The following is a 57,671-nucleotide window of genomic DNA, read 5'->3' as shown; positions in this document are numbered from 1 at the left end:
CGCGATGCGACAGGGAGGATGGTTTCGTTCTTACAGCTGTTCGAGCATATGATCCGCGCTCGACACCTTGAATTCGCCGGGCGCTTCGACGTTGAGCTGTTCGACGACGCCGTCGTTGACGATCATCGAGAAACGCTGGCCGCGCTGGCCCATGCCGAATGCCTTGCCGTCCATCGTCAGGCCGACCGCCTGCGCGAAATCGCCATTGCCGTCGGCGAGCATCGTCACCGCGTCGCCGGCGTTGGCATTCTTGCCCCACGCGCCCATCACGAAGGCGTCGTTGACCGCGGTGCAGACGATTTCATCGACGCCCTTGGCTTTCAATTCGGCGGCCTTGTCGACGAAGCCCGGCAGATGTTTGGCGGAGCAGGTCGGGGTGAATGCGCCGGGTACCGAGAAGAGCGCGACCTTGCGGCCCTTGAAATAATCGGCGGTGCTGACCTGTTCGGGACCGTTTTCGGTCACCTTCACCAGCTTGGTTTCGGGCAATTTGTCTCCGGTCTGGATCGTCATGGTCGGCATCCTTTTGTTGAGGGGATTGTTGTCGCGGCAGACATTGGGTGGGGCATCGCCGGAGTCAAGCGCAGGCGGAAAATTGATCGAAATGCTGGACCCGAAAGCCGTGCGGGGGCATGATGGCGCAATGGATAAGGCGCCCCCTTGGTTCACCGGGCAATTGCTGCTCGCGCTGCCCGGAATTGGAGACCCCCGTTTCGAACATGCGGTGGTCGCGATGATCAGTCATGACGAGGAGGGCGCGATGGGGATCGGTATCGCCGATCCGATCCGCGGCATGACTGTCGGTGCCGTGCTCGACCAGCTAGACATTGCGCACGACGAGGATCCGCTCGACCAGCCAGTGTTTTTGGGTGGTCCGGTCGAACCGTCGCGCGGCTTTGTGCTGCACAGCCGCGACTGGGGCGGCAAGGACGCGGTGCAGGTATCGGGGCGCTGGATGGTGTCGAGTTCGCACGACATATTGCGCGCGATCGCCGAAGGGCGCGGGCCGTCGCACTGGCTGGTCGCGCTCGGCTATGCCGGCTGGTCGCCGGGGCAGCTGGAGGGCGAATTGGTCCACCATGGCTGGCATGTCACGCCGGGCAGCGATGCCTTGCTGTTCGACACGCCGCCCGCCGAGCGCTGGCAGGCGGCGTTTGCCGAAGCGGGAGTGGACGCCCGCTTGCTAGCAACTGAGGGTGGTGAGGCCTAGCGCGCGAGCGCGAGCAGCGGGCGGCCTTGCGACAGGTTGGCGAGTGCGGTGCGCGCGGCCCAACGCGAATCCATATAGCGGCCGCTGGCGAGTTCGAGATCATAGCGGATCGGGCTGGAAATCGCGGCGTCATAAGCGGCGGCGGCGGCGTCGGTGCGGCCGAGGCGGGCATAAGCCGTGCCAAGATTGATCAGCCGCGACGGATCGCGCGCATCGAGGGTGGTTTCGCCGGTCAGCTTGGCGACCGCGTCGCGATTGTGGCCAGCCTTGAGCTCGGCATAGGCGACCGGCAGGATGGCTTCATCGGCCTGCGGTGCGGTCACGACGACGATCGATTGGGCCGCGGCCGGGCTCGCAAAGGCGATCGCGATGATGGCCAGCAATATTTTTTTCATCTTGGTATCTCCCCGAAAACTTGGGTCGATTTTCTTCCTCTCCGGCAAAAAAGTCAATCTTTTCGGGGGTTTGTAACATAGTTGTCACAATAGGCGATTATGCTCATCGCATGGCGCATTATAAGTCAGGATTTTCAGAATCTTGGCGATTGTGACGCGTGGCTGCGCGGCGACGCGCGCGGCTGTCACAATTGTGCCCGTTGAAAATTATTTTGCGGACCCGCGCGATTTTGCGGTGGGTGATTCGCGTCTGTGCGACCCTTGATCCGCCCTGTGCCGCAGGCATGGGGGGCAGTTTCCGCTGGCGGCTGACGGAGGGTGGGCGTCGCAGCCCCTCCAGCACCGCTTCGTGGCGGTCACCCTCTCCATCGCTTCGCGACAGGGAGGATTTGGCGTCGTCCAATCGCCCCGCGCTTGCGATATAAAGAAAAGTTTATATTTGATCTGAGACCCGCTTTCGGCTAGGGCGCGCAACATAATTTCGTGGCCGCTCGCCTGCGGCCGAACTCGCCTACAGGAGACTAACCGTGGCCACTCTCGCCGCCGACGCCCGTGATTATGTGATTGCCGACATCGCGCTTGCCGATTTCGGGCGCAAGGAAATCAACATCGCTGAAACCGAAATGCCGGGCCTGATGGCGCTGCGCACCGAGTTCGGCGCGTCGCAGCCGCTCAAGGGCGCGCGCATCACCGGTTCGCTGCACATGACGATCCAGACCGCGGTGCTGATCGAAACCCTCGTCGCGCTGGGCGCCGAAGTCCGCTGGGCGACGTGCAACATCTTCTCGACCCAGGATCATGCCGCCGCCGCGATCGCCGCGCAGGGCATTCCGGTGTTCGCGGTGAAGGGCGAAAGCCTCGCCGATTATTGGGACTATGTCGGCCGCATCTTCAGCTGGGGCGACACGGTTTCGAATATCATCCTCGACGATGGCGGCGACGCCACCATGTTCGCGCTGTGGGGCGCGAAGATCGAGGCCGGCGCGACGCTGCCGGCACCCGAAAATGAAGAAGAAGTCGAATTCCAGCGCGCGCTGAAGGCGTTCGTCGCGGAAAATCCCGGCTATCTGACCAAGACGGTCAAGGCGATGAAGGGCGTGTCGGAAGAAACGACGACCGGCGTTCACCGCCTGTATGAAATCGCCAAGAAGGGCGAGCTGCCTTTCCCCGCGATCAACGTCAACGACAGCGTCACCAAGTCGAAGTTCGACAATCTTTATGGCTGCAAGGAATCGCTCGTTGACGCGATCCGCCGCGCCACCGACGTGATGCTGGCCGGCAAGGTCGCCGCGGTCGCCGGTTTCGGCGACGTTGGCAAGGGTTCGGCCCAGTCGCTCCGCAACGGCGGCGCCCGCGTTCTCGTCACCGAAATCGATCCGATCTGCGCACTGCAGGCCGCGATGGAAGGCTTTGAGGTCGTGACGATGGACGAAGCCGTCCAGCGCGCCGACATTTTCTGCACCGCGACCGGCAACGCCGACGTCATCACCGCCGAGCATATGGCGGCGATGAAGCCGATGGCGATCGTCTGCAACATCGGCCACTTCGACAGCGAGATCCAGATTGCGGCGCTCGCCAATTATAAGTGGACCGAAGTCAAGCCGGGCACCGACCTCGTCGAATTCCCCGATGGCAAGCAGATCATCGTGCTCGCCAAGGGTCGCCTCGTGAACCTCGGCTGCGCCACTGGCCACCCGTCGTTCGTGATGTCGTCGAGCTTCACCAACCAGGTGCTGGCGCAGATCGAACTGTTCACCAAGGGCGAGAATTACGGCAATGACGTTTACGTCCTGCCCAAGCATCTCGACGAAAAGGTCGCGGCGCTCCACCTGGAAAAGCTGGGCGTGAAGCTGTCGAAGCTGACCCAGAAGCAGGCCGACTATATTGGCGTGCCGGTCGAAGGTCCGTTCAAACCCGAACATTATCGTTACTAATCGCTGATCCGCCATCCCGGCGTAAAGCCGGGATGGCGGTTTTTCGGGGGCATGCGCGCCCACTGGACAACGCGGCGCGGTAATCCGCGATGACGCGCGATTGAAACATCCCGGCATCGCCGGTAGGGCTGGCGGTCATGCGAGCAGGGCCGACACCGGATATATCAGGAAAAATTGCGGGATGAGCGATATGCTGTCCCCATCGTTGCTGTTTGCGATTGGACTGTTCGCCGCGCTTTGGCTGCTTGCCGGGCTTTGGGCGGTCGGACGCGGCATTGCGATGCAGCGCCGGTCGGCCTTTGTCGCCGGGCAGAGCGAGCGGCTCGCGAGCCTGGTCGAGGCTTCGCCGCAACTGCCGGTGATCGTTCGTGGCGATTGGCGGATCGAAGCGAGCGAGCGGCTGGGCCGCTGGCTGGGCCTCGAACGCGGACCGCGAAACTTCGACGAATTGCGCGGCATCGATACCGGGTTCGATCCGGCGGGGCATGATGCACTGCGTCAGGCGATCATCGGCGCACAGCGCGGCGCCAAACCCTTCACGCTCAGCATCCGGCCCCAGGGCAGTGCGCGCACGATCGTTATCCACGGCGCTGCCGCGCCGCAAGCGGTTGGCGGGCCGGGCAGCGTGCTGCTCTGGCTGAGCGATGCAACCGACGGCCAGCAGGCGCTCGCACGCGCGCAGGGCGAGCGTGACGAAGCGATGGCGGCGTTCGAGGCGCTGTCAGGACTGATCGAGGCCGCGCCCTTCCCGATGTGGTTCCGCGATACCAGCTTGCAACTCGCGCTAGTCAATGGCGCCTATGTCCGCGCAGTGGAAGCGGCGAGCGCGACGGTGGTGATCGGTGAAGGGATCGAACTGTGCGAACCCATCGCCGGGATCAGTGCTGCCGAGGCCGCCGAGCAGGCGCGCGTCGATGGCGTCGCGCAGACGCGCACAATCCCGGTGACGATCGAGGGCGAGCGGCGGATCATGCGCGTCGTCGATATCCCGCTCGCGCCCGAGGGCGGCCGGACAATCGGGATCGCGGGCTATGCGATCGATATTCAGGAACTGGAGAGCGAGCGCGGCGCGCACCGCCGTTTCGCCGATACCCAGCGTGACCTGCTCGATCGCCTGTCGGCGGCGGTGGCGCAATTCGGACCCGATCAGGGACTGGACTTTGCCAACCAGCCCTTCCGCCGTCTGTTCGCGCTCGAAGTCGATGTCATCGCGGAGGCGCCACCCTTTGCGCGCCTGCTTGACGCGTGGCGCGAGGGCGGACGGACGCCGGAAGTGCGCGATTACCCGATGTGGCGGCAGGCGCATGTCGACTGGTTCGCGCGCGCCGACGCCGCCGAAGAGGATTGGCTGCTGCGCGACGGGACGCATTTGCGCGTCGTTGCCCAGCCGACCCCTGACGGCGGATTGTTGCTGATCGCCGAGGATCGCACGGAACAGGTCCAGCTTGCCTCGACCCGCGACACGCTGCTGCGGGTGCGCACCGCAACTTTCGACAATTTGTTCGAGGCGATCGCGGTGTTCGCGCCCGACGGGCGGCTGCATTTGTGGAACCAGCGTTTCCGCCGCCTATGGGGCGTCGACGAAGGTACGCTGGCGGCGCATCCGCGCGTCGATGTGCTGATGGGCGGGCTCGCCGACCGGCTGGCCAAGCCGAACCAGATTAGTATCGTTCAGGAGGTTATCCGCGCCGCGACGCTTGAACGTACCCAGCGCGTCGGCGAAGTGCGTTTCGCCGACGGCCGCCATTTCGATTTCGCATCGATCCCGCTGCCCGACGGCAATGCGCTGCTGATCATGCTCGACGTCAGCGACAGCCGGCGGATGGAAAGCGCGCTGCGCGAACGCAATGAGGCGCTGGAGGCAGCCGACAAGGTCAAGACCGCCTTCCTGTCGCGGATGAGCTATGAATTGCGCACGCCGCTGACCTCGATCGGTGGCTTTGGCCAGATGTTGCAGGCGGGCTATGTCGGTAAGCTCGCCGAACAGCAGCAGGCCTATGTCGATGCGATCATGGATTCGGTCGGGGTACTCGGGCGCCAGATCGACAATGTGCTCGATCTGGCACAGGGCGAGGCGGGGACGCTGGCGATCGAGCGCGCCGCCGTCGATGTGTGGAAACTGCTCGACAAGGCGCTCGGCGATGCGCAGGGCCTCGCGACCAGCGAAAAGATCGAGCTGGTCGGCAATTTGTCCGGCAACCTCGGCAGCATCGAGGGCGATGCGCCGCGCCTGTCGCGCCTGGTCGCCGGGCTGCTCGACAATGCGATCCGTTTCACCGCGCCAACCCGGCGCAGCGGTGGCCGCGTGTTGCTTCATGCCGAAGGGGATGCGAAGAATGTCGAGATCGTCGTGTCCGACAATGGCCCCGGTATGCCCGATGCGGTCGCCGCGGTGACCAAGGGGCAGCAGGCGGCAACGTCGAGCGGTGGCATCGGGCTCGCGCTCGCGCGCCAACTGGTCGCGGCGCATGGCGGCACGATGGAAGTGATGAGCGAAAAGGGGCAGGGCACGATGGTCCGGGTTAGCCTGCCGCGCGGCGCATGACGATCCACTCGCTGGATTATACATTGGGCGAAGCCGAGCGGATCGGTGCGGCGATCGGTGCGGTGCTCAGGCCCGGCGACATCATCGCGCTATCGGGAGATCTGGGTGCAGGCAAGACGACGCTGGCGCGCGCGATGCTGAAGGCGCGGGGGCTGGCGGGGGAGGCGCCGAGCCCGACCTTTGCGATCGTTCAGCCCTATGCGCCGCCCGAGATCGATATGCCCATCGCGCATGTCGATCTGTACCGAATCGAGGATGTCGGCGAACTGATCGAGCTTGGCCTCGACGATTATCTTTACGACGGCGCGCTGCTGATCGAATGGCCTGAGCGGCTGGGCGATGGCGGCTGGCCCGGCATGCTTGATCTCGTGATTTCAGGCAGCGGCGACGCGCGCGTCTTGACAGCGTCGGTGCCGCCCGCTTGGGAAGCGCGATGGCCGCTTTGATGATTCCGCCCGCCCATGCGCCCGCCTTTCTCGCCGCGCATGGCTGGGGCGATGCCCGGATTTTGCCGCTTGCCGGTGATGCGTCGTTTCGCCGCTACTTTCGCATCGTCGATGGCGACCGCCGCGCGGTGCTGATGGATGCGCCGCCGCCGCACGAAGACCCGCGCCCCTTTATCGCGGTCGCCGAATGGCTGAACGAAAGCGGGCTCAACGCGCCGACGATCCTCGCGCGCGACCTGGCGCAAGGGCTGCTGCTGATCGAGGATTTCGGCGATGTGCGCCTGCGCGAGACGGTCGACGAAAGCCCTGATACCGAAGACGCATATTATACGGGGGTGACCGACCTGCTCGTCCACCTCCACGCACGGCCGCCGATGGCCGGGCTTCCGGTCCATGGGATCGAGCAATGGCTGGACGAGGTGATGCTGTTCACCGACTGGTATTGCCCCGCGCTCGGTCTGGAGGTCGACCGTGATGCGTTCCGCGCTGCTTGGGCTGCGGTACTGGAACCGGTCGAAACCGACGGTTTGGCGCGCGTCACCGTACTGCGCGATTATCACGCCGAAAATATCATGCTGGTCGCGGGCCAGCAGGGGATAGCCCATTATGGGCTGCTCGACTTTCAGGACGCGCTGGTGGGCCACCCCGCCTATGATCTTGCCTCGGTGCTCGAGGATGCGCGGCGCGACGTGAACCCGGCGGTCGAGACGGCGATGCTCGCGCGCTATCAGGCGGCGACCGGCCGCGATATCGAAGCCGCCTATTGGGCGCTCGCAGCGCAGCGCAACACGCGCATTTTGGGGGTCTTTGTCCGGCTGTGGAAGCGCGACGACAAGCCGCATTACAAAAGCTTTCAACCGCGCATGTGGGGGTTGCTCGAACGCGACCTGGCGTACCCCGCGCTGGCGCCGGTGCGCGCTTGGTTCGATGCGAATGTGCCGGCGGAAAAGCGCGCGGCGGTATGGGCATGACCGTGAAGATCGAGAGCGCAATGGTGATGGCGGCCGGGATCGGCAAGAGGATGCGTCCGCTCACCGCGACGCGGCCCAAGCCGTTGGTGCGCGTTGCGGGAAAGGCACTGATCGACCATAGTCTCGACCGTATCGCGGCGGCCGGGGTCGAGCATGTCGTGGTCAACGTCCATTATCTTGCCGACGCGCTCGAGGCGCATCTGGGGGGCCAGGCATGGCCGTTCAGCATCGCGATTTCGGATGAGCGGGGGCAATTGCTCGAAACCGGCGGCGGGATGGTCAAGGCATTGCCGCAGCTCACCGGCGACCCGATTTTGATCGTCAACAGCGACAATATCTGGACCGACGGGCCAGAGGACAGCATCCAGCATCTCGCTCGCCACTGGGATGGCGAGCGGATGGATGCGCTGCTGCTAGTAATCCGTCAGGCGAGCGCCACCGGGCATGGCGGCAAGGGTGATTTCCATATGGACCCCAATGGCCAGCTGTCGCGGCGCAAGCCCGGGCGGGTCGCGCCCTTTGTTTATACCGGCATCCAGCTGATCTCGCCGCGCCTGCTCGACGGCGCGCCCGAGGGGGCGTTTTCGACCAACATCTTGTGGGATCGCGCGATCGCGGCGGGCCGGCTCTATGGCGTGTCGCACATGGGGCAGTGGTTCGATGTCGGCACCCCGGCGGCGATCGCGCCGACCGAGGCGGCGCTTGCTGGTGGGTGACGCCAAGCCGACCCTCTTCTCGATCCCGGTCCACCGGGCGTTCGCCGACGCACTCGCTGCCGGGCTGATCGCGCGTTTTGCCGACGGCGCCTTGGGACTCGCCGACGGCATGATCCTGCTGCCGAGCAACCGCGCACGCAGCGCGGTGCAGGCGGCGTTCGTCCGCGCCGGGGGCGATGGGCTGCTCATGCCCCGCCTCGCGGTGATCGGCGATGCAGACCTCGACGAGAATAATTCGCTGGCGTTCGATTCGATCGACGCCTCCGAACCGATCCCACCTGCGATCGACCCGCTGCGTCGCCGTCTGATGCTCGCCGAGCTGATCGAGCGTCATTCGCCGCCAGGCGAAGCCGCAATTACCGGCGCGGCGGCATTCCAGCTGGCTGAGGGGTTGGGGCGGGTAATCGACCAGCTTCATTATGAAGAGGTGACGGCGAAGGCGCTCGTCGACCTCGATCTGGGCGAATTTGCGGGCCATTGGCAGGCATCGCTTGTCCGGTTGCGGCTGCTCGTCGATCATTGGCCGGGGCTGCTGGCGAAAGCCGGGATGATCGACCGCGCCGCTCGGCGCAACCGCCTGCTCGACCGGGTGAGCGCGGGCTGGCGGAGCGCGCCGCCGCCGCATTTTCTGGTCGCGGCGGGGATCACTACCGCGGCGCCCGCGATCGCGCGGTTACTGCGCACCGTTGCCGACTGCCCTCGCGGGATGGTCGTGCTGCCGGGACTCGACCTCGACATGGCCGAGCCCGAGTGGGAGGCACTGGGGCCGACCGAGCGTAATCCCGATGCGCCACAGGCGCGGCCGCTGGAGACGCATCCGCAATATCATCTGAAATTGCTGCTGGGCCGGATGGGTGCCGCGCGCGCCGAAGTGACCGACTGGGACGCGACCTCGCCGTTCGACGGGCCCGAGGCCCGCGCGCCTTTCCTGTCGCTCCTGTTCGCCCCCGCCGCCTACACGGCGCGCTGGCAGGCGGTGGGCGATGTGAGCGAAGGTGTCGCTGGAATCCGCAGCGCGGTGTTCGCCGACGACGGGCAGGAGGCGCAGGGGATTGCGCTGATGATGCGCGCCGCGCTGGAAAAGCAGGGCGAAACAGCTGCGCTTGTTACCCCCGACCGCATACTCGCCGAGCGCGTCGCGGCGGCGCTTGCGCGCTGGGGCGTCGCGGTTGACGACAGCGCCGGGCAGGCGCTGGCACAGTCGCCTCCGGGCGCGCTGTTGCTGCTGCTCGCCGAACTTGCAGCCCAATTTGATCCGGTGCGGCTGATCGCCCTGCTCGGCCATCCGCTCGTGCGCAAGGGCGAGACGCGGCTGGCATGGCTCGATCAGGTTCGGCGGCTCGACCTGATTCTGCGCGAACCGGGGCTCACTCCCGGATGGACTGGGGTGAGCGCGCGCATTGCGATGCTTGCGGCCGACCCCGAGCTGCGCCGTCATAGCGAAGCGCGCGCGATCGCCGATTGGTGGAGCGAGATAGCGGCGGCGCTGGAGGCCGCGCTCGCGCCCTTTACCACGCCGACGCCGCCCGCTGCGCTGCTCGCAGCGCTGGAGGCTGCGCTCGGCTGGCTGACCGGCGAAGCGGTATGGACCGGCCCCGCCGGGCGCGCATTGTCCGAATTGTTCGACCGCTGGACGCTCGCCGATGGGGCTGGACCGGCGCTGGTTGCACCCTCCGAATTTCCCGCGATGCTCGCCGACCTGCTCGGCGGCGAGAGTGTACGACCGCCCTATGGGGGGCACCCGCGGCTGTTCATCTGGGGCTTGCTCGAGGCGCGGTTGCAGCGCGCCGACCATATGATCCTTGGCGGGCTTAACGAAGGGCGCTGGCCGCAGCAGCAGTCGCCAGACCCGTGGCTCGCCCCCGGCATCCGTCGCATGCTCGGCCTCGCGGCACCCGAGCGGCAGCAAGGGATGGCGGCGCATGATTTCGCCGGGGCGCTCGCGGGGCGCAATATTGTGGTCACCCGCGCGCAGCGGAGCGGTGGCGATCCGGTGGTTGCGTCGCGTTTCTGGTTGCGGCTGACCGCGCTTGCGGGCGAGCTTCCCGAAGTGATGCTCGATGGCGTCAGCGTCACCGCGCTCGCGGCGGCGCTCGACGTGCCGCCGGGCGACAATGCCCCCGCCGACAAGCCGCAGCCGAGCCCGCCCGCGGCGGCACGGCCCGGCAGCATCAGCGTCACCGGCGTCGACCAGCTCGCGCGCGACCCCTATGCTTTTTACGCCGCGAAGATTTTGCGGCTCAGTGAACTCGATCCGCTGGCGAGTGGTCCCGATGCCAAATGGTTCGGAACGCGCGTCCATAAATTGCTCGAGGATTGGCAGGAAGCCGGGCTGACCCCGGCTGCGCTGGAGAGCGAACTTGCGGCGCTCGCTACCGACCCCGCGCTCGATGCCTTGGCGCGTGCCTTCTGGTTGCCGCGCATTGTCCCGTCGCTGCGCTGGGCCGCCGAGACGGTATGGCAGGCGCGCGACGAGCGCTGGCCGGTGGCGAGCGAAGTTCGCGGTGAAATGCAGGTTGACGGGATCAAACTGCACGGCAAGGCCGACCGCATCGACCAGCTTTCCGACGGCAGCCTTGCGATCGTCGACTATAAGAGCGGCGCGGCGCCGAGCGGCAATGCCGCGGCCGAGGGGCTCGACAATCAGCTCGGCCTGCTCGGGCTGCTCGCGGCGGCGGGCGCGGTCGAGGATGTCGATGGCGGCGAGGTCGGAGGGCTCGAATATTGGAGCCTCAAGCGCGACCGTGCCAAGGGTGTCGGAGGCAAGATTTCTCCGACGCATGGCGGACGCCGCAAGCTCAAGACGGCCGAGGAAGCGATCGATCGTGCGGCAGAAGCACTCGCCGACCTGACCGCGCGCTTCCTGCTCGGTGGTGAGGCCTTTGTCCCCGGCGATGCGGGGCGGCGCTATACGGACTTCGATCAATTGATGCGCCGCGATGAATGGTTCGGGCGTGGCGATAGCAACGGGGATGCGGCATGATCGACCCCGATAAATTGCTCAAGCGGCTCGACGAGGGACAGCAGGCGGCGGCGCGGCCCGACGATCATGTCTGGCTCGGCGCGTCGGCGGGCACCGGCAAGACGCAGGTGCTGTCGGCGCGGGTGCTGCGGCTGATGCTGGACGGCGTGTCGCCCGAGGCGATCCTTTGCATCACCTTCACCAAGGCGGGGGCGGCCGAAATGGCGCATCGTATCCACGAGCGTCTCGCTCTGTGGGTGCGGATGGACGATGGCGATCTGCGGCTCGACCTGCAGGCGCTGGGTGCCGATTGGGATACCCCCGATATTCTCGACCGAGCGCGGTCGCTGTTTGCCACGGTGATCGACAGTCCGGGCGGGGCGATCCGGGTCCAGACGATCCATAGTTTCTGCCAGACTTTGCTTGCGAGCTTTCCGCTGGAAGCGAAAATCCTGCCGGGGTTTCGCGCGCTGGACGATAGCGAGGCGGGGGCGTTGCAGCGCGAGGTGCTCGGGACGCTGTTGAGTCAGGCGGGCGATGACGGCGATGCGATGCGCCATGTCGCGGCGATGCTGTCGCTGCGCATCGGGCAGGATGCCGCGCTGACATTTTTGAACCGCTGCGCCAGTGCCTTTTCGGCCCCCGATGCGCCGCGACTGGCGCCGAAGCGTCACGATGTGCGCGCGGCGCTGAAGCTGCCCGAGGGCGATGCGGCGACGTGGCTGGAGGCCGAGCTGGCGTGCGGTGCGATCGCTGCGGCCGATATTGGCGCGGTCGCGGTGAGTGGTCGCGCGTGGGGCACCAAGACCGGCGAGGCGCGCGCTGATGTGATGGCGGAGTGGCTTGGCGCTGCTCCGGCTGCACAGGGCGCGCTGCTCGCAGCGCTACGCGGCTGCTTCGTCACCGGAACCGGCGACATGCGTGCCGACTTCGCCAAAGAGACGGGCAAGATGCACGGCTGTCTGGCCGCTGCCGAACGAATTGTTGCGGTCGCCGACGAACTGACTGCGACGACAGCCGCAATGCGCGTCGCCGACGATCTGGCCGCAGCATGGGATTTGGGGAGCCGCTTTGCCGAGGCCTATGCGCTGGCGAAGCGCGAGGGCGGGCTGGCCGATTTCGACGATCTGATCAGCATCGCGGGCCATCTGCTGCGCGCGGGCGATTTCGGCGAATGGGTGCGTTTCAAGCTCGACCAGCGCACCGATCATATTTTGGTCGACGAGGCGCAGGACACCAACACGAGGCAGTGGGCGATTGTCGCCGCGCTCGCCGAGGAATTTTTCGCCGGGCAGGGTGCCAAGGACGACCGCAACCGCACGATGTTCACCGTCGGCGACCGCAAACAGGCGATCTTCGGCTTTCAGGGGACCGAACCCGCGGCGTTCGAAGCGGCGCGCATTCGCTTTGGCGAAAAGGCGTTGGCGGGTGGGCGCCCGTTCGAGGAAGTCGATCTCGTCACCAATTACCGCTCCAGTCCGGCGGTTCTCGACGTCGTCGATGCGTGGATCGAAGCGGGGGCGGCCGAACTAATGGGTCTCGCCTCCGACGAGCCGCCGCATTTTCCGTTCAAGAGCGAGCATCCGGGGCGGGTCGAGCTGTGGCAGCCGCTGCCCGTCGGCAAGGCGATCGGTGCGGGCGACGATGAGGCTGGGGCCGAGGAGGGCGAAGACGAGAGCGACAGTGGGCCGGGCGAGCCGCTGGCTGCCGCGAGTGATCCCGCGAGCCTGCGCCTGTCGCGCGCGATCGCCGACGAGGTCCAGGACTGGATCGCGAACGGCAAGGACGGGCGCAGCGTTGCACCGGGCGACATCATGATCCTGGTCCGCCGCCGCCGCGACCTTGCAGCGCGGATCGTCGCGCGGCTGCAGTCGCTACATGTCCCCGTCGCGGGGGTCGATCGCTTTGCGTTGACCCAGCCGCTCGGCGTGCAGGATTTGCTGGCGGCGATGCGCTTTGCGGTTCAGCCGCTCGACGACCTCAACCTTGCCGCGCTGCTCGTGTCGCCGCTGATCGGGTGGAGCCAGGACGACCTTTTCGGCCTCGCGCATGGGCGGAAGGCGAAATCGCTGTGGCAGAATCTGCGCGATCGCGAGGAAGAGGTGCCCGCTGACACGATGGCCGCGCTGCGCAGCCTGCTGTCGATGGCTGATTTCACCACGCCCTTTCGCTTCCTCGAGACGATCCTGTCGGGGCCGATCGGCGGGCGGCGTAAGCTGATGGCGCGGCTGGGCAAGGAAGCGCGCGATCCGATCGACGAACTACTCAATCAGGCGCTAAGTTTTGAGCGGCTGGAAACTGCCTCGCTGCTCGGTTTCCTGACCCGCATCGCGGCGAGCACCGCCGACATCAAGCGCCAGACCGAAGCGCGCAGCGACGTCGTGCGGGTGATGACGGTGCACGGGTCGAAGGGGTTGCAGGCGCCGATCGTCATCCTCGCCGATGCGACCGACGATCCGAAACCGCGTCAGACCAAATTCGACCTGTCGCTGTCCGCGTGGGAAAAGCTGCCGGTGTTCGGGCTCGGCAAGGACGAGCGCCATGGCAAGATCGCCGAGGCGCATGATGCCAAGGCGCGCGCTGAGGTCGAGGAGCATTGGCGGCTGCTCTATGTCGCGATGACCCGCGCCGAGGAGTTGCTGGTCGTTACCGGCATCACCAAGACCGAAGATCTGAGCCTGGCCGAGGGTAGCTGGCACGGCGCGGTCGATGCGGTGATGGCCGATATGGGCTGCGACTGGCAAGACGCCGGGCCACGCTGGGGGACGAAACGCGTCCACGCGGTCAATGCGAAGAAATGGGCGCGCGCGTCGGACCGCAAGGCCGCAGCGGCCGCTGCGCCGCTGGTCGTTCCCGAATGGGCGCAAAAGCCCGCCCCCGAAGAAGCACGCCCGCCGCGCCCGCTGGCGCCGTCGGCGCTGGGCGACGATGATGTCGCGACCCCGCCGCAGGGCCGCGACCGCGTCGCGGCGGTGGCGCGCGGTTTGTTGCTCCATGCGCTGTTCGAGCGGCTACCGCCCGTGGCGCCTGCCAACCGCGAAGGCGCGGCGCTGCGCTGGCTGGCGGCGCAGGCGCCCGAGCTTGATGCAGCGGCGCGGGCGGCAATGGTCGGCGAAGTGCTGGCGGTGCTGGATGACCCCGCCCATGCTGCGCTGTTCGGCCCCGGCTCGCTCGCCGAGGTGCCGCTGTCGGCGGTGGTCGGCGACGGTGTGGTCGTCGCGGGGATCGTCGACCGACTCTGCGTCACCGACGCTGTCGTGACGCTGATCGATTACAAGACCGGGCGGCATGTCCCCGCCAGCGCCGCCGAGGTCGCGCCCGCCTATCTGCGCCAGATGGCGGCGTATCGCGACGCGCTGGGGGTGATCTTCCCGGGAAAACGGATCGAGGCGGCCTTGCTTTATACCGCAGGACCGCGGTTGATTGCGCTCGATGCGGCGGTTTTGGTGCCGCACAAGCCGGGCTTGGCAGCGGCGAAGGCGAATTTGGCGGCGGCAGGCCTTGAGCCGGAGCCGCCGACACCTTAGTTTGGTAGCCAACACGATATTCTCAGGAGACAGATTATGGGTACCAAGGCGATCAGCGACGACAGCTTTCAGGCCGATGTGCTCGACAGCGACACCCCCGTTCTCGTCGATTTCTGGGCCGAATGGTGCGGCCCGTGCAAGATGATCGGTCCCTCGCTTGAGGAAATTGCTGACGAACTCGGCGAGAAAGTCGTGATCGCCAAGCTGAACATCGACGATCACCCGAACGCGCCCGCTAAATATGGTGTGCGCGGTATCCCGACGATGATCCTGTTCAAAAATGGCGAAGTCGCCGACACCAAGGTCGGTGCGGCGCCGAAGAGTGCGCTCAAGGGCTGGCTGGAAGGCGCGCTTTAATTCTACCCCTCGTTATTGCGAGCGAAGCGAAGCGGCAATCCACAGCTATCGGCCTTGCAATAGTCCGATGGCTGGAGATTGCTTCGCTGCGCTCGCAATGACGGGATTTTGGTCTCAGCTCCGGTAATCGGCGTTGATGCTGATATAGCCGTGGGTGAGGTCGCACGTCCAAACGGTCGCGTGGCCTTCGCCTAGACCGAGGTCGGCGCCGACGCGGATTTCGAGACCCTTGAGATGTGCAGCGACCGGCGCTTCATCATAGCCGTCGACCGGCAGCCCGTCCTTTGCCACCCAATGATCGCCGAAGCGGATCGCGAGTTTGTCGCGGTCGGCCGGCTCACCGGCCTTGCCCACCGCCATCACGACGCGGCCCCAGTTCGCGTCCTCGCCCGCGATCGCGGTCTTCACCAGCGGCGAATTGGCGATGGCGAGTGCGACGCGCTTCGCGCTGTGGTCGCTGACTGCGCCGCTCACCTGAATTTCGATGAATTTCGACGCGCCTTCGCCGTCGCGCACGACTTGCTGCGCGAGGTCGAGCGAGACGGCGCGGATTGCGGCATAGAGCGCGTCTGCGCCCGGATCGTCGCGGGTGGTGAGCGGCACGTTGCCTGCCCGACCAGTTGCAAAGAGCAGCACGGTGTCGCTCGTGGACGTGTCGCTGTCGACGGTGATGCTGTTGAAGCTGCCGCCGGTCGCTTCGCTCAGCATCTCCTGCAGTAGCGCAGGCGCGACTGCGGCGTCGGTGAAGATATAGCCGAGCATCGTCGCCATGTCGGGGGCGATCATCCCCGATCCCTTGACGATCCCCGCGACCTGCACGGTCCGGTCGCCGACGATGGCGCTCGCCGCCGATCCCTTGGCGAAAGTGTCGGTGGTGCAGATGGTTTCGGCGGCGGCTTCCCATGAGCAGGGCTGCGCGGTGAGCGCGGCCGCGACTCCGTCGCGGGCCTTGTCCTTGGGCAGCGGCACGCCGATGACGCCGGTTGAGCTGACGAAGACTTCCGACTGCGCGCAGCCGAGGTGATCGGCGACCTGCGCCATAATCTGTTCGACCGCTTCACGCCCGCGATAGCCGGTGAAGGCGTTGCTATTGCCGGCGTTGACGATCAAGGCGCGGCCGACGCCGCCCTTCACCTGCTCGCGGCCGAGTTCGACTTCCGACGAGCAGCAGACATTGCGGGTGAAGACGCCCGCGACTGTCGTGCCGGGGGCGAGTTCGACATAAGTGAGGTCGCAGCGGTCCCAATTCTTATACTGCGCGCGGGCGACGCGGCGCGTCACCCCGGCGATGTCGGGGAGGGCGGGGAAGGTTTCGGGCGCGAGCGGGGAGCGGGTGCTGGTCATGATGCGCTGCGCATAGCGGGTGCGACGGGAGCGCTCAACGCAAAACCCCTCCCGCAGGTGGGAGGGGTAGTGAGGCTTGCGTTTGATCCTCCCTGTCGCGAAGCGATGGGGAGGTGGCAGCGCGTAGCGCTGACGGAGGGGCTTTTGACGCTGGCGTCGCAGCCCCTCCACCACCGCTTCGCGGCGGTCCCCCTCCCCATGGCTTCGCCACAGGGAGGATTAAGGGATTAGGCCGGGATGCCGCTGATCGATTTCACTTCCATGAAATCCTTGAGCCCGAGCAGGCCGCCTTCGCGGCCGTTGCCCGACGCCTTGTAGCCGCCGAACGCCGCGCCCGGGCCGGGGCCCCAGGCGTTGACCGCGACCATGCCGGCGCGCAGCTTCGGCGCGATGGCGGCGGCCTTGGCGGGGTCGCCCGAGATCACCGCCGACAGGCCATATTCGGTGTCGTTGGCGATATCGACCGCTTCTTCGAGCGTGTCATAAGCCATGACGGTCGCGACGGGGCCGAAGACTTCCTCATTGGCGATCCGCATATTGCGGGTGACGCCCGAGAAGACCGTCGGCTTGATGAAATAGCCGCGGTTGACGTTCGCGGGCAGGCCGGTGCCGCCGGTCTCGAGCGTCGCGCCTTCGTCGATCGCCGACTGGATCAGGCCCTGGATCTTGTCATATTGGGCCTTGTTGACGACGGGGCCGATGTGGCCGCCTTCGCTCATCGGATCGCCGACCTGCGTTCCGTCGAACATCGCCTTGATGACGCCGACGGCTTCGGCTTCGCGATCCTTCTGGACTAGGATGCGGGTCGGGGCGATGCAGCTCTGGCCGGTGTTGACGAGCACGCCCTGCACCGTCGGGGGCAGCACGGCGGCGAAATCGGCGTCGGGCAGGACGATGTTCGGCGATTTGCCGCCGAGTTCCTGATGGACGCGCTTGACGGTGTCGGCCGCCGCCTTGGCGACGAGGATGCCGGCGCGGGTCGATCCGGTGAAGCTCACCATTTCGATGCCCGGGTGCGACGAGATCGCATTGCCGACAGTCGGACCGTCACCCTGAACGAGGTTGAACACGCCCGGGGGCACGCCCGCAGCGTCCAGGATTTCGGCGAAGATCGTCGCGTTGCCGGGGCATTCTTCCGACGGCTTGAGGATCATGCAATTGCCTGCGGCTAGCGCGGGGGCGACCTTGAGCGCGATCTGGTTGAGCGGCCAGTTCCACGGGGTGATCATGCCGACGACGCCGATCGGTTCATAGGCGAGGATGCCGGCGTGATATTTTTCGGTGAAGGAGAAATCCTGCAGCGCCGCGATGGTGCCGAGGAAGCCGCCAATGCCGGCGCCGACCTGTGCGGTCCCGGCGAAGCTGACGGGGGCGCCCATTTCGGCCGCCATCGACTTGGCGAGGTCGGCGCCACGCTTTTTATATTCCTCGACGATGCGGTTCAGCAGCGCGAGGCGTTCTTCACGGGTGGTTTGCGAGAAGGTTTTGAAGGCCTCTTTCGCTGCGGCGACGGCGTCATCGACATCGGCGGCGGTGCCGAGGATGATCGTCGAGGCCGCTTCTTCGGTCGCGGGGTTGATGACGTCGTGCGGCTTGCCGCCCTTGCTGTCGACCCATTGGCCGCCGATGTAATTTTGTTTCAGATGCTGTTCGGTATTGCTCATCGTCTGTCTCCCAATCGGCGGTAATTTTACGTCTCGGATTGCTACCTAATCACTGTGGCGGATGAATCAAGGAAGGCCAACTGTGAAAGGTGACGGCCTAGCGCTTTTCAGCAGCGAGGCGTGACATCAATATGGCAGCGCGGGTTGCCTGGCGCGCGATGCTGGGGATGTCGACGGCTTCGCCCGGTGCATGATCGCCGGTCGAATAGGGGCCGAGTCCGGCGAGCCCATCGACATCGACGGCGACGAAGCTGATGTCGCCGGCACCGCGCTTCAGCGGGTCGAGCGGCGCCATTTCGGCAAGGCCCAGATCGCGGTTCACGCCGTTGAGCTTGGCGAGCAGCGCCTTGTTGCCTTCGGTCGGTGCCATCGCCGGATAACCCACCGGATCGAAGCTTAGCGTCGCCCCCGTCGCAGGCGCATGATCGGCGACGATCGCTGCCATTTTGGCCTTCACGCGGGTCGCCTGTTCGACCGACAAGGTGCGCAGGTCGCCGCGCGCGATCGCGGTCGGCGCGATGATGTTGGTCTTGCCGGTCGCGACGGCGCGAATCCCGCCGGCATCGACGCTGGCGCTCTCGCCGCCCGCGATCAGTCCGACGTTGAAGGTCAGATTGGGTTCGGGAAGTTCGGTGCGGAAACGGTGGAGGATGCGCGCGAGTTCATAAATGGCACCGTCACCCGCCGCGGCGCTGAAAATGCCCGAGCTGTGGCCGGTTTTGCCGGTCGCAGTGACGGTCCAGCTTTCGCTGCTGCGCCGCGCGATTGACCCCATGTCGGCGCCATTGTCGCGGACCAGCCCTTCGAAATCGAGCGCGACGTCGCTGCGCTTTCCTGCGGCGATCAGGTCGGCGCGCGACAGTTCGGTGGGCTCGCCGGCATCCTCCTCGTCGCCGGTCATATGGATTTCGATGTTCGCGTCTTTCAGCGTCCCCGCTGCCTGCATCGCGCGCAGCGCGGCGACGATGACGACCATCCCGCCCTTGTCGTCGCCGGCGCCGGGGCCTTCGCCCATATCGCCCTTGCGGATGAATGTCTGAAAGGGCGAATCGGGTTCGAACACCGTGTCGAGGTGGGCGATCAGGAGCAGGCGCTTCGCGTCGGGCTTGCCGACATGGGTGGCGATCAAATGTCCGGCGCGCTTCGTTTCGGGTGCCGGTTTCCATGCCACCTTGAAACCGAGCGGTTCGAGTTCGGCGCGCATCATCTGCCCGACTTTTTCGACGCCCGCGAGATGGAGCGTTCCGCTGTTCTGATTGACGAGGCGCTCGAGCAGCGTGATCGAGCGTTGTTGTTCGGCCGCGACCGTTTTCGCCATGCCGCTTTCGGCTTTGCTGAGCTTTGCCTGCGCGGTGGGCGCGAGGGCAAGCTGGACGGCGACGAGGGCGGCAAGCGGCAACGATTTCATGGGGGACTCCTCTGGACGTCTCCCTTGTGGCGTGCTGCGTGCGCGGGGGCAAGTCGTCAGCCGGGGCGTATCATGAAGATGTCGCCGCCGATGCTGATGAGGAAGAGGTTGCCCGCACTGTCTTCGCCGAAAGAGGCGATCGAACTTAGCGTCCCGGCGTCGGGCGCGAAATCCTCATTCCGCCGCGCGAAGCGCGACGAGGCGAGTGTCTGGCCGGGGACGAGGCTGGCGAAGGGTACCGACCAGATGTTGCCCGACACAAAGTCGGCGAAGACATATTGGCCGGCGAGTGACTCCACGGGGCCGCGATACACATGGCCGCCGGTGATCGAATTGCCCTGTCGCGGACCGCTGCCATGGCCATATTCTGCCACGGGATCGGTGAGGCCGCCGGGCGCGGTGCCAGTGTAGGGCTGTGTCCCTTCCTTGAACCGCCAGCCGAAATTGAGTCCGGGCTGCGTCGCCGTGACAAGATCAATCTCTTCCACCGCGCCTTGACCGACGTCGCCGATGATCAGCGTCGATCCCGAGAAGGAAGTGCGGAACGGATTGCGCAGGCCGAGCGCATAGACATAAGGGTCGCCCCCGCCGCCGAGATAGGGATTGCCGGGAGCCGGCGTGAAAAAGGTCGGCGACGCACCCGCATAGGGATCTTCGACAACCCTGATCCGCAATATCTTGCCAAGCTGCGAATGGGGGTTCTGGGCGTTGTTGCCGGGATCACCCGCGCCACCGCCGTCACCCGTGCCGACATAGAGAAGACCATCGGGGCCGAAGACCATAGAGCCGCCGTTGTGATTGTTCGCTCCGGGATGCGGTATCGTGAGCCTTGCGAGTATTTGCGGTGTTCCGGAGAGGGCTCCATATTCGCGGATCTCGATATTGCCTGCGGCATTGGTGCAATAGATCATGAAGCGATCGGAATTCGCCGGGTTGGGCAACAGCGCCATGCCGAGCAATCCGCGCTCGCCGTCGGTCGATAGGTCGCCGACAGTGAAGCGCAGCGTCTTCGCACCGGTAGAGGGATTGAGGCGGTAGACCCGGCCAGCCTTTTCCAGCACATAGACATCGCTGCTTCCGGGAATGCCCAGAACGAAGGTCGGCTGCACGAATCCTGTGCCGACGCGCGCCACCGATATGCCCTCGCGGCTGTTGGTGACGGTGATATTGATCGCCTGAGTGGCGATGGCCCTGCCGTCGCTGACGCTGATCCGGACATTGTAGACATTATCGCCATCGCCATCACCGGGAAGATCATAGTCCGGCGCGGTGTTGAAGCGCAGCGCCCCGCCAGCGCTGATGGCGAAAAGCGCGGCATCGGCACCGCCGTCGATGGAGAAGACGAGCGTGTTGGCGTCGGCGTCGCTCGCGGCTGCCTGATAGGCTGCGGTTCCGTTCTCGATCATCGAGGCGGTTTGGGGCGATGTGAAGACCGGCGGTGCATTTTGCGCGGGCGGCGTGCCTCCGCTCCCCCCGCCGCCACATGACGCCAGCAACAAGGGGGCGAGCAACAGAGAGGGCAGGGCATAAGAGACGCGCATCGTCATGGGTTCGCTGCCTTTTGCGTTGGGGCCTCTCGGGCCTTTTTCATGCGTATCCTGCCACCGGCGACCGGGACCCGCAACCTGCTATCCGGCAGAGAAGCTGGCGAAAAAAAAGGCGCCCGGTTCCCCCGAACCGGACGCCCTTCTTCGCGTCGCTGAACCTTGCGGATCAGGCGCTGTAGTACATTTCGAACTCGACCGGGCTCGGGGTCTGTTCGAAGCGATGGACTTCGTCCCACTTCAGCTCGACATAGGCTTCGATCTGATCCTTCGAGAAGACGTCGCCCTTGAGCAGGAAGTCGTGGTCGGCGAGCAGGCTGTCGAGCGCTTCGCGCAAGCTGCCGCAAACGGTCGGGACTTCCTTCAGCTCTTCGGGCGGCAGGTCGTACAGATTCTTGTCCATCGCGTCGCCGGGGTGGATCTTGTTCTGGATGCCGTCGAGGCCCGCCATCAGCAGCGCCGAATAGCAAAGATAGGGGTTCGCCATCGCGTCGGGGAAGCGGAATTCGACGCGCTTCGCCTTGGCGCCCGCACCATAGGGGATGCGGCACGAAGCCGAGCGGTTACGGCTCGAGTAGGCGAGCAGAACCGGGGCTTCGAAGCCCGGGACGAGGCGCTTGTAGCTGTTTGTCGACGGGTTGGTGAAGGCGTTGAGCGCCTTGGCATGCTTGATCACGCCGCCGATGAAATAGAGGCACATGTCGCTGAGGCCCGCATAGCCGTTACCGGCGAAGAGCGGCTTGCCCTTTTCCCAGATTGAAATGTGGGTGTGCATGCCGCTGCCGTTATCGTCCTTGATCGGCTTCGGCATGAAGGTTGCGGTCTTGCCGTACGCATGGGCGACCTGATGCACGACATATTTATAGACCTGCATGCGATCGGCGGTTTCGGTGAGGGTGCCGAAGGTCAGGCCGAGTTCGTGCTGGGCGGCGGCGACTTCATGGTGATGCTTGTCGCACGGCAGGCCGAGTTCGAGCATGGTCGAGACCATTTCGGCGCGGATGTCGACGGCGCTGTCGACCGGCGCGACGGGGAAGTAACCGCCCTTGATGCGCGGACGGTGGCCCATATTGCCGCCTTCGTAAGCGCGGCCGCTGTTGGTCGGCAGCTCGATATCGTCGATTTCAAAGCCCGACTTGTTATAGCCGGTTTCGAAGCGGACATCGTCGAACATGAAGAATTCGGCTTCGGGGCCGACATAGACGGTGTCGCCGATGCCGGTGGTGCCGACATAGGCTTCGGCGCGCTTCGCGGTGGTGCGCGGGTCGCGCGAATAGCCTTCGCCGGTCGCGGGTTCGACGATATCGCAGACGATGATCAGCATCGGGGTCGCCGAGAAGGGGTCGTCATAGACGGCGTCGAGATCGGGCTTCAGGATCATGTCGCTTTCGTTGATCGCTTTCCAGCCTTCGATCGACGAGCCGTCGAACATCAGGCCGTCTTCCAGTTCATCCTCGCCGAGGACCGAGGCGACCATCGTCAGGTGATGCCATTTGCCCTTGGGATCGGTGAAGCGCAGATCGACCCACTCGATGTCATTTTCCTTGATCCGTGCGATGATATCCTTGGGCTTCGTAGCCATGATCTAGACTTCCTTCTTGCGATAGTCGCCGGCGAGAGCCGGGATGGGTTGAACCTGTTGGGTTTCGGGGTGTCTTAAAGCGCGTCTTCGTTGCGTTCGCCGGTGCGGATGCGCAGCGCCGATTCGATGTGGCTGACGAAAATCTTGCCGTCGCCGATGCGGCCGGTCTGCGCGGCGGCCGCGATCGCTTCGACGACGCGTTCGGCCATCGAGTCCTCGACGACGATTTCCAGCTTCACCTTGGGCAGGAAGTCGACGACATATTCAGCGCCGCGATACAGTTCGGTGTGGCCCTTCTGCCGCCCGAAGCCCTTGGCCTCGGTAACGGTGATGCCGCTGACGCCGACTTCATGCAGCGCTTCCTTGACCTCGTCGAGCTTGAACGGCTTGATGATCGCCTCAATCTTCTTCACTTCAATCCCCCTTTGGGCCTTCCTCCGCTGCTCGCAGTCAAAGCCGGGTCAGGCGCGCCTGATCCGGTCCTGGCTGGTGAGTCGCCGCGGTGTCCCGCCATCTTGCACCAATCAAGAGCCGTGCCAATTGGCGAATCGCGCGCTTTCGGGACAATTTTGGATGGGGGTTGGCGGTGCTGCCCAAGGCGTGGGCAGTGGGGTGAATTGGCTGCCTAAAAAAGCGGCATATTGATCCTCCCTGTGCCGCAGGCATGGGGAGGCGGCAGCGGCGCAGTCGCGGAGGGGCTTTGGCGCTGCCGTCGCGGCCCCTCCACCACCGCTTCGCGGAGCGCGAGGTTGGATTGCCCCCGGCAATCCAAGTCCAGTCCGGGGGACTGGACGACCCCGCACTCCCCCTCCCCATCGCTACGCGACAGGGAGGATCTGGACTATCGTCCCATCGGTGCCGATACTTCGGGCAGATTGGCCTTGGTCCAGTTCGACCGTTCGATGACATAGGCGCGGATCGCTTCGGCATCCTGCGGAGTGAGCACGCGCGCAAAGCTCACCATGCCGCGATCCTTGAGCGCGCCGTCGATGATCACCGATTTCCACGCGTCGGCGTTGGCGAGGGTGCCCGAGACGCGCAGGTCGGGGGTGAAGCCGTTGCCGATCGCGCTGTCGCCGTGACAGACTTGGCAATAGCGCCCGAAATGCGCCTTGCCCGCCGCGACTTCGGCTGGCTTGGCGGTCATCGGCGGCGGGGTCCAGGCGAGCGTCGTCGTTGCCGGAGGCGCGGGGAGCTGTGCGGTGCCGCCGATCTTGAGCACGACGAGGCGCGGGATATTGGGAACCTTGCGCGTCACGCCGCCCGCGATCCCGGCGACAAGCGGGAAGGCGCCGCCCTTGCTGGTCATGAAGGCGACATATTGCACCCCGCCGACGCGGAAGGTCGACGGTGCGCTGACGATCCCTGACTGCATGTCGAGGTCGAGCAGTTGCTTGCCGGTGTCGGCCGCATAGGCGCGGAAGCGGCCGGTGCTGGTGCCCTGGAAGACGAGGTTGCCCGCGGTGGTCATCGTGCCGCCATTCCACGCGGCGGGATAATCGACCCCCCATGCGACCTTGCCGGTGCGCGGATCGAAGGCGACGAGCCGTCCGGTGGTCGCGGCGATTGCTGCGCGGAACGCCTTTTGATCGTCGGGGAGCATCGTCTTGTTGAGCGAGGTGCCGACGTTGAAGCCGAGCACCTTGCGCTTGTCGAGTTCGTCCATGTCGGCGAGATAGCCCTGCGGGATCTGCTGCGCCGGGATGTAGACGAGCCCGGTTTTGGGATTGTAGCTCATCGGATGCCAATTATGCGCGCCGAGCGCGCCGGGGACGGCGATGAAGGGCTTGCCGGTCTTGTAGAAGCGCGCGTCGGGATTTTCGATCGGGCGGCCGGTCGCCATGTCGTAACCCGTCGCCCAATTGATTCCATCGACGAAGGGCTTGGCGTCGATCAGCTTTCCGTTGCTGCGGTTGATCGTGAAGAAAAAGCCGTTCTTTGGCGCGTGGTAGAGCACCTTGGTCGGGGTGCCGTCCACCGCCTGCTCGGCGAGTATGATCGGCTGGGTCGCAGTATAGTCCCAGGTTTCGGCCGGGGTCTCCTGATAATGCCAGACATATTTGCCGGTCGAGGCGTCGAGCGCGACGATCGACGAGAGGAACCAGTTGTCGCCCTCACCATTCGAGCGCGTGCCATGGTTCCACGGATTGCCGTTGCCGACGCCGAGGTAAATCTGGTCGAGATCCTTGTCATAGACGATCGCGTCCCAGACGGTGCCGCCACCGCCCGACGTTTGCCACTCGCCCTTGTCGGACCAGGTCGCATTGCCCTTGCTCGCAAAGATGTCGTCCGAAGCAGCGCCGTCCTTCGCCTTGGTCGGGTTGGGCGCGGTGTAGAAGCGCCAGCGCTCCTTGCCAGTGTCGGCGTCATAGGCGGTGACATAGCCGCGCACCCCGAATTCGGCGCCGCCATTGCCGATCAGCACCATATCCTTCACGACGCGCGGTGCGCCGGTGATCGTATAGGGTTTCGACGTGTCGAAGGTCTGCGTCGACCAGAGTTCCTTGCCGGTCTTGCGGTCGAGCGCGATCAGGCGGCCGTCGAGCGCGCCGACGAACAATTTGTCGCCCCAGACGGCGACGCCGCGGTTGACGACGTCGCAGCAGGCCGAAACCGCGCGCTCGCCGGGAACCTTGGGGTCGAATTTCCATAGTTCCTTGCCCGTCGCGGCATCCCATGCGCTGACCTTCGACCAGGCGTGGGTGACATACATCACGCCGTCGACGACCACCGGGGTCGCTTCCTGCCCGCGTGCATCGTCGAGGTCGGCGGACCAGGCGAGGCCGAGCTGGCCCACATTCTTGTCGTTGATGTCGGTCAGCGGGCTGAAGCGTTGCTCGTCATAGGAGTAACCGATGGCGCCCCAGTTATCGCCGTTGCCGCCGGTCTTGAGCAGGGTCTCGCTGGCTTTCTCAGCGGCATCGAGCGATCCGCCGCTGGCGCTTTCATTCTCCGATGCGTTGCATGCTGCCAGTGCCAGTAGCGCGCTGCCCAGCAGCGCAGCCGAAAAGACCCGTTTCGCCATTCCATGCTCTCCCGTTTCGACGCCTATGCTTGACGTTAACGTCAAGACTGCGCCCGAAGGCACGGAGGTGCAAGGGGGAAAGTGGGGGGTGAGTGGAGGAAGCTGGCCGCGCCTTGCAAGAATCCGTTCCCCGGCGAAGGCCGGGGTCCAGAGCGAAATAGAGCCAAGGTTGCGTGACCATGCGCTGGGCCCCGGCTTTCGCCGGGGAACGATTGCGCCGGGCTACCGGGCTATTACTGCCAAGGCGGCGCGTTCAGGCCCTTCGGGCTGGCGGTGAAAATCTCGCAGCCGGTTTCGGTGATCCCGATGCTATGTTCGAACTGCGCCGACAGGCTGCGGTCGCGGGTCACCGCGGTCCAGCCGTCGGCCAGCATCTTCACCGCATATTTGCCGGTATTGACCATCGGTTCGATCGTGAAGAACATGCCGGGGCGAAGTTCGGGGCCGGTGCCGGGGCGTCCGGCGTGGACGACTTCGGGAGCGTCGTGGAACATCTGTCCCAGCCCATGGCCGCAGAAATCGCGGACGACCGAATAGCGATGCTTTTCGGCGTGCTGCTGGATCGCGTGCGCAACGTCGCCCATGCGGTTGCCGGGCTTCGCCTGCTCGATGCCGAGCATCAGGCATTCATAGGTGATGTCGACGAGGCGCTTCGCCTTGATGGGTACGTCGCCGACCAGATACATGCGGCTGGTGTCGCCGTGCCAACCGTCGATGATCGTCGTCACGTCGATATTGACGATATCGCCCTCGCGCACCGGCTTGTCGTCGGGAATGCCGTGGCAGACGACATGGTTGATGCTGGTGCAGCAGCTGTGGGTGAAACCGCGATAGCCCAAGGTTGCGGGGATGCCGCCGCCGTCGAGCATCATCTGGCGAACGAGGTCGTCGATCTGGGCGGTGGTGACGCCGGGCTGGACGAAAGGAACCAGCGCGTCGAGGATTTCGGCCGACAGCCGCCCCGCCTTGCGCATGCCGGAAAAGCCCGCCTCGTCGTGGAGCTTTATCGTGCCGTCGCGCACGGGAGTGGGGCTCGCCGCGTCGCCGGCGGTCACGGATACATAGTCGTACATGGGACTCATATAGCGGCGGGAGGCCGAAAAAGCGAGGGGGCTGCTCGGGCTTCATGGCACGACCAGAGATGGTCAGGGTGTATCCGGAAACAGAAACCCGCAGTCTTTGCCGTGCTTGACGGGAAGCAGCGTAGGGGCGTCCTCCCGATCATCCGAGGCAACCGCAATGGCGGAGTCGCAAACAGCCCAGATCGCTCTGGATGCTGTGACAAAATCGGCACGCGTCGTCCCGGTTTTTAGTCGAAAAAGCGCAATGAAGTCGGGTGAGTCGATGTTGTCGGGGTCGCGCGCGTCCCTGATGATATCCCGCGGACGAAGGCGCTTGCCGTCTGGCGAATGGAAGCTTCCGCGCTGGAAATACGGAAGCTCGGGCCGGATATCTTTCGTGAGATCGTGGAAATCCACTATCGAGGTCGAGTGGGTATCGAACAGGAAGTCAGGTTTTGCCGCGGCGGCCGGCCACAACCAATAGGCCGCCCAAATCGTCGACAACCCAAGTCCAGCAAGGAGGGCAGTGCGCATTTTGTTTTTGCGCACCGCCCCCGCTGTCACTCAGCCGCCTTCTTCGCTTTGTCGGCTTTGGGCTTGGCCTTGCTCGCTTTGGGCGGGGCCGAGACGATTTCGAAGGCGAGCGGATTGCCGACCTTGGCGTCGTCGCCGGTCTTCATCTTCACCTTGACCTCGCCGCCATGGACGAGCTTGCCGAACAGCAATTCCTCGGCGAGCGGCTGCTTGATCTTTTCCTGGATCAGGCGGCCCATCGGGCGTGCGCCATAGAGCTTGTCATAGCCCTTGCCGGTCAGCCATTCGCGCGCCGCATCGTCGAGCTGGATGTGGACGTTGCGGTCGGCGAGCTGCAGTTCGAGTTCGAGGATGAACTTGTCGACGACGCGCGCGACGACCTCGGGCGGCAGATAGCCGAACGGCACGATCGCATCGAGGCGGTTGCGGAATTCGGGGGTGAAGAGATTCTTCACCGCTTCCTCCTGCACATCTTCGCGCGTGAACTGGCCGAAGCCGATGCCCTCGCGCGCCATGTCGCTCGCGCCCGCATTGGTCGTCATGATCAGGATGACGTTGCGGAAGTCGACGGTCTTGCCGTGATGATCGGTCAGGCGGCCATGATCCATGACCTGCAGCAGGATGTTGAACAGGTCGGGATGCGCTTTTTCGATTTCGTCGAGCAGCAGCACGCAATGCGGGTTCTGGTCGATCGCATCGGTGAGCAGGCCGCCCTGATCATAGCCGACATAGCCCGGGGGCGCACCGATCAGGCGGCTGACCGAATGGCGCTCCATATATTCGGACATGTCGAAGCGCTGGAGCGGGATGCCCATGATCGACGCGAGCTGCTTCGCGACCTCGGTCTTGCCGACGCCGGTCGGGCCGCTGAACAGGTAGTTGCCGATCGGCTTTTCGGGATCGCGCAGGCCCGCGCGCGGCAGCTTGATCGCCGACGACAGCACTTCGATCGCGGTGTTCTGACCGAAGACGACGCGCTTAAGGTCGGTCTCCAGGCTGGCGAGCGTCGCTTTGTCGTCGCTCGACACCGATTTGGGCGGGATGCGCGCCATCGTTGCGATGACCTGCTCGATCTCCTTGGCGGTGATCGTTTTCTTGCGCTTCGACGGGGCGACGAGCATCTGCATCGCGCCGACCTCGTCGATCACATCGATCGCCTTGTCAGGCAATTTGCGGTCGTTGATGTAGCGCGCCGACAGTTCGACCGCTGCATTGATCGCATCGGGGGTGTAGCGCACCTGATGATGCGCCTCGAACGCGCTGCGCAGACCCGCGAGGATCTTCTTGGTGTCCTCGAGCGTCGGTTCGACCACGTCGATCTTCTGGAACCGGCGCAGCAGTGCGCGGTCCTTTTCGAAATGATTGCGGAACTCCTTGTAGGTCGTCGAGCCGATGCAGCGGATAACGCCGCCCGAGAGGGCGGGCTTGAGCAGGTTTGATGCATCCATCGCGCCGCCGCTCGTCGCGCCCGCACCGATGACGGTGTGGATTTCGTCGATGAACAGGATCGCATGCGGCAGCCCTTCGAGTTCGGTCACGACCTGTTTCAGCCGCTCCTCGAAATCGCCGCGATAGCGCGTGCCCGCGAGCAGCGCGCCCATGTCGAGCGAATAGATGACCGCGGGCAGCAGCACTTCGGGCACGTCGCCCTCGATGATCTTGCGCGCAAGGCCCTCGGCGATCGCGGTCTTGCCGACGCCGGGATCGCCCACATAGAGCGGGTTGTTCTTCGACCGGCGGCAGAGGATCTGGATCGTGCGATCGACCTCGGCATGGCGGCCGATCAGCGGATCGACCTTGCCGACCTTGGCCTTTTCATTGAGGTTGACGGTGAACTGGTCGAGCGCGGTTTCTTTCTTGTTCTTGCCGCCGCTGTCCTTGTCCTTCGTCTCTTCCTTTTCCTCGGGCTCGGCCTGCGGCGAGGGTTTGCCGCCTTTGCCGACGCCGTGGCTGAGGTAGGAGACGGCGTCGAGGCGCGTCAGGTCCTGCTGTTGCAGGAAATAGACGGCGTAGCTTTCGCGTTCGGAGAAGAGCGCGACGAGAACATTGGCGCCGGTGACTTCATCCTTGCCCGACGACTGGACGTGCAGGATCGCGCGCTGGACGACGCGCTGGAAGCCGCTGGTCGGGCTTGGGTCGCTGTGCCCCTCGACCTTCAGACTGTCGAGTTCGGTGTCGAGATAATGGACGACCGCCGATTGCAAATCGTCGATCGCGACGCCGCAGGCGCGCATCACTTCGGCGGCATGGTCGTCGTCGATCAGCGCGAAGAGCAGATGCTCGAGCGTCGCATATTCGTGGTGACGCTCCGATGCGGCTTTCAACGCATTGTGCAGGGTCTTTTCGAGGCTCTCCGAAAAAGACGGCATGGACTTTTCTCCTTGCGAGGCCCGCCGGGGGAGAGAGGCGGCCCCTAGGAACACAAGGTGGCGATGCCGCCGCCGCCCTGCAAGGGAAAAGCGGATGGCTTTGTGAAATTACGATGACGGCGGTTGTCGTGCGGCTAACGAGGCGTTGAGGATTTGGATGAGGGGCGGCGGGATTTCGTCTGGAACTTGTCAAACTTGTCACCGGGTACATAAGAAAAACAGATACTTGGGCCGATTGAGGCAAATGGGGTGAGACGGGCCGTTGAGGCAGGTCAACGCGACCATATTGTGGTGCGCAGAAGAATATTGGGTCCGCCTGTGAGGTGCGCGCCTGCTTAAGGGCAGGAAATCGCTGCAATCCGCGTCGTCGCCCCGGCACCTTCGGCAGTTCGGGACGGCTTGCTCAGGATCAGGCGCCCCGACTTCCATCATGGTAAACCGACGGGCGCAAAAACTCCGCTTGTCCGCCGCCATCTTATCGACTGGCCGTGCAAAGCGCCCGATGACCCGTGCAACTTTGGGGCCTGGCCGGGAGTATCCAACTGCCAGAACGGGCCGCGTAAATGCGTGCGCCCGGCTGATCCAATTGAAAATCAAGGAGTAGGGTATGGGTCTCGTTTCGAAAAGTCCAAGAATCTTGTTGCTGCTCGCCATGTTGGCCGGGACAGCGACAGTCGGTGTGGCTGCGCAGTCGCAGGACGATGGCGAAGTCATGGCGACCGTAGTTGGCACCCTGCCTTCGCCCGAACAGATGACCAAGGGGCCCAAGGTCGAAGGCATCATCTCCGCGCGCAGCGACGGCCGGATGCAGGTCACCACCGCCGACGGCAACAACACCGCCATCGCGATCGCCGACTATACAAAGATCAAGAGCAGCGGCGGGTTCCTTGGCCTCAATCGCGACAAGCTTGCCGCGAGCTCGCTGCTCAACGGTCTGCCCGTGACCGTCGACACATTGCAGTGGGACGGCGGTCTGGTGGCGAGCCAGGTCGATCTCAAGAACAAGGATCTGCGGACCGCGTCGATGATCCACACCGGCACCAACCAGCGCTTTGCCGAACAGACTGCGGCAACCGAGGCTCTGCGCAGCCGCGTGGGCGATATCGACCAGTATAATGTCAAGGGCACGACGAACGTGAACTTTGACACCGGCAAGGCCGTGTTGTCGGCCGAAGCACAAGCCAATCTCTGCGCTGCGGCAAATCAGGCCGAGGGGATGGACAACGCGTTGTTGCTGGTCGTTGGCTACACCGATTCCACGGGAAGCCAGGAACTCAACCAGACGCTGAGCGAAAAGCGCGCTAGCCGCGTCGTCAATCATCTTCAGCAGGCCTGCGGCTGGAAACCCTATCGTATGCTTACCCCCACCGGGATGGCCGAAGCCGACCCGGCAGCAGACAATAGCACCCCCGAAGGCAAGGCACAGAATCGCCGCGTTGCGGTGAATATTCTGGTCAGCAAAGGCCTCGATGGTCTGTAAGACGCTTGGGGTGGGCTCTGCCCACCCCGGCTTTTTGGCCGCTTGTGCGTCACAGCCGACCATTTCCGATATTGCGGATCAGCCCTCCTGCGCGCGATCCACCATGTCCATGAAATCGCGCGCTATATTGCGCTCCCCCTCCTCCTTGAACGCGACGTCCAGATCGGGCGCGACGCCGAGCATGTACATCAGCGCCCATAGCGCGAAGCGGCGGCCGGGGTTGGTTTCCAGCCCGAAGTCGACGCGCATGCGTTCGGTGCCCGCGGCGTGGGCTTCGGGGTGGATGGCGGCCAGGTCGGCGGTGCCGAAATAGCGGCGCAGTTGATCGTCGAAATCCATGGCAGCCTTCCTTGGCCGAGTTTTGCGGCTTGGCAAGGCGCCGGTGGAAAAAGCGGCTGGCGCGCGGTCAGATGCCCGCGCCACCTTCGAGCGCTTGTGCGAGGTCGTCGAGCGAGCCGACTTTGGTCTTGGACTCACTTTTGGCTACCTGCGGGAAAATCGCGTCGAGCCGAGTCCGCAGCGTGTCGTCGAAACTGTCGTGACCGGACATCCGGCTGCGCGTCACGCTGATTTCCATGTGAATCGCATCCTTGATGCGCTGGATCGCGGCGCCGTCGATGATGCCGGCCGCCATAAGTTCTTCGCACAGCTGGATCAGGCCGACGGTCGCGGCGTGGGCGCGCAGTCCGATGAAGTCCAGCGTGCGGTGAAGTTCCCGCGCTTCGGTCTGTTCGGCGGCGTGCATGCTTTGTCTCCTTATGGGGTGCGCGGCGCGGGTGTCGGGGGAGGTCACGCCGTTGATGTGCCCAGGTTAGGAGGGGAGAGCAGGGAATGTCAACGACTGTTGACTTATTGACATGCCACTGTAATATCAGGAAAATGGCACAAGGTTCCAGTCGGGGCGTGAGTGTCGCTATATCGAACTTCCGTCACCCCGGGCTTGACCCGGATGACGAAGGATGGGGGCGTTCCTCGACCCGTCCGCCGCCAGTGCGTCCGCATCGAGCGAGCCCGAAGCCCCGGCGCTAGCTCTTTTTGAACAGCGATTCAGCGATCGCCTTGTGGCTCGTGGCGGCGGCGCGGTGCGCCCTGACGCGTTCGATCTCGGCCTCGAGCGTTTCGATGCGCTCGCCCAGTTCGTCGACCGACAGAGGATCGAGCGGCTGCTTGATCAGCGCCGCGAGAATATCGTCGCGGCGGCGGGGAAGGTCGTCATCGTCCATGGCGCATCCTCCTGGTCGCTAACCTGAATATGGGTGCGCGACTGTTGACCCGTGTCGCCGCACTGTCAATAAGGCGAGCCAAGGATGACATGAAGCATTCTTTGATCGTCAACCCGGATGCAATTCGGGGTCTGCCTTGCGTGAGGGAAGGGGCGGATGTCGGGCCGAGCCCGGCATGATGAGACAAGGAACGGGAGTGAGCCGACCAGTGGGGGATTTTAAAGCGTGACCAGCTTGCCAGTGACTATGACCGCCATCGCCATCAGCGCGCCCGGCGGGCCCGAGGTGTTGCAGCCCGTCGAGCGGCCGGTGCCGCAGCCGGGACCGGGCGAGGTGTTGATCCGTGTCGCCGCCGCCGGGGTCAATCGCCCCGACGTGTTGCAGCGCATGGGTCATTATCCGCCGCCGCCGGGGGCATCGGACCTGCCGGGGCTGGAGGTCGCGGGGACGGTCGTTGCGGTCGGGCCGGGGGGCGATCCCGAGTTGCTCGGTCAGGCGATGTGCGCGCTCGTCGCGGGCGGCGGCTATGCCGAATATTGCGTCGCGCCGATCGGAAGCTGCCTGCCGGTGCCCAAGGGCTTTTCGATGGCCGAGGCGGCGGCGCTGCCCGAAACCCTGTTCACCGTGTGGCACAATCTGTTCGAGCGCGCATGGGTGCGCGACGGCGAAACCGTGCTCGTTCATGGCGGCACCAGCGGCATCGGCACGACCGCGATCGGTCTGTGCAAATTGTTCGACATCCAGATCATCGTAACGTGCGGCAGCGCGGAGAAATGCGACGCTGCGCGGGCGCTTGGTGCGGATCTCGCCATCGATTATTCGACCGAGGATTATGTCGAGGCGGTGAAGGCGTTTACCGGCGGCAAGGGCGTCCATGCGGTGCTCGACATGGTCGGCGGCGACTATCTGCCACGCAATCTTGCCTGCCTCGCCGACGATGGGCGGCATGTCACCATTGCCTTCCAGCGCGGGATGAAGGTCGAACTGAACATCGCCGAGGTGATGCTCCGACGTCTGACGCTGACCGGATCGACGCTGCGTGCTCGCGACGTCGATTTCAAGGCCGCGCTTGCCGATGAGATTCACCGCACGGTCTGGCCGCGGCTGATCGAGGGCGCGTGGAAGCCGGCGATGGATCAGAGCTTTCCGCTCGCCGAAGCTGCCGCCGCGCATGCGCGGATGCAGGCGGGGGAGCATGTCGGGAAGATTGTTTTGCTGGTCTGAGAGGCCGCGCGGCTTCCCAGCACAATTTATCCGTTCGCATCGGGTGAAGTCGAGATGCCTTGAGGGCATACACGGACGATGGGTGTCTCGACTTCGCTCGACACGAACGGATTTCAGGGTGGGCTGGAGATCATTCCAGCCTAATCATCCCGGTTCGAAATATTGGTGAAGGCCGCCCACGCCGCAGGGTGCGACCAGTCGGCTTTCCAGCCCTTGATCGCACTGCCGTCGGCGCGCTTGCCGCTGCGCACGGCCTGCATCCCCAGTTGCAATGCCTGCGCGCGGGTCATGTCGGGGTTCGCCTGCCGTGCGAGCAGGGTTTCGACGGTCAGCACTGCGGTCGCTTCGTCCGAAACGCGCCAGTGGCTCGCGAGCAGCGCGTCGGCACCGGCATAGAGGAAGCCGCGCGCGAGCGCCGAGAGGCTGTCGCCGCCGCCCGACCCTTCGGCCGAGGCGGTGTTGCACGCCGACAGGATCACCCAGTCGGCCGAGAGCGACAGCCGCGCGGCCTCGGTCGCGGTGAGCAGGCCGTCGTCCATGTCGCTCGGCGTCGTCGGCGGGGTCAGCACGAGGCCCGGCTCGCTGAGCCCGAGCGTGGGGTCGGGAAGCAGGCCGTGGGTCGCGATCGCGATGATGTTGCTCGTTGCGAGCGACGCGTCCTGCCGCAGCGCGGCTTCGGTCGCGCCGCCGGCGAGGGTCAGGCTGGTCTGGCGGGCGCCGAACAGGTCGGCCATCGCGGATAGCTCGACCCTGGTGCCGGGGAGCGGCGCAAGTTTGCGCAGCGCTTCGGGATCGGCGAGCGGGGTTCCTGACGCCGATACGCCGTCGAACACGCCAATGCCGACCGCAGCGCGTGACCCGGTGTCGCCGCCGAGCAGGATGGGGGCGCCATAGCCGCGAAAGCTCTTGTCGCGGCGGACTTTACGCGGTTCGCGGGGCAGGGTGAGTGCGGCGACCGAGGGCAGGCTGGTGAAGGCGTAGCGATCGGCGAGCCATTCGGCGCGCGCCAGCGTATCGGGATCGGCGAGGTCGGCGCCTTCGGGCAGCGGCGACGCCGACAGCATCGCGAGCGGCAGGTCGCCGAGCTTGCCCGAGCTGGTGACATAGAGGTGCTTCGTATCTTTGAGCAGCGGTTCGATCGGCTGCATCACCGCCTTGTAGAGGTCGTACGACGCGTTGAGGTCGAACCGGCGGCGGCCGTCCATTTCCTTCGCGGTCATCGGCATCGCATCAAGCTCGGCCTTGCGCGCCGCCGAGCAGGTCGCGAAATCGACGTCGCAGCGCAGGTTCGAAATCTGCCCCAATATTTCGTCGACCTCGCGGTTCGGGCGGCTCCATCCAACCGCGGTCGGGGTGACGACGAAGAGGTGGAAGGTGTTCGCGGCCTCGGTCATCAAAAGCAGCGCTTCGCCGGGGCGTAGCGCCGCCTGCGCTTCGGCGAGACCGATCGGGCGCGGGGATACGAGCTGGCGATAGGAGGGATATTTTTTGTCGATCAGCGCGCTGACGTCGGCGAGCTGGGCCTGAACGCTGTTGAGTTCGCCCCGCAGCCGCGTCGCCTCGACCGAGTTGCGCTCGCCCAGCGCGCGGAGCAGATTTTTGTCGAGCATGTTCGCCTTGGCGGCGAGCCCCTGTTCCTGCCGCACCGCTTCGGCCATTTCGGGGGTCTTGGCAGCGGAACGCGCGGCGGTCTGCAGCACCGCGCGGCCCGAAGCCGAGCTGATCGCATCCTGCGCCGCAAGGAAAGCGCGGTTCTGGAGTGCCGATTGCCCGGCGGCGTCGGGCGTGTCGCTCATCAGCGCGAAAGCGGCGTTCATATAGGTGGTGAAAATGCCGCGGTCGGGGTTCGCCTGCTGCCGGTCGAGCGCCGACAGAGTGACCGCATTGCCGCCGGCCGCAGCCTGATCGGTCATGCGGCGCAAGATCGCGACCGCCTTTGCCGCTGCCGCTTCGGCCTCGGCGGCCTTGCCTTGCCGCTGAAGGTTCGAGGCGAGGCTGTCATAGGCGCGCGCAGTGTCGATATGCGCTTCGCCGACGCTGCGCTGGAGGATCGCGAGTGACTGGCGATAATAGGGCTCGGCGGCCTTGTCGCCATTGCCGCCGCGGGTCAGTGCGGCGCCGACGATATTATAGGCGACCGCAGTCAGCGGATGATCCTCGCCGAGCAGGCGGCGGCGGATTTCGAGCGCCTTGGCCGCCATCTGCGCTTCCTCGGCGTGACGACCCAGCGACCCCAGCGTCGAGGCGAGGCTGGTATAGGCCCAGGCGGTTTCGGGATTGTCTTCGCCGAATTTGGCGCGAAAGATTTCGAGTCCCTGACGCATCAGTGGTTCGGCCTGTTCGGGATGGCCGTTGTCGCGCATGTTGAACGCGAGGTTGATCATCATCGAAGCATAAGAGGGGTGGTCGGTGCCCGCGACGCCCTTTTGAATGTCGAGCGCGCGGCGGTACATCGGCTCGGCCTCGGCATAGCGGCCCTGCGAATTCAGATTATGCGCGACATTGGCATAGAGGGTCGCGGTGCGTTCGCTGCCTTCGCCGATCGTCGACCGGGTGATGTCGAGCGCCTTGCGCAGCATCGGTTCGATCCTGCTTGGCGGCAGACCCTGCTTGTCCATGTTGAGCGCGAGATTATTATAGGCCTCGCCGGTTGCGGGATGCGTGTCGCCGAGCCGCTTGACCCTTATGTCGAGCGCTTTGCGATAGGCGGCGTCGGCTTCGGCAAAGCGGCCTTCGGAGGTCAGGCTGTAACCGACAGCGGTATAGCCCTGCGCGGCTTCGATGCTGTCGTCGCCCTTGGCGGTGCGCCAGATCGAGAGCGCCTTTTCGGCGGCGACACGCGCTTCGGCAAAGCGGCCCATGTCGCCCAGATTCACCGCATTGTTGTAATGGCGCAGCGCGACATTGGGGCTGTCGGGGCCCGTCAGCGCGGTGTCGATGTCGCGCGCTTTGCCCAGCATCGGCGCGGCTTCGTCATAACGCCCGAGGCTGCGCAGCACGACCGCCAGATTGCCATAGGCCGACGCGGTTTCGCTATGCCCCTCGCCATTCACTGCGCGGCTGGTTTCGAGCGTCTTGCGATAGAGCGCTTCGGCTTCCTTATATTCGCCCATTTCGGTCAGCACCGAGGCGAGGTTGCTTGTCGCGATGATCGTCTTGGGGTCGCGCTCGCCGCGTTGGGCAATGCGGGTCGCAAGGATCGCGCGGCGCAGCGGCAGCGCTTCGGCCGGGCGGCCCTGTTTGATGAAGTTGGAGGAGAGGGCGATGGTTGCGGTCAGCGTTTCGTCATCGCTGTCGCCGAGTACCGCCTTGTTGATGTCGAGCAGGCGGCGCCAATAGGGCTCGGCCTCCTTTGCGCGGCCCTGATCCTCCAGATTTCCGGCGATCAGGCGATAGCCGAGGCTGGTGAGCAGGCCGTCGGCGCCGTAGCGTTTGGTCGCTTCGTCGATCCAGCGCCGATAGACAGCCTCGGCATCGCGCGATTTGCCGGCGCGGTCGAAATCCATGCCCTTGTTGATCAGGTCGAGCATTTTCTGCTGATCGGCGTCGAGCGTGCTGGGCGCAGGGTCCTGCGCGAGCGCCATTGGCGCGGCGGCCAGTAGCGGTGCGGCAAGAATAAGCGCCAGAAAGCGGTGTCGACGGTTCGGCATGGAAGTCGGTTCCTCTGTTTCGGCCCAACATACCGAATATATTGGGTTATTGTCATCAGCGAAGCGATGGGTGTGTGAACGCTGCTGCTTTGCTCCTATGTCAGGCGGAGCCGCTGTCATGTGACAGGGGTCACTGGCCGTGCGTCGATTTGGCGTTTGAAGTGGCCCCGCTATTGCCCGCCACGCCGCCCCTTGCCCGCCGCGGAAAACGGGTCTACACCGACCGCCGAATGGCCGCCCCGCGAGGGGCGGCCCTTATTATTTCCGCTTGGAGACTTTTTGTCATGGCCAATGCCGATGCCACCCCGTTGATGCCGCATGCGACCGCCGCCTGGCTGGTCGACAACACCGGCCTCACCTTCGTCCAGATCGCCGATTATTGCGGCATCCATATCCTGGAAGTGCAGGCGATCGCCGACGAGACTGCGGCAACCAAATATACCGGCCGCGATCCGGTGCGCGCGCATGAACTGTCGATGGAAGAGATTGAAAAGGGTCAGAACGACCCCGAGTATAAGCTCAAGATGACCAAGCAGGCGCAGGATACGATCCGCCGCACCCGCGGCCCGCGCTACACCCCGGTCAGCAAGCGCCAGGACAAGCCCGACGGCATCGCCTGGATCCTGAAGAACCATCCCGAAGTGTCGGATGGCGCGATCGGCAAGCTGATCGGCACCACGCGCAACACGATCGCGGCGATCCGCGACCGCAGCCACTGGAACAGCTCGAACATCGTCGCCAAGGATCCAGTGACTTTGGGTCTTTGCTCGCAGCGCGAACTCGATGCGCTGGTGTCCAAGGCTGCGAAGAAGGCGGGCATCAAGGCCCCCGAAGACAGCCGTTTCGAGGGTGACCGCGAAGCGCTGCTCGAAGAGCTGCGCGCCGAACGCACCGCCGCCAATGAAGCGCGCGCCGCCGAAGAAGCCAGCGAAGCCGCCGGTAACGACGAAACGGCGGCCTGACGCGTGGTCGGCGCTGGGGCGTCGGGTCACGATGAGGACAATATTCCGGCGGCCAGCGGCTCGCCGGATGCCTCGCTGACGCAGGACGACAGCTTTACCGCGACGAGCCACGCCGGGCTGACCTATCCGTGGGGCGAAGCTGCGCCCGCGACGGGCGAGACGATCCGTATCGCGCCGGGGATCAGCTGGGCGCGCATTCCGATGCCGGGGTCGCTCGGCCATATCAACAGCTGGCTGCTCGACGATGCCGACGCGGATGGCGACGGCGTCGCGATCGTCGATACCGGAATCTGTCTGACCATGTGTTCGGACGAATGGAAGGCGCTTTACGCCGGCGCGCTGAAGGATGTGCGGATCACCCGCGTCGTGGGCACGCACTTGCACCCCGACCATATCGGCCTTGCCGGCTGGATTGCGAAAAAGCTCGACGTGAAGCTGTGGATGACGCGTGGCGAAATGTTGACCGCGCGGGCGATCGTTGCCGACACCAGCGAGACAGTGCCCGACGAGGTGCTGGTGCAATCGCGTGCCGCGGGCTGGGACGATGCGGCGATCGAGCGTCAGAAAAGCGAAGGCTGGGGCCGTTTCGGCATGATGGTCTATCCGCTGCCGCGGTCCTATGTGCGGATGAAGGACGGCGACGTCGTCGACATGGGGGCGCACCAGTGGCGCGTCGTCACCGGATCGGGGCACAGCCCCGAACATGCGTGTCTGTGGAACGAGCGCGAGGGCGTGCTGGTGTCGGGCGACCAGGTGTTGCCGCGGATCAGTTCGAACGTATCGGTCAATATCACCGAACCCGACGCCGATCCGCTGGGCGAATGGCTCGACTCGATCGACAAATTGCTCCGCGTCCTGCCGTCCGACCTGATTGTCTGCCCGGCGCATGGCGAGCCGTTCAAGGGTTTGCACGTCCGCCTGATGGCGCTGCGCGACGAGCATCGGATGCGGCTCTATAATCTGGCCGAGTCGATCGCAAAGGCGCCGATGCGCGCAGTCGACAGCTTTCCTTTGCTGTTCAACCGCCCGATTGGCGCGCATAATCAGGGACTGGCGACCGGCGAGGCGCTCGCGCATCTGAAGCGGCTTGAGGTCGAAGGCCGGGTGAAGCGCGAAGATCGCGACGGTGTGTGGTGGTATCACGGGGTAGCGTGATGCGCCGGACACGGTCACTGGCGATCCTGCTTGCGGCGGGGGCCTCGATGATGGCGCCGCCGACGGCTTTGGCAACGGATACGCCCGCAGCCGACGAGACCAATGATGAAATCATCGTCACTGCGCGCCGTTCGGGCGCGCCGATGTGGACGATCCAGACCTCCGCCGGGGTGGTCATCCTTGTCGGCGAAATCGCCGAGGTTCCCAAGGCGACGCTGTGGCGCCCCGAACGGCTGGAGGGCGCGACCGACCGCGCGCAGCGCGTCATTCTGGGGACCAAGGCGAAAGTGTCGCCCGGTGATATTTTTCGGCTGATCTTCAAGGGCGGCGGGCTTGTCAAATTGCCGAAAGGGCGCGTCGCGGCGGATTATCTGGACGCGGGCCAGATGAAACGGCTGCAGGCGCTCGAGAGCCGCTTCGGCCAAAATTATGCGCGGCAGAATTTCCTGATGACGGCGTTCGACCTGCTGTCGAAACGCCTTTCCTTCAACAAGGATACTGCCGACGACGCGTCCGACGTCGTGCGCAAGGCGGCGCGCCAGTCGAAAATTCCGACCCAGCCCGTCGGCGAGGTGCGCGGTGAGGATATGCTCGACAATCTGTTCGCGGCCGCGCCCGAGACGCATATTCCGTGCCTGGAGGCGGCGATGGAGGCGACCGAGGCCGGGGGCGACATTGTTATCGAACGCGGCCGGGCGTGGACCGAGTTTGACGTGCCCGCGGTGATGGCCAGTCCGCTCGAGGAAGCGCTCGGGCGCTGCTGGCCGTGGACGAATGATGGCTTCGGGTCGGAGCTGCGCCAGATCTGGGTTGGAGCGATCCACGATGCCACGGCGCAGCCGGGCGTCACTCTCGCGGTGGTTCCCTTACGTGTTCTTGCCGAGAAGGACGGTGTTCTCGATCAGCTAAAAAATCGGGGGCTGCCGGTCAACGGACCGGTCTGGCAGTAGCTACTGCGGCCGTTGCATGATCCAGTTGAACGCTATCGCGTTGAAAATCGTATAGAGGCCGTAAAGCAGCAGCGCGGTGAACCAGTTGCGGGTCGCGATCGCCATGGCGCCGACGAGCAGCAGAAACTCGAAAATATAGGTGGCGTGCGGTCCGATCTTGTCGGCGAGCGGCCTGACCATCTGCTGGACCAGCGGATCGTCGCTTTCCATGAAGGCACGGTGCATCGCGAAATTGCCGACGCCGGCGCAGAAAATGGCGATGATCGCGATCCACATCGTTCTGCAAATGGGGCAGGCGGGGTGGAAATGCCAGCGGTTTTGGGGTTATAGGGACTATCGGCGCGGCCCAAGCCCGCACGCCGATGATCGAACGAAACCGGACCCTCCCCCAAAGAAGGACTCCTCGATGACCGCTCTCCCCCGCCTCGCGGCGCTTGGCCTGCTGTTCGGCGTCGCCCATCCCGTCCACGCCCAGCTTGCTCCGCCGGTGCGCGCTATGCTCGACGCCGCGATGGCGAGCGGCAACGCCGCCGATGTCGAGATGGTCGGCGAATTAGCGAAGCGGACCAATCCGGCCGATCAGATCGAAATCGACCTGTTGCTGGGCTTTTACGAGCGCGGCCTTCCGCCGCTTATCGAAGTAGCGGTGATCCCGCCGCCCGATCCGGTGCGCGTCATGCTCGACGCGGCGATCGCCAGCGGCAAGGATAGCGATGTCGAGGCGGTGGGGAAGCTTGCCAAGGCGGCGAGCCCCGAGGATGTCGCCGAAATCGATATATTGCTCGCCGACTATCGCGCCGAGCGAAAGCGGTTGAAGGACGAAGCCGCGGCGGCCGAACGTGCCCGGCTGGCAGGAGCCAAATTCTGGCAATATTGGAAGGGCGAGGGGCAGATCGGTGCTTCGCACAGCGGCGGCAATAACAAGTCGACCGGATTTAATGTTGGCGTGGCGCTGGCGCGCAAGGGGATCGACTGGAGCCAGCGGATGCGGGCGCAGGCCGACTATCAGCGCACGAGTGGCAGGACGACGCTGGAACGCTATCTGGTCGAATATGAGCCGCAGGTAAAAGTCAGCGACCGTGCCTTTGCCTTTGGCCTCGGGCGTTGGGAGCGCGACCGGATGCTCGGCTATACCGCGCGCTGGAACGCGTCGGGCGGGCTCGGGTACAAGGTGATCGACAGCAAGGCGATGTCGCTGAACCTGAAGGCGGGGCCGGCGTGGCGGCAGACCGACTTCGTCCAGACCGGCCGGGACAGCGAAATCTCCGGGCTCGCCGGACTCGACTTCGGCTGGCAAGTGTCGCCGACCCTGCGCCTCACACAGACCGCCTCGACGATCGTCGGCGAAAGCAACACCTCGACCAGTTCGCTGACCGCGCTCAACGCGAAACTGACCGGCGGATTGTCGGCGCGCATCGCCTATTCGGCCGAAATCGCTTCGCACCCGCCGGCGGGCGTCGAGAATGTCGACACGCTGACGCGCTTTACGTTGGTGTACGGATTTTAGGGCGAGGCGGGGGCCGGGCGGCCGTTGAGACCCCGGCTTTCGCCGGGGTGACGGTGATAGAGTGGGCGGTTATGCCTTCTCCAGCAGTCCTTCATCCTTGATCCGCTTTTGCCATAGCGCGGGGGCGTTGACGTGGACATTCTGGCCTTCGCTGTCGACCGCGACGGTGACGGGGAAGTCCTGCACCTCGAATTCGTAGATCGCTTCCATGCCGAGATCGGCGAAGCCGACGACCTTGCTGCCCTTGATCGCGCGTGCGACAAGATAGGCGGCGCCGCCGACCGCCATCATATAGGCGCTCTTGTGCTTCGCGATCGCCTGCGTCGCGGCGGGGCCGCGCTCGGCTTTGCCGACGCAGGCGAGCAGGCCTTGATCGAGCATCATGTCCATGAACTTGTCCATGCGCGTCGCGGTCGTCGGGCCGGCGGGGCCGACGATTTCCTCGCCGACCGGATCGACCGGGCCGACATAATAGATGACGCGGCCCTTGAACTCGACGGGGAGCTGTTCGCCCTTCGCCAGCATGTCGGCGATGCGCTTGTGCGCGGCGTCGCGGCCGGTGAGCATCTTGCCGTTGAGGAGCAGCCGGTCGCCCTGTTTCCAGCTCGCGACGACGTCGGGGGTGAGCGTGTCGAGGTCGACGCGGATCGCCGCCTGATCGGGCTTCCAGTCGATTTCGGGATAATCGGCGAGCTTCGGTGCTTCGAGGAACGCCGGCCCGCTGCCGTCGAGTGTGACATGCGCGTGGCGCGTCGCGGCGCAGTTCGGGATCATCGCGACGGGCTTCGACGCCGCGTGGGTCGGCCAGTCGGCGATCTTGATGTCGAGCACGGTCGCGAGGCCGCCGAGCCCCTGCGCGCCGATGCCGAGGGCGTTGACCTTTTCATACAGCTCAATGCGCAGTTCCTCGGTCGGGGTTGACGGGCCGCGTGCGAGCAGTTCGGTCATGTCGATCGGGTCCATCAGCGACTGTTTCGCGAGCAGCATCGCCTTTTCGGCGGTGCCGCCGATGCCGATGCCGAGCATGCCCGGCGGGCACCAGCCCGCGCCCATTTGCGGGACCATTTCGAGCACCCAGTCGACGATGCTGTCGGACGGGTTCATCATCTTGAACTTCGACTTATTCTCGCTGCCGCCGCCTTTGGCCGCGACGTCGATATGGACCTTCGCGCCGGGGACCATTTCGACGTTGAGTACCGACGGGGTGTTGTCCTTGGTGTTGACGCGGCTGAACGCCGGGTCGGCGAGGATCGAGGCGCGGAGCTTGTTTTCGGGGTGGAGATAGGCTTTGCGGACGCCCTCATCGACGACCTGCTGCAGGCTGCGCGGGCTGTCGAGGCGGCAGTCCATGCCCCATTTGATGAAGACGGTGACGATGCCGGTGTCCTGGCAGATCGGGCGGTGCCCCTCGGCGCACATGCGGCTGTTCGAGAGGATCTGCGCCATCGCATCCTTGGCGGCGGGCGACACTTCGCGTTCATAGGCGGCACCCAGCGCGCGGATATAGTCCATCGGATGGAAATAGCTGATGTACTGGAGCGCGTCGGCGATGGTCTCGATCAGGTCGTCTTCGCGGATGGTGACAGTATTCATGGGTGCAGCCCTCTTTGTCCGTGGTTCGGATTCGCCGTCTCCCTAGACCCGGGGCAGGGCGATGGTCCAGAGCCTAGCGGGAAAGGCGCGCGCCATGGGGTGCCGGGGGGCTTAGCCTATTGGCACTCGGCGCATTTGCCGCGCACTTCGATCACCGGGCGTTCGGCGGCAAAGCCGGTTGCGTTGGCGGCGGCGCGGACGCCGCCCGAGACCGCGTCATTATCGACATGCACCGCGCTGCCGCAGCTGTCGCAGATCAGGAAGATGCAGTCGTGCAGGCAGCCGGGGTGGCTGTTGGCGACGAAGGCGTTGGCGCTTTCGACCCGGCGGACGAGGTTGTTTGCTACGAACAGGTCGAGGATGCGATAGACGCTGTTCGGCGCGACGCGACGCCCACGTTTTTGCGAGACGATGTCGGCGATTTCATAGGCGCTGGCTGGCTTGCCGATTTCGGCGACGGCGTCGAAAATCTGCGCGCGCATGTCGGTCCACGCCTCACCCGCGCCTTCGAGCGCGGTCTGCGCGGCCTTGGCGAGCGAGGCGCCGCTGGCCTCGACGTGCGGATGATCATGCTTACCCATGGCGTTGTCCTTGGGCGCGGGAAATCCCGTGCCAACTCTGGGCTTAATGTAGGCTCTTTAGGGGATGCCCGCAAGCGGCGGACCGGAGTGTTTGGGGCTGCGGCCTAGTTTCGCGCGCGGCGATTGAGGTCGTGCCCGAGCGCGACGACCGCGACGCCGATCATCGTGGCGAGCACTTCGCTGCCGTCATGCGGCCGCGCCAGCGCGCCCGCCATCATGCCAAGCCCGAAGCTGCCGACGGCAAACGGCATCATATAGCCGTGGGTGAGCACGCCCGAGACGAGGGTGATCAGCGCAAAGCCGATGGCTACGATCAGGCCGATCTCGTGGAACAGGTGATTTTCAAGAAATACCCCGCCGACCGAGGCGATCGAGGCGAAGAAGATCGTCGTTGCGAGGCAGTGGACGAGGCACAGGCCCGATAGACCCATCGCCAACTGGTCGCCGCTGAGCGCGGTCAGTGGCCGCGAATCGCGCGCAGCCCGAACCACCGCGCCGAGGCGCGTCAGGACAGGGGCAGGGCTGGCGACTTGGGTCACCCGATTCTCCGTTCAACGACAATGGAAGTTGATATGGCATAACATGTCAAAGGTTACAACGTCTCATGGCGCAATTCTTCGCTTTCGCTGAACAGGTGGGCGGGGCAGGATGGGTTTCTGAAAACATTGGGGGATGTGGGAATGACTGGTCTGACCGAGCCGCTGACGTTGCCATGCGGCGCGATCTTGCCGAACCGGATCGCCAAGGCGGCGATGACGGAGGGGATGGCAACCCCCGACGGGCGGCCGACCGCGGCGCTCGAGCGGCTTTACGGCTTATGGTCCGACGGCGGGGCGGGGCTGTTGATCGGCGGCAATCTGGTCATCGACCACGACCATCTGGAGCGGCCCGGCAATGTCGTGATCGACAGCGCGCCCGACGCGCAGATGATGGCGGCGCTGACCCGCTGGGCCAAAGCCGCGACGCGCGGCGGCAATCATTTTTGGGCGCAGATCAGTCACAGCGGGCGGCAGACCCCCGCGGTCGTCAACCGTCATCCCAAATCGGCGTCCGACGTCAAACTGGCTTTGCCCGGCGGCCAGTTCGGTCAGCCCGAGCCGCTGACCTTGGACGAGATCGCCGATCTGGTAAGGCGCTGGGCGGTCGCGGCGAGGGCGTGTCAGGATGCGGGCTTTACCGGGGTGCAGGTCCACGCCGCGCATGGCTATCTGATGTCGCAGTTTTTGAGCCCGCTCTCCAATCATCGGACCGATGAATATGGCGGTGGCCTCGAAAATCGGGCGCGGCTGTTGTTGGAGGTGATAGGTGCGATTCGCGCGGCCGTCGGACCCGGATTTCCGGTCTCGGTCAAGCTCAACAGCGCCGATTTCCAGAAGGGTGGCTTTGATTTTGAGGATAGCCTGACGGCCGCCGGCTGGCTCGAGGCGGCGGGCGTCGACCTGATCGAAATTTCGGGGGGCAGTTATGAACAGCCCAAATTGCTCGGCATCGAGGGGATGGAGGAAAGCGCGGCGCAAAATGTCGCGCCGTCGACGCTGGCGCGCGAGGCTTATTTCGTCGATTTCGCGCTGGCGATGCAGGCGTGCGTGACGGTGCCGTTGATGGTCACCGGCGGCTTTCGCTCGCGCGCCGCGATGGAGCAGGCGCTGGCGGGCGGCGCGGCCGATGTGATCGGGCTCGGCCGCCCGATGTGCCTGATGACCGACGCACCGAAGCGCTTGCTGGAAGGGGCTAAGCAATTGCCGCGTTATGAGGATGATCGCGGGCTGTTGCCTGGTTGGCTGGGCTTTCTGCGCCGGTTTCAGCTGGTCAAGGCGGTCGATGGTTTTGCAGGGATTTACTGGTTTTATCAGCAGCTCTGGCTGCTCGGTCGCGATGGGCGCGCCGATGAAGGACTGAGCGTCTTTTCGGCCTTACGCACGCTCGAGGCGCGCAACAAGGCGATCATGAAGGCGCGGGGGTAGGTGGAGGCGTCCCTATCCCGTTCGTGTCGAGCGAAGTCGAGACACCCATCGTAGGTGCATGCCTTAGCGGCATCTCGACTTCGCTCGATGCGAACGGGAAAATGGGAATCGCCAAACTCTAGGCCCCTTCCTCCGCGCGCAACGCCTTGCGGTCGAGCTTGCCGATCATCGTCTTGGGCAGGTTCAGGCGTACTTCGACTGCGTTCACCCGTTCATGCTTGCCGAGCTGCGGGTTCAACCATGCGGTGAGCGCTTCGCCCGAAATGTTGAAGCCGTCCTCCAGCGTCACGAACGCCTTGGGCGCCTCCCCGCGATAGGCGTCGGGGACGCCGAGGACGATCGCTTCCTTGACTGCCGGATGTTCGTAGAGATGCGCCTCGATCACGCTTGGGTAAACCTTGAAGCCACCGACCGCGATCATATCCTTCAGCCGGTCGACGATGCGGACATATTTATCGTCGTCGATCACCGCGACATCGCCGGTGCGCAACCAGCCGTCGACGGTGAAGCTGTCGGCATCGGCACCGGGCTGGTTCCAATAGCCCTTCATGATCTGCGGTCCCTTGACCACCAGCTCGCCGGGTTCGCCCGCGGGGGCGTCGCGCGACGGATCCTCCTTGTCGACGAGGCGCAGATGGGTGGCGGGCAGCGGCTGGCCGATCGTGCCGGGCTTGACTGGGCCTTCATAGGGGTTGGTCGAGACCACCCCCGAACTTTCGGTGAGGCCATAGCCCTCGACGAGCGAAGCGCCCGTTGCGGTGACGAATTTCTCGCGCAGTTCGGCGGGCATCGGCGCGCCGCCCGAGATGCAGATGCGCAGACTGGAAAAATCGGTCTTGGCGAGATCGGGATGGTCGAGCAGCGCCTGATACATCGTCGGGACGCCGGGCAGGGCGGTGGTCTTGGTGCGCGTGATCGCCTGCAACGCCTGTTTGGCGTCGAAGCGCGGCAGCATCGCGATCATCCCGCCGTTGAGCACGGTGCGGTTGAGGACGCAGGTGTTGGCGAAGACATGAAAGAAGGGCAGTGCGCCCAGGATGCGATCGCCCGCCTCATGATCGGGGTCGATGGCATTCACCTGCCGCGCGTTGGCGGTCAGATTCTGGTGGGTCAGCATCGCGCCCTTCGGCGTGCCGGTGGTGCCGCCGGTATATTGGATCAGCGCAATGTCCTTTTCGGCGTCGATCGGGACCGGCGCGGGCTGGCCGTCATTGTCGATCAGCGTTGAAAAACGGATCACGCGCGGGTCGTCGGGAAGCGCCGCGACTTCGTCGCGCTTGAACAGGCGATAAAGGACCGACTTGGCGGCGGGCAGACCGCCGGCGACCGATCCGACGATCAGCTGGCGCAGGCTCGATCCGTCGAGCACTTTCAGCGCGGTCGGGAGCAGCGCGTTGGCGCTGACCGTGAACAAAGTGTCGGTGCCCGAATCCTCGACCTGCGCTTCCAGCTCGGCGACCGTATAGAGCGGCGAGAAATTGACCACCGTCGCCCCGGCGGCGAGCGCGCCATAATAGGCCGCGACATAATGGGGCACGTTGGGGAGGAACAGGCCGACACGGCTACCCTTGCCGACGCCACGCTGTTGCAGGCCCCGCGCGACGCGGGCGACTCCCCGGGCGACTTCGGCATAGCCATATTGCCGCCCGAGAAAATCGAGCATCGGCGCATCGCCGCGCCGCGCAACGCTCGCCGCGAGCATGTCGGGCAGCGATAGTGGCGCGAACAACTGGTCCCAGTCCGTCGGATGATGATAATCGGTCGACCAGTCGTAAGGCGTGTTCATCGGCGCAAATTGTCCTTCTGTTACGAGGGCGGGTTCCTGACACTAAGGTAAGTAAGCGCGCTTCGCAATCGGGGCGACGCTTGCGGCGCTGCGCGGTGGCGGCTAGGCAGGCCGCAGGTTATTTTCAGGGGATTTGCCATGTCGCGCCTGTCGCCGCAATTTGCTGTATTGTTCGCCATTCTCGCTGGCGCCGCTGCGCCTGCCGTCGCCAAGGACAAGGAGGCGACGATACGCCCGGCGCAGATTCAACAGCTTTATGGTTGCCGGGATCTGACCGATCCGATGGCGCGCCTCGCCTGTTTCGATCGGGAGGTCGGCGAACTGGCGGCCGCAGATGCGGCAAGCGAGATCCGCTTTGCCGACAAGGAAACGAGCCAGGCGGCGCGGCGCGGACTGTTCGGTTTTTCGATCCCCAATCTCGACCGCCTGTTCGGCGCCGACGAAGAAAAGGTGGACGAACAGCTGCAAACGACGCTCAAGGCCGTCTCGACCAACGAGCTTGGGCGGTATCGCCTGACGCTGGCGGACGGGGCGGTGTGGGTCCAGATTGAGGATATGGGACTGATTCGTCCGCCGCGCGTCGGACAGACGATAGAGATTAAAAAGGGCGCGATCGGCAGCTTTTTCGGCAAGGTTGACGGAGGGCGTGCTATCCGGATTCGTCGCGAGCGCTGACCGCCGGGTTTGGGTAAACAGGCGACGCCGTCGGGGCGACGCTTGCGGCATGGGGTTGCTGCGGCTACTCCGTTCGAAATATCGGCAAGGGGATGGCTATGTCGGCATTGCAGCGACCGCGTTCGATGATGTTAGCGGGGGCGTTTGCGCTGCTCGCACTTCCCTGGGCACTGCTTGCTGCCAAGGAGGCCGCAAAGGAAAAGGAGCTGGCCCCCGTTCCGGCGCAGGTCCAGCAACTCTTCAACTGTCGCGCTGTCGCCAATGGTGACGGGCGCCTTGCCTGCTTCGACCGTGAGGTTGCGGCGCTGCAACAGGCGCAGGTCGCGCGAGATATCCTGTTCGTTGATCGCGTATCGGCACAAAAAGCGCGTCGCGGTCTGTTTGGACTCGATCTGCCCGATTTTAACATTTTCGGTGACGGCGATGTGGATAAGGTCGAAAGCGTCGAAACCAGCGTTGCATCGGCTTCCCCCACCGCCGACGGCGGCTATCGCATCGCGATGGCCGATGGATCGGTCTGGGTACAGATCGACAGCAAGCGCATGCCGTTGGCGCCGCGCCCTGGACAGAAGATCCGAATTAAGGCGGCCTCGCTCGGAACCTATTTTCTCAGTCTCGAAGGGCGCCCCTCCATTCGCGTTCGTCGCGAGCGCTGACCCCGCGTTTTTGCGAGGGGGCGTTTTGACAAGCCGATGATGGATGCGCCTGCGATTCCTGTTCTGAAAACGGGCTGTCCGCCCTTCGTCCTGCTTGACGACGCACGGTCGGACGGGGCCGTGCCGGCGCGTTTGTTTCGCGACCCGGTCGAGGTGCTGAGCGCGACGACCCTGGCCGAGATTCCAGCGTTGCTCGATGCGTTGGAGAAGGCGCAGTCGCACGGTCTCTATGCCGCCGGTTATCTGGCCTATGAGGCGGGGAAGGCGCTTGCGCCTGCGTGGCGCGGTGCGGTCGATGAAGGCGGCGGCGGCAATGCGCCGCTGGGCTGGTTTGGCCTGTTCGAGCGGGTCGAGCGGATCGAGGCCGATGTCGTGGCCGATCTGCTCCCCGATCCGGCCGGGGCATGGATTGGCGGTGTTAAGCCGCGGATCGAACGCGCCGGCTATGAAGCGGCGGTCGAACAGGTGCTCGGGCTGATCCGCGCCGGCGATATTTATCAGGCCAATCTGACCTTTCGCGCCGATGTCGCCATGCTGGGCAATCCGCTCGCCGCCTATGCGCGGCTGCGGCGGACGGCGCGCGCGGGCTATGGCGGTTTCATCTGGACGGGCGCGCAGGCGATCGCGTCGCTGTCGCCCGAACTCTTCTTTGCGCTGAAGGGTGGCCAGGCGATGGCGCGGCCGATGAAGGGGACCGCGGCGCGGCAGCGTAACCCGGAGGCCGACGCGCGCGCCGCGCGCGAGCTGGCGGAGGACCCCAAGCAGCGCGCCGAAAATCTGATGATCGTCGACCTGATCCGCAACGATCTGTCGCGCGTTGCGGTGCCAGGGTCGGTCGCGGTGCCCGACCTGTTTCGCGTCGAGAGCTTTCCGACGATCCATCAACTGGTGTCCGACGTCAGCGCGCGTTTGCCCGAGGGAACCGGCGCGGTCGACATGCTGTGCGCCGCCTTTCCCTGCGGTTCGATCACCGGCGCGCCCAAGGTACGGGCGATGGAGATTATCGACACGCTGGAAGAAGGCGCGCGCGGACTGTATACGGGGTCGATCGGCTTCATCGAGCCGGGGGGGGATGCGGCGTTCAACGTCGCGATTCGGACATTGGTATTTCCGTATTCCAATGACTTGCAGGATGGGCGGTTGTCCGCCACGCTGGGTCTGGGGTCCGGAATCGTTGCCGACAGCGTGCCCGCCGAAGAATGGCGCGAATGTCTGGCCAAAGGGGAATTTGTGAGCGCAGCGGGCGAAAGCTTCGACCTACTCGAAACGATGTTTTTCGATCCGGTCGATGGCGTCCAGCGACTCGAGGGGCATTTGGCGCGGCTGACAGCGAGCGCGGCGACGCTGGGCTTTCGGTTCGACCGCCACGGTGCGCGCAACAGCCTGCAATCGGCGACCTTTCGCGTGCGCGGCGCTGCGCGGGTGCGGATGCGGCTTGCGCCGTCGGGTGCATTGGCGGTCGAGGTGTCGCCGCTGCCGCGGCTCGCCGAATTGCCGGTGCCGGTCGCCGTTAGTCCTGTGCCGATGGCGCCGGACGATTTTCGCCTCGCGCACAAGACCAGCCAACGTGCCGCCTATGATGGCGCGCGGCGCGAAAGCGGGGCGGCCGAGATTGTCTTTATCGACGAACCGGGCTTTGTGACCGAGGGCAGCTGGAGCAATATTTTCGTCGAGCGCGACGGTATGCTCCTCACCCCGCCGCTGTCGCTCGGGCTGCTTCCCGGCGTGCTGCGCGCCGAACTGATCGACAGGGGACGGGCGGTCGAATCGCATCTGCGCCTTGCCGATCTGGGCGAGGGGTTTTTCATCGGCAATTCGCTGCGCGGGCTGATCCCGGCGCGGTTGATCGAGGACGCCTAGCTCCCATCCGGCGAAAATCGCTTCGCATTCGTAAATTGTCTACCGCATCCCTTGCCTAATCGGGTGGGACGCGATAGGCGCGGCCGCGCGCAATTTTCTGCCAATTTCCTGTCACCCGCCCTCTCGCAAGGACGCTTCGCCATGTCGACTTTCAAGCCCCATGTCTCGGCCGCACTCGGTCGTATCCAGCCTTCGGCAACGCTCGCAATGACCGCGCGCGTGACCAAGCTGAAAGCGGACGGCGTTGACGTGATTGGGCTGAGCGCCGGCGAGCCCGATTTCGACACGCCCGACTTCGTCAAGGAAGCGGCGATCGAGGCGATCCGCAACGGCCAGACCAAATATACGCTGGTCGACGGCACCGTCGCGCTGAAGGACGCGATCCGCGGCAAGTTCCGCCGCGACAACGGCCTCGACTTCGGTCTCGACCAGATCAGCGTCAACGTCGGCGGCAAGCACACTCTGTTCAACGCGCTGGTCGCGACGGTCGATGCGGGCGACGAGGTGATCATCCCCGCGCCTTATTGGGTCAGCTATCCCGACATCGTTGCTTTTTGTGGCGGTACGCCGGTGATCATCGAGGGCACTGCGGCGCAGAATTACAAAATCACCCCGGCGCAACTCGACGCCGCGATCACGCCCAAGACGCGCTGGATCATGTTCAATTCGCCGTCGAACCCGTCGGGCGCCGCCTATTCGCCCCAGGAACTCGACGCGATCGGCGAAGTCGTCCGCCGCCATCCGCATGTGATGGTGATGGTCGACGATATGTACGAGCATGTCTGGTACGCGGATTTCGCCTTCTCGACGCTGGCGCAGCGCTGCCCCGACCTGATCGACCGCATCCTGACCGTGAACGGCTGTTCGAAGGCCTATGCGATGACCGGCTGGCGCATCGGCTATGCCGGCGGCCCGGCGTGGATCATCAAGGCGATGGCCAAGCTGCAGTCGCAATCGACGTCGAACCCCTGTTCGATCGCGCAGGCTGCCGCCGCCGCCGCGCTCGGCGGACCGCAGCAATTCCTCGACGACCGCAACGCCGCGTTCAAGAAGCGCCGCGATATGGTCGTCGCGATGCTCAACGACGCGCCGGGGCTCAACTGCCCGACCCCCGACGGTGCTTTCTATGTCTATCCCGACGCGAGCGGCTGCATGGGCAAGAAGACCCCCGACGGAAAGCTGATCGACAGCGACGAAGCGCTGATCGACTATTTCCTCGACTCGGCGCGCGTCGCCGCGGTCCACGGCGGCGCCTTTGGCCTGTCGCCAGCGTTTCGCGTTTCCTACGCGACGTCGGAAGCGGTGCTCAAGGATGCCTGCGTGCGCATCCAGCAGGCATGCGCCGCGCTGGCATAAGGGAGATTTCGGTCGGTATAGATATTCTGTACCGACCGGTCTTGTAATTGCGGTCTTCATCGCCCATTTGGGACATGAACGACGGTTAAGCGCCCGGTTCACCGTATAGTAAGCCTCGATGCCTAAGGTGATGGACATCACTGCACGGCTGGTTGGGGCGTGCCATATCGTCGGTGTGAACAGGGCGGCCTTGGCCGCAAAACCGGAAGACAGAAAAAAGGGCTCTCCCCATGCTTGCCACGCTCCGCTCCGACTGGTTCCTGACGATGCTCGCCGGCTTTGCCATTGGCGGCCTGATCGTTGCCTTCCAGCATCCGGCGCTTTCGCTGCCGCTTTGACGGCGCGGCGTCGCCATTTCTCTTCGCGCGCCTTCGCGGCGCTGCTCATTGGCGCGATTGTCGCCCAGTGCGCCCCGGCGCAGGCCGAGGGTGTCGTCCAGCTTCCTGCCGCAGCCGTCGATCCCGCCGTTAAAGCTAAGCGTGCGACCGCAATTCTTGCGGGCGGGTGCTTTTGGGGCGTCGAGGGCGTCTTTTCGCATGTAAAAGGCGTGATCTCTGTCGAATCAGGCTATCATGGCGGCAGCGCGGCGACCGCGCGCTATGAGCTGACGCACGACGGCACATCTGGCCATGCCGAGGCGGTACGGGTCACCTATGACCCGACCCAGCTCAGCTATGGCACCTTGCTGCGCATCCTGTTTTCGGTGGTCGCCGATCCCACACTCAAAAATCGCCAGGGCCCCGATACAGGCTCGCAATATCGCGCCGCGATCGTCCCGATGGATGCGGTTCAGCGCCAGGTCGCGACCGCCTATCTGGCGCAGATCGGCAAGGGCAAATATTTCGCCAAACCCGTCGTCGTTCCGATCGAAAGCTATAAGCGCTTCTATCCCGCCGAGGCGAGCCACCAGGATTTCATGCGCCGCAATCCCTCGAACGGCTATATCCTGCGCTGGGATGCACCGAAGCTTGCGGCGCTGAAACGGCTTTATCCGGCGCGGGTGCGGGCCAAGCCTGCGCCCTGAAAGGACGCGGGTTCCGTCACTGGTCGTGACAGAGGAATCGTTCACCGCAAAACGCTGGCTCCCCCCGGCCGTGTGCGGGACGAATGGCACTGCCGATAGGGCGGGGATAAGAGATGACGGTCGCAGCCGTGGGGTTTGAATGAAGGTCCAGTTTTCCGGCAAGCCAATGCTTGCCATGGTGATGGGTGCTGTGATGCTCGCGGGTTGCGTCAGCAGCGCCGCGATCGTGCCTACGCCCAGAGAGGCGCCCCGTGCAGTGCCGCCGGTGACGCGCGGGCCCGGCGGATCGGTTTCGATGCCGATCGGGCAGCCGGTGCGCTCTGCCACCCCCGCACCCCGGGGAACGATGGACCCCGGTTTCCGCCGCCCACCGGCCGGGCTGAACGATCGAATTACCCAGCTTTGGAAGGCTTTCCCCGGCAAGACCGGGATTGCGGTTCAGCGGATCGACGGCGAATGGGCGCTTTCGCAGCGCGGCGAGGATTTGTTTCCGCAACAGAGCGTATCGAAATTTTGGGTGGCATTGTCCATCCTCGACGCCGTGGATCAGGGACGGATCCGCCTCGATCAGCCGGTCCGCATCGGTCGCGAGGATCTTACCCTGTTCTACCAACCGCTCGCTGCGCGTGTTCAGGCCGAGGGATCGGTGACGATGAGCGTCCGCGAGCTCATTGAAACCGCGATCACCCACAGTGACAATACCGCGAACGACAGCCTGCTGCGTACTGTGGGCGGGCCCGAAGCGGTACGCCGCTTCATTTCGAAAAAGGATCTGGGGGCGATTCGTTTCGGCCCGGGCGAGCGCTTGCTGCAAAGCGGTACCGCCGGGCTGACCTGGCAGCAAAGCTACTCGGTCGGCCGCGCGTTTCAGGCCGCGCGCGCCGCGCTACCCGAAGCGAAGCGCAAGGCGGCGATGGATGCCTATCTCGCCAATCCGGTCGATGGCGCGAGCCCGGCGGCAATCGCCAGTGCCTTGACCCGGCTCGCGCGGGGCACACTGCTGTCGCCCGAATCGACCGAATATCTGCTCGACGTGATGAGCCGCACCCGGAGTGGTCCGCGGCGGCTGAAGGCTGGTCTTCCCCCCGGTTGGCAATTTCTCCACAAGACCGGAACTGGGCAGGATTTCAAGGGTATGACCGCCGGTTACAATGATATCGGCATCGCGACGGCGCCCGATGGAACCCGCTATGCCATCGTGGTAATGCTTGGCAGCACGACCTCGCCCATTCCCGCCCGCATGGCATTGATGCAGGCGGTTTCGGGCGCGGTCGCCGAGTTTCACGGAAGGTAGAATGACAATATGAAATGGGCCGCTCTTCCCTTGCTGACCCTGCCGCTCGCGCTCGCCGCCTGCGCGACTCCCGAGGCGCGGCTGCGCACCGGGCTGGTCGACGCCGGCCTGTCGCAACCGATCGCCGCATGCATGGCTGAACGCATGGTCGACCGGCTGTCGCTGACCCAGCTGCGTCGCATCGGTTCGCTGGCCAGCCTGAAGGACAAGCGCGTCGATAATCTGACGCTGACCCAGTTCACGCGCAAGATTCGGGCGCTTCGGGATCCCGAGATTTTGACGGTGACGATCAGCTCCGCCGCAGTCTGCGCGTTCAACTAGGTCACATTCGCACGCGGCCGGACGCCGCAGCCCTTTCATCATCGTGAAAGAAACGCTGGCCTGATCGGTCTGGCTTGTCGGCGCACAAGATAATCTGGGCGCCGTAGGGGTAGCCTTGCCGCGAAACTTGTGCTTAGGCGGCGCCAATTCTCCCCGCCCCAGACTCGAAAGGCCCGGCAGACCTCATGAACATTCACGAATATCAGGCGAAAGAACTGCTCGCAAAATTTGGCGTCGCGATCCCTAAGGGCATCGCTGCGATGAGCGTCGAGGAAGCCGTTGCGGCGGCGAAGCAGCTCCCCGGGCCGCTTTATGTCGTCAAATCGCAGATCCACGCCGGCGGCCGCGGCAAGGGCAAGTTCAAGGAACTCGGTCCCGACGCGAAGGGCGGCGTTCGCCTGGCGAAGACGCTCGAAGAAGTCGAAGCGCACGCCAAGGACATGCTGGGCAACACGCTGGTGACGATCCAGACCGGCGATGCCGGCAAGCAGGTCAACCGCCTTTACATCACCGACGGCGCCGACATTAAGCAGGAATTCTACCTCGCTTTGCTCGTCGACCGCGCCACCAGCCGCATCGCGGTCGTCGCGTCGACCGAAGGCGGGATGGACATTGAAACCGTCGCGCACAACACCCCCGAAAAAATCCACACGATCGTCATCGATCCCGCCACGGGCCTTCAGCCGCACCACGGCCGCAGCGTCGCCGCGGCGCTCGAGCTGTCGGGTGATCTGGCCAAGCAGGCCGCCAAGATTCTTGCTGGCCTCTACAACGCGTTCCTCGCGACCGATGCCGAGCAGATCGAAATCAACCCGCTTGCCGTGTGCGAAGGCGCGAATGGCGACGAACTGCTGGTGCTCGACGCTAAGGTCGGCTTCGACGGCAATGCGATGTTCCGTCACAAGGATATCGCCGAGCTGCGCGATCTGACCGAAGAAGACCCGGCCGAGGTCGAAGCGTCGGAATATGACCTCGCCTACATCAAGCTCGACGGCAACATCGGCTGCATGGTCAACGGCGCCGGCCTTGCGATGGCGACGATGGACATCATCAAGCTCCACGGCGCCTTCCCGGCCAACTTCCTCGACGTCGGCGGCGGCGCGACCAAGGAAAAGGTCACCGCGGCGTTCAAGATCATCCTGAAGGACCCGGCGGTCGAGGGCATCCTCGTCAACATCTTCGGCGGTATCATGAAGTGCGACATCATCGCCGACGGCATCGTTGCCGCGGCGAAGGAAGTGAATCTTTCGGTTCCGCTCGTCGTCCGCCTCGAAGGCACGAACGTTCAGGAAGGCAAGGATATCCTTGCCAATTCGGGTCTGCCGATCGTGGCGGCCAACGACCTGGGCGACGCCGCGAAGAAGATCGTCGCCGAGGTCGCCAAGGCGGCCTGAAACCTCATCAGCCCCTCCCCACCATGAGGGGGGAGGGGTGAGGTTGACGTTTACGTAAACCGCAATTATGACGCGGTGCACAATTTCTCGAGAGGAGCTTTTGAAGCCATGAAAATCCTCGTCCCCGTAAAGCGGGTGCTCGATTATAACGTGAAACCGCGGGTCAAATCCGACGGTACGGGCGTTGACCTCGCCAATGTCAAAATGTCGATGAACCCGTTCGATGAGATCGGTGTCGAAGAAGCGATTCGTCTGCGCGAAAAGGGCGTGGCGACCGAAGTCGTCGCCGTGTCCGTCGGCCCGGCGAAGGCGCAGGAAACGCTGCGCACCGCGCTCGCCATGGGCGCCGACCGCGCGATCCTCGTCCAAACCGACGATGCCGTCGAACCGCTGGCGCTTGCGAAAATCTTCAAGGCGATCGCCGACGCCGAACAGCCCGGTCTTGTCATCCTTGGCAAGCAGGCGATCGACGACGACAACAACCAGACCGGCCAGATGCTCGCAGCCCTGACCGGCTGGGCGCAGGGCACTTTCGCCAGCGCGGTCAATGTCGATGGTGATCATGTCAATGTGACCCGCGAAGTCGACGGCGGCCTCGAAACGGTGAAGCTCAAGCTTCCCGCGATCGTCACCACCGACCTTCGTCTGAATGAGCCGCGTTATGCTTCGCTGCCGAACATCATGAAGGCGAAGTCGAAGCCGCTCGATACCAAAACCCCTGCTGATTATGGCGTCGATACGACTCCGCGCGTCAAGACGCTCAAGGTCAGCGAGCCGCCGGTTCGTTCGGCTGGCGTCAAGGTCGCCGATGTCGATGAACTGGTTGCCAAGCTGAAAGCGATGGGAGTGCACTCATGAAAACGCTCGTTTGGGTCGAACATGACGGCAAGGCCGTCAAGGACGCGACGCTCGCGGTGGTCACCGCGGCGTCGAAGCTCGGCGAAGTCCATCTGCTCGTCGCCGGTTCGGGCGTCGATGCGGTCGCCAAGGAAGCCGCCGGCATCGCCGGGGTCGGCAAGGTGCATGTCGCTGACAACGCCGCCTTCGGTCACAATCTGCCCGAAAATGTCGCGCCGCTCGTCGCCGAACTGATGGGCAGCCACGACGCCTTCCTCGCGCCCGCGACGACGACCGGCAAGAATATCGCGCCACGCGTCGCCGCGCTGCTCGATGTGATGCAGATTTCGGAAATTCTGTCGGTCGAGGGTCCCAAGACCTTCACCCGCCCGATCTATGCCGGCAACGCGATCGCGACCGTCGAATCGTCGGACGCCAAGCTGGTCCTCACCGTGCGCGGCACCGCGTTTGACAAGGCCGCGACTTCGGGCGGTTCGGGTACGGTCGAAGCCGTGGGTGCAGGCAGCGATGCCGGCATTTCGAGCTTCGTCGGCGCTGAAATCGCGAAGTCGGAGCGTCCCGAGC

47 protein-coding genes (1 of these 47 cut by a window edge) are annotated in these 57,671 nt (G+C 64.7%); 26 read left to right on the top strand and 21 right to left on the bottom strand.

The annotated features are described in order from the left end of the window. Positions 1-30: 30 nt before the first annotated feature. The gene (locus CDQ91_RS11845; protein WP_088472962.1) at positions 31-513 is read right to left on the bottom strand and encodes a peroxiredoxin; all 483 of its coding nucleotides are present in this window, start codon (positions 511-513) and stop codon (positions 31-33) included. Between the two features lie 91 nt (positions 514-604). On the opposite strand from CDQ91_RS11845, the gene CDQ91_RS11840 reads away from it, so the two are divergent. Continuing rightward, on the top strand, positions 605-1,210 hold the full coding sequence (locus CDQ91_RS11840; RefSeq protein WP_419722561.1) for a YqgE/AlgH family protein: 606 nt from the start codon (positions 605-607) through the stop codon (positions 1,208-1,210). On the opposite strand, the gene CDQ91_RS11835 is transcribed toward CDQ91_RS11840, so the two are convergent. Next, a complete protein-coding gene (locus CDQ91_RS11835; RefSeq protein WP_088472928.1) occupies positions 1,207-1,605 on the bottom strand; it encodes a hypothetical protein in 399 nt (132 codons plus the stop codon). The two genes, CDQ91_RS11840 and CDQ91_RS11835, sit on opposite strands and share 4 nt — an antisense overlap. Positions 1,606-2,132: 527 nt before the next feature. Here CDQ91_RS11835 and ahcY point away from each other — a divergent pair. The 8 genes from ahcY (at position 2,133) to trxA (ending at position 15,063) form a co-directional block, all read left to right on the top strand. Further along, positions 2,133-3,539, top strand: a complete 1,407-nt coding sequence (ahcY, locus tag CDQ91_RS11830; protein WP_088472927.1) for an adenosylhomocysteinase — start codon at positions 2,133-2,135, stop codon at positions 3,537-3,539. A gap of 181 nt (positions 3,540-3,720) precedes the next feature. Next, positions 3,721-6,084, top strand: a complete 2,364-nt coding sequence (locus CDQ91_RS11825; protein ID WP_088472926.1) for a PAS domain-containing sensor histidine kinase — start codon at positions 3,721-3,723, stop codon at positions 6,082-6,084. Continuing rightward, positions 6,081-6,530, top strand: coding sequence for a tRNA (adenosine(37)-N6)-threonylcarbamoyltransferase complex ATPase subunit type 1 TsaE (gene tsaE, locus CDQ91_RS11820; protein WP_088472925.1), 450 nt, complete (start codon positions 6,081-6,083; stop codon positions 6,528-6,530). Before CDQ91_RS11825 ends, tsaE begins: the two co-directional genes overlap by 4 nt. After that, the gene (locus tag CDQ91_RS11815; protein ID WP_088472960.1) at positions 6,530-7,501 is read left to right on the top strand and encodes an aminoglycoside phosphotransferase family protein; all 972 of its coding nucleotides are present in this window, start codon (positions 6,530-6,532) and stop codon (positions 7,499-7,501) included. The genes tsaE and CDQ91_RS11815 overlap by 1 nt, the downstream gene beginning before the upstream one ends. Continuing rightward, positions 7,498-8,217: a nucleotidyltransferase family protein gene (locus CDQ91_RS11810; protein WP_088472959.1), complete on the top strand. Its 720-nt coding sequence runs from the start codon at positions 7,498-7,500 to the stop codon at positions 8,215-8,217. Before CDQ91_RS11815 ends, CDQ91_RS11810 begins: the two co-directional genes overlap by 4 nt. Beyond that, the gene (gene addB, locus CDQ91_RS11805; protein WP_237245953.1) at positions 8,210-11,200 is read left to right on the top strand and encodes a double-strand break repair protein AddB; all 2,991 of its coding nucleotides are present in this window, start codon (positions 8,210-8,212) and stop codon (positions 11,198-11,200) included. The genes CDQ91_RS11810 and addB overlap by 8 nt, the downstream gene beginning before the upstream one ends. Further along, on the top strand, positions 11,197-14,706 hold the full coding sequence (gene addA, locus CDQ91_RS11800; RefSeq protein WP_088472923.1) for a double-strand break repair helicase AddA: 3,510 nt from the start codon (positions 11,197-11,199) through the stop codon (positions 14,704-14,706). The genes addB and addA overlap by 4 nt, the downstream gene beginning before the upstream one ends. A gap of 36 nt (positions 14,707-14,742) precedes the next feature. After that, positions 14,743-15,063, top strand: a complete 321-nt coding sequence (trxA, locus tag CDQ91_RS11795) for a thioredoxin TrxA (RefSeq protein ID WP_088472922.1) — start codon at positions 14,743-14,745, stop codon at positions 15,061-15,063. Between the two features lie 114 nt (positions 15,064-15,177). On the opposite strand, the gene argJ is transcribed toward trxA, so the two are convergent. The 10 genes from argJ to clpA all read right to left on the bottom strand — a co-directional run bounded on the left by argJ (position 15,178) and on the right by clpA (position 29,594). Then, the gene (gene argJ, locus CDQ91_RS11790; RefSeq protein WP_088472921.1) at positions 15,178-16,407 is read right to left on the bottom strand and encodes a bifunctional glutamate N-acetyltransferase/amino-acid acetyltransferase ArgJ; all 1,230 of its coding nucleotides are present in this window, start codon (positions 16,405-16,407) and stop codon (positions 15,178-15,180) included. 227 nt (positions 16,408-16,634) lie between these two features. Then, positions 16,635-18,071 carry an aldehyde dehydrogenase family protein gene (locus CDQ91_RS11785; RefSeq protein ID WP_088472920.1) on the bottom strand — a complete coding sequence of 479 codons (1,437 nt, stop codon included), beginning with the start codon at positions 18,069-18,071 and terminating at the stop codon, positions 16,635-16,637. A 97-nt stretch (positions 18,072-18,168) separates the two neighbouring features. Beyond that, a complete protein-coding gene (locus CDQ91_RS11780) occupies positions 18,169-19,479 on the bottom strand; it encodes a M20/M25/M40 family metallo-hydrolase (RefSeq protein WP_088472919.1) in 1,311 nt (436 codons plus the stop codon). Positions 19,480-19,535: 56 nt separating this feature from the next. Further along, the gene (locus tag CDQ91_RS11775; RefSeq protein WP_088472918.1) at positions 19,536-21,026 is read right to left on the bottom strand and encodes a PQQ-dependent sugar dehydrogenase; all 1,491 of its coding nucleotides are present in this window, start codon (positions 21,024-21,026) and stop codon (positions 19,536-19,538) included. A gap of 166 nt (positions 21,027-21,192) precedes the next feature. Further along, positions 21,193-22,605 carry a type I glutamate--ammonia ligase gene (gene glnA, locus CDQ91_RS11770; RefSeq protein ID WP_088472917.1) on the bottom strand — a complete coding sequence of 471 codons (1,413 nt, stop codon included), beginning with the start codon at positions 22,603-22,605 and terminating at the stop codon, positions 21,193-21,195. 74 nt (positions 22,606-22,679) lie between these two features. Next, a complete protein-coding gene (locus CDQ91_RS11765; RefSeq protein ID WP_088472916.1) occupies positions 22,680-23,018 on the bottom strand; it encodes a P-II family nitrogen regulator in 339 nt (112 codons plus the stop codon). A gap of 428 nt (positions 23,019-23,446) precedes the next feature. Beyond that, positions 23,447-25,630 carry a PQQ-dependent dehydrogenase, methanol/ethanol family gene (locus tag CDQ91_RS11760; RefSeq protein WP_088472915.1) on the bottom strand — a complete coding sequence of 728 codons (2,184 nt, stop codon included), beginning with the start codon at positions 25,628-25,630 and terminating at the stop codon, positions 23,447-23,449. A 233-nt stretch (positions 25,631-25,863) separates the two neighbouring features. Next, complete coding sequence (map, locus tag CDQ91_RS11755; protein WP_088472914.1) at positions 25,864-26,703, bottom strand: type I methionyl aminopeptidase; 840 nt, start codon at positions 26,701-26,703, stop codon at positions 25,864-25,866. 72 nt (positions 26,704-26,775) lie between these two features. Beyond that, complete coding sequence (locus CDQ91_RS11750; protein ID WP_144036763.1) at positions 26,776-27,255, bottom strand: hypothetical protein; 480 nt, start codon at positions 27,253-27,255, stop codon at positions 26,776-26,778. Continuing rightward, on the bottom strand, positions 27,252-29,594 hold the full coding sequence (clpA, locus tag CDQ91_RS11745; RefSeq protein WP_088472912.1) for an ATP-dependent Clp protease ATP-binding subunit ClpA: 2,343 nt from the start codon (positions 29,592-29,594) through the stop codon (positions 27,252-27,254). Before clpA ends, CDQ91_RS11750 begins: the two co-directional genes overlap by 4 nt. Before the next feature lie 607 nt (positions 29,595-30,201). On the opposite strand from clpA, the gene CDQ91_RS11740 reads away from it, so the two are divergent. After that, the gene (locus CDQ91_RS11740) at positions 30,202-31,074 is read left to right on the top strand and encodes an OmpA family protein (RefSeq protein ID WP_088472911.1); all 873 of its coding nucleotides are present in this window, start codon (positions 30,202-30,204) and stop codon (positions 31,072-31,074) included. A 78-nt stretch (positions 31,075-31,152) separates the two neighbouring features. On the opposite strand, the gene CDQ91_RS11735 is transcribed toward CDQ91_RS11740, so the two are convergent. The 3 genes from CDQ91_RS11735 to CDQ91_RS11725 form a co-directional block, all read right to left on the bottom strand. Next, positions 31,153-31,413, bottom strand: a complete 261-nt coding sequence (locus CDQ91_RS11735; protein WP_088472910.1) for a hypothetical protein — start codon at positions 31,411-31,413, stop codon at positions 31,153-31,155. A gap of 67 nt (positions 31,414-31,480) precedes the next feature. Then, on the bottom strand, positions 31,481-31,819 hold the full coding sequence (locus CDQ91_RS11730) for a hypothetical protein (RefSeq protein ID WP_088472909.1): 339 nt from the start codon (positions 31,817-31,819) through the stop codon (positions 31,481-31,483). 280 nt (positions 31,820-32,099) lie between these two features. Beyond that, positions 32,100-32,297: a DUF1192 domain-containing protein gene (locus CDQ91_RS11725; protein ID WP_088472908.1), complete on the bottom strand. Its 198-nt coding sequence runs from the start codon at positions 32,295-32,297 to the stop codon at positions 32,100-32,102. Positions 32,298-32,543: 246 nt separating this feature from the next. Between CDQ91_RS11725 and CDQ91_RS11720 the strand changes: the two genes are divergently transcribed. Then, entirely contained in the window at positions 32,544-33,521 is a 978-nt protein-coding gene (locus CDQ91_RS11720) for an NAD(P)H-quinone oxidoreductase (protein WP_164499253.1), read from the top strand. A gap of 140 nt (positions 33,522-33,661) precedes the next feature. Here CDQ91_RS11720 and CDQ91_RS11715 read toward each other — a convergent pair whose 3' ends face one another. Beyond that, complete coding sequence (locus CDQ91_RS11715) at positions 33,662-37,171, bottom strand: CHAT domain-containing protein (protein ID WP_158213666.1); 3,510 nt, start codon at positions 37,169-37,171, stop codon at positions 33,662-33,664. A gap of 311 nt (positions 37,172-37,482) precedes the next feature. Between CDQ91_RS11715 and CDQ91_RS11710 the strand changes: the two genes are divergently transcribed. From CDQ91_RS11710 to CDQ91_RS11700, 3 genes are read left to right on the top strand one after another with little or no spacing between them, the layout of a single operon-like run. Then, entirely contained in the window at positions 37,483-38,133 is a 651-nt protein-coding gene (locus CDQ91_RS11710; RefSeq protein WP_088472958.1) for a DUF1013 domain-containing protein, read from the top strand. A 3-nt stretch (positions 38,134-38,136) separates the two neighbouring features. After that, positions 38,137-39,288, top strand: a complete 1,152-nt coding sequence (locus CDQ91_RS11705; RefSeq protein ID WP_088472905.1) for an MBL fold metallo-hydrolase — start codon at positions 38,137-38,139, stop codon at positions 39,286-39,288. Next, positions 39,288-40,238 carry a TraB/GumN family protein gene (locus tag CDQ91_RS11700; RefSeq protein WP_237245952.1) on the top strand — a complete coding sequence of 317 codons (951 nt, stop codon included), beginning with the start codon at positions 39,288-39,290 and terminating at the stop codon, positions 40,236-40,238. Before CDQ91_RS11705 ends, CDQ91_RS11700 begins: the two co-directional genes overlap by 1 nt. Here CDQ91_RS11700 and CDQ91_RS11695 read toward each other — a convergent pair whose 3' ends face one another. Beyond that, positions 40,239-40,514: a hypothetical protein gene (locus CDQ91_RS11695; protein ID WP_088472904.1), complete on the bottom strand. Its 276-nt coding sequence runs from the start codon at positions 40,512-40,514 to the stop codon at positions 40,239-40,241. Positions 40,515-40,644: 130 nt separating this feature from the next. Between CDQ91_RS11695 and CDQ91_RS11690 the strand changes: the two genes are divergently transcribed. Continuing rightward, positions 40,645-41,745: a DUF481 domain-containing protein gene (locus CDQ91_RS11690; RefSeq protein WP_237245951.1), complete on the top strand. Its 1,101-nt coding sequence runs from the start codon at positions 40,645-40,647 to the stop codon at positions 41,743-41,745. Positions 41,746-41,814: 69 nt separating this feature from the next. Here CDQ91_RS11690 and CDQ91_RS11685 read toward each other — a convergent pair whose 3' ends face one another. The 3 genes from CDQ91_RS11685 to CDQ91_RS11675 all read right to left on the bottom strand — a co-directional run bounded on the left by CDQ91_RS11685 (position 41,815) and on the right by CDQ91_RS11675 (position 44,458). Continuing rightward, positions 41,815-43,338: a fumarate hydratase gene (locus CDQ91_RS11685; protein WP_088472903.1), complete on the bottom strand. Its 1,524-nt coding sequence runs from the start codon at positions 43,336-43,338 to the stop codon at positions 41,815-41,817. 116 nt (positions 43,339-43,454) lie between these two features. After that, a complete protein-coding gene (locus CDQ91_RS11680) occupies positions 43,455-43,919 on the bottom strand; it encodes a Fur family transcriptional regulator (RefSeq protein WP_088472902.1) in 465 nt (154 codons plus the stop codon). Between the two features lie 104 nt (positions 43,920-44,023). Next, positions 44,024-44,458, bottom strand: a complete 435-nt coding sequence (locus tag CDQ91_RS11675) for a MerC domain-containing protein (protein WP_088472901.1) — start codon at positions 44,456-44,458, stop codon at positions 44,024-44,026. 141 nt (positions 44,459-44,599) lie between these two features. On the opposite strand from CDQ91_RS11675, the gene CDQ91_RS11670 reads away from it, so the two are divergent. Continuing rightward, complete coding sequence (locus CDQ91_RS11670) at positions 44,600-45,883, top strand: NADH:flavin oxidoreductase/NADH oxidase family protein (RefSeq protein WP_088472900.1); 1,284 nt, start codon at positions 44,600-44,602, stop codon at positions 45,881-45,883. A 118-nt stretch (positions 45,884-46,001) separates the two neighbouring features. Here CDQ91_RS11670 and CDQ91_RS11665 read toward each other — a convergent pair whose 3' ends face one another. After that, a complete protein-coding gene (locus CDQ91_RS11665) occupies positions 46,002-47,669 on the bottom strand; it encodes an AMP-binding protein (protein WP_088472899.1) in 1,668 nt (555 codons plus the stop codon). A 138-nt stretch (positions 47,670-47,807) separates the two neighbouring features. Between CDQ91_RS11665 and CDQ91_RS11660 the strand changes: the two genes are divergently transcribed. From CDQ91_RS11660 to CDQ91_RS11615, 10 genes are all read left to right on the top strand, one after another. Further along, complete coding sequence (locus CDQ91_RS11660) at positions 47,808-48,344, top strand: hypothetical protein (protein WP_088472898.1); 537 nt, start codon at positions 47,808-47,810, stop codon at positions 48,342-48,344. 98 nt (positions 48,345-48,442) lie between these two features. Next, a complete protein-coding gene (locus CDQ91_RS11655) occupies positions 48,443-49,000 on the top strand; it encodes a hypothetical protein (protein ID WP_088472897.1) in 558 nt (185 codons plus the stop codon). Between the two features lie 39 nt (positions 49,001-49,039). Beyond that, complete coding sequence (gene pabB / locus CDQ91_RS11650) at positions 49,040-50,860, top strand: aminodeoxychorismate synthase component I (protein WP_174688502.1); 1,821 nt, start codon at positions 49,040-49,042, stop codon at positions 50,858-50,860. A gap of 141 nt (positions 50,861-51,001) precedes the next feature. Then, the gene (locus tag CDQ91_RS11645) at positions 51,002-52,216 is read left to right on the top strand and encodes a pyridoxal phosphate-dependent aminotransferase (protein WP_088472896.1); all 1,215 of its coding nucleotides are present in this window, start codon (positions 51,002-51,004) and stop codon (positions 52,214-52,216) included. Between the two features lie 334 nt (positions 52,217-52,550). Next, positions 52,551-53,240: a peptide-methionine (S)-S-oxide reductase MsrA gene (msrA, locus tag CDQ91_RS11640; protein ID WP_088472895.1), complete on the top strand. Its 690-nt coding sequence runs from the start codon at positions 52,551-52,553 to the stop codon at positions 53,238-53,240. A 139-nt stretch (positions 53,241-53,379) separates the two neighbouring features. Next, on the top strand, positions 53,380-54,534 hold the full coding sequence (gene bla, locus CDQ91_RS11635) for a class A beta-lactamase (protein WP_088472894.1): 1,155 nt from the start codon (positions 53,380-53,382) through the stop codon (positions 54,532-54,534). 9 nt (positions 54,535-54,543) lie between these two features. After that, positions 54,544-54,855, top strand: a complete 312-nt coding sequence (locus CDQ91_RS11630; RefSeq protein ID WP_088472893.1) for a hypothetical protein — start codon at positions 54,544-54,546, stop codon at positions 54,853-54,855. Between the two features lie 185 nt (positions 54,856-55,040). Continuing rightward, the gene (sucC, locus tag CDQ91_RS11625) at positions 55,041-56,249 is read left to right on the top strand and encodes an ADP-forming succinate--CoA ligase subunit beta (protein WP_088472892.1); all 1,209 of its coding nucleotides are present in this window, start codon (positions 55,041-55,043) and stop codon (positions 56,247-56,249) included. A 108-nt stretch (positions 56,250-56,357) separates the two neighbouring features. Continuing rightward, positions 56,358-57,107, top strand: coding sequence for an electron transfer flavoprotein subunit beta/FixA family protein (locus tag CDQ91_RS11620; RefSeq protein WP_088472891.1), 750 nt, complete (start codon positions 56,358-56,360; stop codon positions 57,105-57,107). Next, a protein-coding gene (locus CDQ91_RS11615) for an electron transfer flavoprotein subunit alpha/FixB family protein (RefSeq protein ID WP_088472890.1) crosses the window boundary here: on the top strand, positions 57,104-57,671 show its 5' portion. It continues 362 nt past the right edge of the window; 568 of the gene's 930 nt are visible here — the first part of the coding sequence; its start codon is at positions 57,104-57,106; the stop codon falls past the right edge of the window. Before CDQ91_RS11620 ends, CDQ91_RS11615 begins: the two co-directional genes overlap by 4 nt.

Source organism: Sphingopyxis witflariensis, assembly GCF_002205635.1.
GTDB lineage: Bacteria > Pseudomonadota > Alphaproteobacteria > Sphingomonadales > Sphingomonadaceae > Sphingopyxis > Sphingopyxis witflariensis.
This window is presented reverse-complemented; position numbering and strand designations above follow the sequence as displayed.

What these genes read in the sequence shown, in the direction of transcription:
- CDQ91_RS11845 (WP_088472962.1), bottom strand. Translation starts at nt 513, where the DNA reads ATGACGATCCAGACCGGAGACAAATTGCCCGAAACCAAGCTGGTGAAG.
- CDQ91_RS11840 (WP_419722561.1), top strand. Translation starts at nt 605, where the DNA reads ATGCTGGACCCGAAAGCCGTGCGGGGGCATGATGGCGCAATGGATAAG.
- CDQ91_RS11835 (WP_088472928.1), bottom strand. Translation starts at nt 1,605, where the DNA reads ATGAAAAAAATATTGCTGGCCATCATCGCGATCGCCTTTGCGAGCCCG.
- CDQ91_RS11825 (WP_088472926.1), top strand. Translation starts at nt 3,721, where the DNA reads ATGAGCGATATGCTGTCCCCATCGTTGCTGTTTGCGATTGGACTGTTC.
- tsaE (WP_088472925.1), top strand. Translation starts at nt 6,081, where the DNA reads ATGACGATCCACTCGCTGGATTATACATTGGGCGAAGCCGAGCGGATC.
- CDQ91_RS11815 (WP_088472960.1), top strand. Translation starts at nt 6,530, where the DNA reads ATGATTCCGCCCGCCCATGCGCCCGCCTTTCTCGCCGCGCATGGCTGG.
- CDQ91_RS11810 (WP_088472959.1), top strand. Translation starts at nt 7,498, where the DNA reads ATGACCGTGAAGATCGAGAGCGCAATGGTGATGGCGGCCGGGATCGGC.
- addA (WP_088472923.1), top strand. Translation starts at nt 11,197, where the DNA reads ATGATCGACCCCGATAAATTGCTCAAGCGGCTCGACGAGGGACAGCAG.
- trxA (WP_088472922.1), top strand. Translation starts at nt 14,743, where the DNA reads ATGGGTACCAAGGCGATCAGCGACGACAGCTTTCAGGCCGATGTGCTC.
- argJ (WP_088472921.1), bottom strand. Translation starts at nt 16,407, where the DNA reads ATGACCAGCACCCGCTCCCCGCTCGCGCCCGAAACCTTCCCCGCCCTC.
- CDQ91_RS11785 (WP_088472920.1), bottom strand. Translation starts at nt 18,071, where the DNA reads ATGAGCAATACCGAACAGCATCTGAAACAAAATTACATCGGCGGCCAA.
- CDQ91_RS11780 (WP_088472919.1), bottom strand. Translation starts at nt 19,479, where the DNA reads ATGAAATCGTTGCCGCTTGCCGCCCTCGTCGCCGTCCAGCTTGCCCTC.
- CDQ91_RS11775 (WP_088472918.1), bottom strand. Translation starts at nt 21,026, where the DNA reads ATGACGATGCGCGTCTCTTATGCCCTGCCCTCTCTGTTGCTCGCCCCC.
- glnA (WP_088472917.1), bottom strand. Translation starts at nt 22,605, where the DNA reads ATGGCTACGAAGCCCAAGGATATCATCGCACGGATCAAGGAAAATGAC.
- CDQ91_RS11760 (WP_088472915.1), bottom strand. Translation starts at nt 25,630, where the DNA reads ATGGCGAAACGGGTCTTTTCGGCTGCGCTGCTGGGCAGCGCGCTACTG.
- map (WP_088472914.1), bottom strand. Translation starts at nt 26,703, where the DNA reads ATGTACGACTATGTATCCGTGACCGCCGGCGACGCGGCGAGCCCCACT.
- clpA (WP_088472912.1), bottom strand. Translation starts at nt 29,594, where the DNA reads ATGCCGTCTTTTTCGGAGAGCCTCGAAAAGACCCTGCACAATGCGTTG.
- CDQ91_RS11740 (WP_088472911.1), top strand. Translation starts at nt 30,202, where the DNA reads ATGGGTCTCGTTTCGAAAAGTCCAAGAATCTTGTTGCTGCTCGCCATG.
- CDQ91_RS11735 (WP_088472910.1), bottom strand. Translation starts at nt 31,413, where the DNA reads ATGGATTTCGACGATCAACTGCGCCGCTATTTCGGCACCGCCGACCTG.
- CDQ91_RS11730 (WP_088472909.1), bottom strand. Translation starts at nt 31,819, where the DNA reads ATGCACGCCGCCGAACAGACCGAAGCGCGGGAACTTCACCGCACGCTG.
- CDQ91_RS11725 (WP_088472908.1), bottom strand. Translation starts at nt 32,297, where the DNA reads ATGGACGATGACGACCTTCCCCGCCGCCGCGACGATATTCTCGCGGCG.
- CDQ91_RS11720 (WP_164499253.1), top strand. Translation starts at nt 32,544, where the DNA reads ATGACCGCCATCGCCATCAGCGCGCCCGGCGGGCCCGAGGTGTTGCAG.
- CDQ91_RS11715 (WP_158213666.1), bottom strand. Translation starts at nt 37,171, where the DNA reads ATGCCGAACCGTCGACACCGCTTTCTGGCGCTTATTCTTGCCGCACCG.
- CDQ91_RS11710 (WP_088472958.1), top strand. Translation starts at nt 37,483, where the DNA reads ATGCCGCATGCGACCGCCGCCTGGCTGGTCGACAACACCGGCCTCACC.
- CDQ91_RS11700 (WP_237245952.1), top strand. Translation starts at nt 39,288, where the DNA reads ATGCGCCGGACACGGTCACTGGCGATCCTGCTTGCGGCGGGGGCCTCG.
- CDQ91_RS11695 (WP_088472904.1), bottom strand. Translation starts at nt 40,514, where the DNA reads ATGTGGATCGCGATCATCGCCATTTTCTGCGCCGGCGTCGGCAATTTC.
- CDQ91_RS11690 (WP_237245951.1), top strand. Translation starts at nt 40,645, where the DNA reads ATGACCGCTCTCCCCCGCCTCGCGGCGCTTGGCCTGCTGTTCGGCGTC.
- CDQ91_RS11685 (WP_088472903.1), bottom strand. Translation starts at nt 43,338, where the DNA reads ATGAATACTGTCACCATCCGCGAAGACGACCTGATCGAGACCATCGCC.
- CDQ91_RS11680 (WP_088472902.1), bottom strand. Translation starts at nt 43,919, where the DNA reads ATGGGTAAGCATGATCATCCGCACGTCGAGGCCAGCGGCGCCTCGCTC.
- CDQ91_RS11670 (WP_088472900.1), top strand. Translation starts at nt 44,600, where the DNA reads ATGACTGGTCTGACCGAGCCGCTGACGTTGCCATGCGGCGCGATCTTG.
- CDQ91_RS11665 (WP_088472899.1), bottom strand. Translation starts at nt 47,669, where the DNA reads ATGAACACGCCTTACGACTGGTCGACCGATTATCATCATCCGACGGAC.
- CDQ91_RS11660 (WP_088472898.1), top strand. Translation starts at nt 47,808, where the DNA reads ATGTCGCGCCTGTCGCCGCAATTTGCTGTATTGTTCGCCATTCTCGCT.
- CDQ91_RS11655 (WP_088472897.1), top strand. Translation starts at nt 48,443, where the DNA reads ATGTCGGCATTGCAGCGACCGCGTTCGATGATGTTAGCGGGGGCGTTT.
- pabB (WP_174688502.1), top strand. Translation starts at nt 49,040, where the DNA reads ATGGATGCGCCTGCGATTCCTGTTCTGAAAACGGGCTGTCCGCCCTTC.
- CDQ91_RS11645 (WP_088472896.1), top strand. Translation starts at nt 51,002, where the DNA reads ATGTCGACTTTCAAGCCCCATGTCTCGGCCGCACTCGGTCGTATCCAG.
- bla (WP_088472894.1), top strand. Translation starts at nt 53,380, where the DNA reads ATGAAGGTCCAGTTTTCCGGCAAGCCAATGCTTGCCATGGTGATGGGT.
- CDQ91_RS11630 (WP_088472893.1), top strand. Translation starts at nt 54,544, where the DNA reads ATGAAATGGGCCGCTCTTCCCTTGCTGACCCTGCCGCTCGCGCTCGCC.
- sucC (WP_088472892.1), top strand. Translation starts at nt 55,041, where the DNA reads ATGAACATTCACGAATATCAGGCGAAAGAACTGCTCGCAAAATTTGGC.
- CDQ91_RS11620 (WP_088472891.1), top strand. Translation starts at nt 56,358, where the DNA reads ATGAAAATCCTCGTCCCCGTAAAGCGGGTGCTCGATTATAACGTGAAA.